This is a genomic window from Rhodanobacter sp. B05 (genome assembly GCF_002001085.1).
Classification (GTDB): Bacteria; Pseudomonadota; Gammaproteobacteria; order Xanthomonadales; family Rhodanobacteraceae; genus Rhodanobacter.
In genome coordinates, this window is sequence record NZ_MUNU01000017.1 from 1 (window position 1) to 57,671 (window position 57,671).

Sequence of the window (57,671 nt, forward strand, 5' to 3'; positions counted from 1 at the left end):
ATTACGCAGGGACATGGATGTGGTTTCCTTCCACGGCATGAAATGGCACCTCGAGCAGGCTATGAACCAGCGTCGAGGTGTAACCCATGTCCTGGCACACTTGTTACCTATGTCTCCGGTCTAAACATGTGGCCAGAGAAACGTGACCCACTGCGCTGCCACATTGCTGCGTACCGCGCGCGACCGCTAAGATGCCGTAGCGCCCGGCACGCCATGCGTCGCCCCGTGCCATCCAAGGGGCACCCGTGGCCAACTTCTCGCTGTTCCAGGAACTCAAGCGCCGTAACGTGCTGCGCGCGGGCGTGCTGTATGCCGGTGCGGTATGGGCGCTTTCGCAAGGCTTCGCGCAACTGGCGCCGATCGTTGGCGCCCCGGACTGGGCGGTACGCTGGTTCCTGGTCGCGGCGGTGATCGGTTTTCCGTTCTGGATTGCCTTCGCGTGGTTCTACGAGTTCACACCACAAGGTTTGAAGCGCGAGAGCGAGATCGATCCGGCCGATTCGGTCGCCCACCACACCGGGCGCAAGCTCAACTACTGGATTACCGGCGTGCTCGCCGTCGCGGTGGTGCTGCTGCTGACCAACACTTTCGTCCTGCACCGCGGTGTCAACGAAGTCACCGCTGCTCCGGCCGTCGTCGCGCCGCCCAACTCCATCGCCGTGCTGCCGTTCACCAACGAGAGCGATGACAAGCAACAGGATTATTTCGCCAACGGCATCGCCGAGGATCTGCTGAACCTGTTGACCCGGGTGCAGACGCTGCGGGTGGCCGCGCGCACTTCGTCGTTCGCGTTCCAGGGCAAGGATCTCGGCATCGCCGAGATCGCGGCGAAACTGCATGTGGCCAACGTGCTGGAAGGCTCGGTGCGCAAGGCCGGCAACGAGGTGCGGGTCAGCGCGCAACTGGTGCGCGCGGCCGACGGTTACCAGATCTGGTCACAAAGCTATGACCGCCAGCTCGACGACATTTTCGCGATCCAGGACGGCATTGCCGCGGACGTGGTCAAGCAGCTCAAGGTCAAGCTGCTCGGCGCGGCACCCACGGCGCGGGCAACCGACCCCAAGGCCTATGCGCTGTACCTGCAGGCGCGCCAGCTGGGTCGCCAGGTCACGGCCGACGCCTTCAAGTCCTCCGATGCGCTGTACCGCCAGGCGCTGGCGATCGATCCGCGCTACGTGCAGGCGTGGAACGGACTCGCCAGCAACTTCACTGGCGAGGCGGACATGGGCGTGCTGTCGAACGCGCAGGGCCTGCGCCAGTCGCATGAGGCGGCCGAGAAGGCGCTGGCGATCGACCCGGACGATGCGCCGGCGCAAGCGAGACTTGGCTACCTCGCGATTGGGCAGAACGACCTGCCCGCGGCGACGCGCGACTTCGCACGCGCGCTGGCGCTGGATCCGACCGATCTCGATGTGCTCCGCAACAGTGCCACGCTGCTGTCAGTCCTCGGCCGCCTGCCGGCGGCGATCGCGATCGAGGAATACGTCCTCGCGCGCGATCCGGTCAACCCGAACACCCTGCAAAACCTGGGCATCAACTATGTCTTGGCCGGCCGCTACGACGAGGCCATCGCCAAGTTCCACACGCTGCTGAGCCTGAGCCCGGGCTATGGCGGTGCCCACTACCGACTTGGCGTGGCACTGCTGCTCAAGGGCGACGCGCCGGACGGGCTGGCGCAGATGCAGCAGGAGAAGTCGGAGGTATGGCGATTGATCGGCCTGCCGCTGGCGTACTGCGTGCTCGGGCGCAAGGCCGACGCGGATGCGGCGTTCGCGGCGCTGATCGCCAAGTACGCCAAGGACGGGCCCTACAACATCGCCTACGACTATGCGTACTGCGGCGAGGCGGACCTGGCCTTCGCCTGGCTGGACAAGGCGGTGGCCTACCAGGATCCCGGCCTGGCCCAGATCGTGACAGAACCCTTGTTCGACAAGATCCGGCAAGACCCGCGCTGGCTGCCGTTCCTGCGCAAGCTCGGCTACGCACCCGAGCAATTGGCGAAGATCAAGTTCACGGTGACGTTGCCGGATGCGGCGGATGCGGGGAGCGACTTGATTTCAGCGACGGTTGAGACATCAACGAGCACAGCCACCGCGACGTCGGTGCCGGCACATGCAACGACCGCGGCGACGCAACAGCCATGAGCAAACCCTCCTTCTTTTCCGAACTGAAACGCCGTAACGTGTTGCGCGCCGGCGTGCTGTATGCCGGTGCGGTGTGGGCGCTGGCGCAGGGTATTGCGCAATTGGGCCCATCGTTCAATGCGCCAGACTGGATCACCCGCTGGTTCGTGATCGCGGGCTTCATCGGCTTCCCGTTCTGGCTCGCGTTCGCCTGGTTCTACGAGTTCACGGCGCAGGGATTGAAGCGCGAGCGCGCGAGCGATCCGGCCGATTCGATTGCCCATCACACCAGCCGCAAGCTCAACTACTGGATTACCGGCGTGCTCGCGGTCGCGGTGGTACTGCTGCTGACCAACACCTTCGTCCTGCATCGCGGGGTGAACGAGGTCGCCGTCGCGCCGGTCGCGCCGGTGATCGTCGCACCGCCCAACTCCATCGCGGTGCTGCCGTTCGTCAACGAGAGCGACGACAAGCAGCAGGATTATTTCTCCGACGGCATTTCCGAGGATCTGCTGAATTTGTTGACCGAAGTGCGGCCGCTGCGGGTGGCCGCGCGAGCCTCGTCGTTCTCGTTCCGCGGCAAGGGCCTGACCATCCCGGAGGTTGCGGCCAAGCTGCACGTGGCCAACGTGCTGGAGGGCTCGGTGTTCAAGGAGGGCGACGAAGTACGGATCAGCGCGCAACTGGTACGCGCCGCCGACGGCTACCAGATCTGGTCGCACAGCTACGACCGCCAGCTGACCGACATCTTCGCGATCCAGGACGGCATAGCCAAGGACGTGGTCAAGAATCTCAAGGTCAAGCTGCTGGGCGCGCTGCCGACGGTGCGTGCGACCGACCCCAAGGCCTATGCGCTGTACCTGCAGGCGCGCCAGCTCGGTCGCCAGTTCACGCCCGACGCCTTCAAGTCCTCCAATGCGCTATTGCAGCAAGCACTGGCGATCGATCCGCACTACGCGCCGGCGTGGAACAGGCTCTCCGCCAACTTCACCGACGAGACGCTCATCGACATGCTCCCGGCCGACCAGGGCTTTCGCCAGGCGCACGAGGCGGCCGAGAAGGCGCTGGCGATCGACCCGGACTATGCGCCGGCGCACGCGGAACTGGGCTTCATCGCGGTGGAGCAGAACGACCTGCCCGGTGCGGTGCGGCACTTGCAGCGCGCGCTGGCGCTGGATCCGACCGATCTCGATGTGCTCAACGATAGCGCCAACCTGCTGCTAACCCTCGGCCGCCTGCCGGCAGCGACTGCGATCGAGGAATACGTCGTCGCGCGCGATCCGGTCAATCCGGTGTCTCTGTTCAACCTGGGCGGGAACTATCTCGATGCCGGCCGCTACGACGAGGCCATCGATACGTACCGTACGCTGTTGAGCGTGGATCCGGGCTCCACCGGTGTGCACGGCTTTTGGGGCTGGGCGCTGTTGCTCAAGGGTGACGCGAAGGCCGCGTTGGCTCAGATGCAGCAGGAGAAAGTCGAATCATTGCGCCTGCCCTGCGTGGCGCAGGCCTACCATGCGCTGGGAAAGAAGGCAGCATCGGATGCCGCGCTGGCGACCTTGATCGCCAAATACGCCAAGGGTGCTCCGTATGGCATCGCTTCCGTCTATGCGTACCGCGGCGAGGCCGATCTGGCGTTCTTTTGGCTGGACAAGGCGGTGCAAGCCGCCGACCCGCAGGTGGCTGGGATACAGGTCGATCCGCTGCTGGACAAGCTCCACGCCGACCCGCGCTGGCTGCCGTTGCTGCGCAAACTCGGCCGCGCGCCCGAGCAACTGGTAAAGATCAAGTTTACCGTGACGCTGCCGGGTGCAGTGGGGCTGGCGGGTGCGAGCGTTGGTGCGGCACCCCCGGCGGGTGCGACATTGACCGCCGCCACGCCGGCGCATGCCGCCACGGCGATGACACCGGCCGGATCGACGCCATGAGCAAACCCTCGTTCTTCGCCGAACTGAAGCGCCGCAATGTGCTGCGTGCGGGCGTGCTGTATGCCGGTGCGGTGTGGGCATTGGCGCAGGGCATCGCGCAACTCGGGCCGTCGGTCGGCGCACCCGACTGGGTGACACGCTGGTTCCTGATCGCCGCGGTGATCGGCTTCCCGTTCTGGCTCGCGTTTGCCTGGTTCTACGAGTTCACGCCAACCGGATTGCAGCGCGAAAGCGAGATCGCGCCCGACGATGCCATCGCACATGCCAGCGGCCGCAAGCTGGACAAGTGGATCATCGCGGTGCTCACGCTCGCGGTGATCCTGCTGTTGACCGACCGGTTCGCGCCGCACCGCGACGCCGATGCCACGCTCGACAAGTCCGTGGCTGTGCTGCCGCTGGTCAACGAAAGCGGCGACCCGCAGCAGGATTATTTTTCCGATGGCTTGTCGGAGGAACTGATCTCCGCCATCGCGCAGGTGCATGCGATCAAGGTGATCGGCCGCAACTCCTCGTTCCAGTTTCGCGGCAAGCAGCAGGACGACACCGCCGCGATCGGCGCGAAGCTCGGCGTGGCGACCTTGCTCGAAGGCACCGTGCGCAAGCAAGGCAACCAAGTGCGCATCGTGGCGTCGCTGATCAAGGCATCCGACGGCAGCACGCTGTGGTCGCAGACTTACGAGCGCGAACTGAAGGATGTGTTCGCGGTGCAGAGCGACATCGCCACCTCGGTCGCCGGTGCGCTGAGGATCACCTTGCTCGGCCAGACCATCGAAGCGACGGACAAACCGCCGAGCGGTAATCTCGACGCTTACGATGCGCTGCTGCAGGGCCGCAAATACGCCGAGCGCCGCAACCGCGCGGACTATCTCAAGGCCGTCAGCTACTACCAGCAGGCGATCCGGCTCGATCCGGATTACGCGGTGGCCTACGCGCGGCTCGCCATCACCCAGCAATGGTTCAACGACTGGGCGGCGACCGGCGACGAACGCGCGCTGGTGAGCGCGCAGGCGCGCGCAAACGCGCATAAGGCGATCGAACTGGCCCCGAACTCGGCCGTGGCGCTGGGCGCGCTCGGCATCAACCAGGCGTGGTCGGATTTCGATTACCCGTCCGCCGAGGCGACGCTGAAGAAGGCGGTCGCGCTGGATCCGTCCAATCCCGAAACCCTGTACCAACTAGCGGACGTCACCGCTTGCCTCGGGCGGCTCGACGAGGGCATCGCCATGATGCGCAGGGTGCTGACGATGGAACCGCTCAACGCCTCGTTCCATTTCTACACCGGGCAATTCCTGCTCGCGGCGGGGAAGCTGGATGCGGCGGCTGCGGAAATGCGGCGGGCGGTCGCGCTGCAACCGGACGCCGAAGCGTTCCATGCCTACCTCGCCATCGCCCAGCTGCAGCGTGGACAGACGGCGCAGGCCTTGCGCACGGCCAACGACGAACCCACCCCCGTGGGGCGCCGGTGGGCGCTGAGCACGATCCATTTCGCGCAAGGGGACGCCGCGCAGGGCCAGGCCGAGCTCGACGACATGCTCCGGCTCGACGCGGATCTGGCACCCACCAGCATTGCGATGGTCTACGCGTCGATCGGATCGAAGGACAAGGCCTTCGCGGTGCTGGATCACGCGCTGGCGATCCGCGATTCCGGCGTGGCTTCCATCTATGAACAGCCTTACCTGATCCCGAAACTGCGCGGCGATCCGCGCCTGGCGATCCTGCTGAAAAAGCTCGGGCTTCCGAACCCGGCGCCGGTACCCGCTTTGCCCGCCATGCCCGACGCAGCCGCCGTCAGCAGTTCCGTCAACGCGACGTCTTCCGGGGAAAAACCATGATCCTGCGTCGCCTCATTGCAAACTTTCGCCGCCAGGACTGGTCCGCTGTCGCCATGGCTTCCAGAAACTGTTTGCAGCTGCCGAAGCGGCAGATGCGAGGATGACGCCATGACCAAGCCATCATTTCTGGCCGAACTCAAGCGTCGCGACGTGCTGCGCGCGGGTGTGCTGTATGCCGGTGCGGTGTGGGCGCTGGCGCAGGGCATTGCGCAATTGGGGCCATCCTTCGATGCGCCGGATTGGATCACGCGCTGGTTCGTGATCGCCGGCATCATCGGCTTCCCGTTCTGGCTCGCGTTCGCATGGTTCTACGAGTTCACCCCACAAGGCTTGAAGCGCGAGAGCGAAATCGATCCCGCCGATTCGGTCGCCCACCACACTGGGCGCAAATTGAACTATTGGATCTTTGGCGTGATGGCGCTGGCGATCGTGCTGCTGCTCACCAACACCTTCGTCCTGCATCGCGGTGTCAACGAAGCCGCTTCTCCTGCCATCACAGCACCGCCCAACTCCATCGCCGTGCTGCCGTTCACCAACGAGAGCGATGACAAGAAACAGGATTATTTCGCCAACGGCATCGCCGAGGATTTGCTGAACCTGTTGACCCGGGTGCAGACGTTGCGGGTGGCGGCGCGCACCTCGTCGTTCGCGTTCCAGGGCAAGGGCCTGGGCATCGCCGAGATCGCGGCGAAACTGCATGTGGCCAACGTGCTGGAAGGTTCGGTGCGCAAGGCCGGCAACGAGGTGCGGGTCAGCGCGCAACTGGTGCGCGCGGCCGACGGTTACCAGATCTGGTCGCAAAGCTACGACCGCACGCTCGACGACATCTTCGCGATCCAGGACGGCATTGCCGCGGACGTGGTCAAGCAGCTCAAGGTCACATTGCTGGGCGCGGCGCCCAAGGCGCGGGCGACCGACCCCAGGGCCTATGCGCTGTACCTGCAGGCGCGCCAGCTTGGCAACCAGTACACGGCCGACGCCTTGAAGTCCTCCGATGCGCTGTACCGCCAGGCGCTGGCGATCGATCCACGCTACGTGCAGGCGTGGGACGGGCTCGCCCACAACTTCGCCAACGAGGCGAACATCGGTGTGCTGTCGAGTGAGCAGGGCCTGCGCCAGTCGCGTGAGGCGGCCGAGAAGGCGCTGACGATCGATCCGGACGATGCGTCGGCGCAGGCGCAGCTTGGCTTCCTCGCGATGTTGCAGAACGATCTGCCCGGTGCGGCGCGCTACTTTGAGCGCGCGCTGGCGCTGGATCCGTCCGATCTTGATGTGCTCCGCAACAGCTCCCTCCTGCTGCAAACCCTCGGCCGCCTGCCGCCGGCGATTGTGATCGAGGAGTACACCGTCGCGCGCGATCCGGTCAACCCGAAGGCCCTGCAAAACCTGGGCATCAACTATCTCTACGCCGGCCGCTACGACGAGGCGATCGCGAAGTTCCACACGCTGCTGAGCTTGAGCCCGGGCTACGGCAGCGCACACTTCGACATTGGCGTGGCGCTGCTGCTCAAGGGTGACGGGCCGGGTGGGTTGGCGCAAATGCGGCAGGAGAAGGCTGAAATGTGGCGAATGATCGGCCTGCCCTTGGCGTACTGCGCGCGCGGGCGCAAGGCGGACGCGGACGCGGCGTTCGCGGCGCTGATCGCCAAGTACACCAAGGACGCGCCCTACAACATCGCCTACGACTATGCGTACTGCGGCGAGGCGGACCAGGCCTTCGCCTGGCTGGACAAGGCGGCCGCCTACCAGGACCCCGGCCTGTCCGAGATCGTGACCCAAAACCTGTTCGACAAGATCAGGCAAGACCCGCGCTGGCTGCCGTTCCTGCGCAAGCTCGGTTATGCACCCGAGCAACTGGCTAAGATCAAGTTCACGGTGACGCTGCCGGAAGCGGCGGATGCGGGGAGCGACGCGGCTTCATCGGCGGTCGAGACATCAACGAGCACAGCCACCCCGGCACCCGTACACGCGGCCACGACGTCGACCGACAAGCCCTGAACCACGGGGCTTGCGTCTGCGCCGAAGTCCGCTCATCACGCATGAACGATGTGGGTGGTGGATACGACCAGGATGCCGACTCCTTTTCGCCTGCCCTACACCCTTCGGGCCAGCTTCGCTGTTCGCGTTGCTCCTGCAGCGCAGTGGGCCACGTTTTTCTGGCCACGCAGAGATAAGGTGGCTCGGCCACCGCAGGTGGACGAGAGGCTTTTGTTATTTGCTCCGAGAAACGCCCGTATGCCTTCTTGGGGGCCGATGCGTTCGATCAGGGCATCAGCGACGCCATGAATACTGCGCACAGCGCCTCCATTCCCACGCGGTCATCCTCGTCGAAACGGTCGGTGACCGGGCTGTCCACATCCCACACGCCGAGCAGCGCGCCATCGGGCTTGATCAGTGGCACCACGATTTCCGATTGCGAGGCGGCGTCGCAGGCGATGTGGCCGTCGAAGGCGTTGACGTCGCGCACCAGTTGGGTCTGCCGGCTCTGCGCGGCGGTGCCGCAGACGCCGCGACCCAGCGCAATGCGGATGCACGCCGGTTTGCCTTGGAACGGGCCGACCACCAGCTCGGTGCCGTCGAACAGATAGAAGCCGGCCCAGTTGAGCTGGGGCAGGCTGTGGTAGACCAGCGCGCTGAAGTTCGCCGCGTTGGCGATCAGGTTGTGCTCGCCGTGGAGCACGCCGCGTGCCTGCTGCAACAGGTCCTGGTAGTGCTCGTGCTTGCTGGCGTAGGTCTGGGGTTTGAACTCGAACATGCAAAGGCATCCGGCGGCAAAGTCGTATTATGCGCCGGGCCGTTGCGGACATCCTCATGCCTCACGAACGTACAGACGCTGTGTTCATTGCCGGCACGGATACCGGCGTCGGCAAGACCTACGTGTCCTGCGCCTTGCTGCATGCGCTGCGTGCGCAGGGTTTTCGCGCGGTCGGCATGAAGCCGGTCGCCAGTGGTTGCATGGCCACGCCCGCGGGGCTGCGCAACGACGACGCGCTGGCGCTGATCGCGGCCAGCGATCCGTGTCCGCCATACGCGACATGCAATCCGTTTGCCTTCACCGAGGCCGTGTCACCACATCTCGCCGCGGCGGACGATCGCACCGAGGTGCGCATGGCGCCGATCAAGGCGGCTTTTGCCCGGTTGACGGACAGCGCCGAGGTGGTGCTGGTCGAGGGCGTCGGTGGCTGGCTGGCGCCGCTGTCGTCGACGCTGCAGGCGAACGCGCTGCCGCAGGCGCTGGGCTTGCCGGTGATCCTGGTGGTGGGCCTGAGGCTCGGCTGCCTCAACCATGCGCAGCTGACGGCACGCGCGATCCTCGCCGATGGCTGCAGCCTGCTGGGCTGGATCGGCAACGCAGTCGATCCAACGATGGATCGACGCGACGACAACCTCGATACCTTGCGTCGCCTGTTGCCCGCGCCGTGCCTGGGTGTGCTTGATCACGCGGCAGATGCCGCAGCGACGCCGGCCCTGGCGACCGCGGTTGCCGCCATCTGCAGGCCGCCGCCGTAAGCGGCGACCTGCAAGCGAATCAATGCGCGGGCGTGCCGGCGTTCTGCGGGCGCATGTTCGGCGGGGCCTTGTCCAGCCCCGGCGGTTGCGGCGGCAAGACCACCGGGTGCGCCTTGATCTCCTGCTGCAGCACCTCGATCGCCTTGTCCAGCTGCGGATCCCGGCCGGCCAGTTGTTCGGACACGTTTTCCTTCACCTCGATGTCCGGATCGACGCCGTGGCCTTCGACCACGTACTTGCTGTCGAGGCCGACGATCCCCGCGTAGGTCGGCACGAACACGTCGCCGCCGTCGATCAGCGGGCCCAGGCCATGGATGCCGATCACGCCGCCCCAGGTGCGGGTGCCGATCAGCGGCCCCAGCTTCGCCTGCTTGAACATGTACGAGAAAATGTCGCCGTCCGACGCCGAGGTGCCGTTCGACAGCGCTGCCAGATGACCGACGTAGGTGGCTGCCGGATAGGTGCCGGTGATGCTGCTGCCACGAATGTAGTTGTAAGCCAGCAGCTTGCGCGAAAGCCGCTCGATCATGGTCTGCGACATGAAACCGCCGCCGTTGTCGCGCACGTCGATGATCAATCCGGCCTTGCGCAGTTGCGGGTAGTACCACTTGATGAACTCGCGCGCGCCATCGACGCCCATGTCCGGAATGTGCAGGTAACCGATGGTGCCGTTGCTGGCCTTGGCGACGTAGGCGCGGTTCGCCTGCACCCAGTCGTAGTAGTGCAGCGACATCTCGCTCGAAATCGGCTTGACCAGCACGCTGCGTGCGCCATCGGTCGACGGCCGCGAGTTGACCGTGAGCTGGACCATCTGGCCCGGTGCGACGCGCAGCAGACGGTACGGGTTTTCGTCGGTGGTCAGCGGCGTGCCGTTGATGGCGAGGATGTAGTCGCCGGCCTTGACGTCGACCCCGAACTCGGTGAGCGGCGAGCGATAGCGCGGCTCGTCGTTTTCGCCGGGGAACACGTTGGCGATCTGGTAGCGGCCACTCGCGGCGTCCAGCTTGAAGTCGGCGCCGAGCAGGCCGACATGCGGCTTGTCCGGCAGATCGAGATCGCCACCGGCGACGTAGGTATGCGAGTTGGACAGCTCGGCGATCATCTCGCCCATCACGTAGTTGAGGTCGGTGCGGTCGCCGACGTCCTTCAGCAGCGGCTCGTACTTGGCGCGGATCGCATCCCAGTCGTAGCCATTCATGTTGGTGACGTAGAAATAGTCGCGGTAGCGGCGCCACACGTCGTTGAAGATCTCGGCGTATTCGGCCTTGGGGTCGACCCGCATGAACAGGCCGTCCAGCTTGACGTCTTTCGGTTCGGGCTTGTCGGCGCCCAGATCGATCGCCTTGTAGTCCTTGCCGTCATGCACCAGCAGGGTATTGCCGTCGCCGGACAGTGCCAGCGGGCCGGCACCGCCGCCGCCTTCGCCGCCCGCGTCGCCGCCGGGTTTCCCGTAGGTGTAGAGCGTGCTCGACTTGCGCTGCTTGAACGACCACGCCTTGATCTTCATCGGTATCGCGCTGTCCCGGCCCAGATACGGCGCGCCGGAGGTGGCGTACAGGATCGCCTTCGAGGTCACCGCCACCCAGCGGATATTGTCGGGCTCGACTGGTGCGTGCATGAGGCGCTGGTCGATGCCGTCGAAGTCGATGCGGTCGTCGACCTGCGCGACGGGCGCCGGCTTCGTCCCGGACTTGCCCTTGTCGTTGTTCTGCTTCGTACCGTCATCGCCGGTGGCGCTGTCGTTGCGCGGGGCAAACGGATTGCCGACATCCTTGCGCAAGGCATAGGCGAGGATTTCGGTGCTGCGGTTGCTCGCATAGTCCAGCTCCACACCGGACATCAGCGGGCTCCACTCGCGATCGCCCAGGAAATAGAGATATTTGCCGTCGGGCGAGAACGCGGGACTGTTGGCGTTGAAGTATTCGCGCCCGAGTTCGGTCGCCTTGCCGGCGCCGAGGTCATACACATACAGCCGCGGCTGCAGCGTGTCCTTGTCGGTCAGCGAGTAGGCGAGGTAATGCCCGCCGGGCGACCAGGTATAGTCGCCCGGCATATTGCCGGGATCCTGTGCGATGACCTTGTCGGTGGCGCCGGCCGCAGCGCCCACGACGTGGATGCGGTTCGCGCTGTCCACGAAGGCGATGTTCTTGCCGTCCGGCGACCATGTCGTGTCGTAGAGGCGGCCAATGACACCCTTGGTCAGCATCACCGGGTTGCTGCCGTCGGCGTCGCGTGCCCACACTTCCTCTTCGCCGCTCTGATCGGAAATGTAGGCGACGCGCTTGCCGTCGCGCGACCAGCTCACCTCGCGCTCATGCACACCGGGGGTGTGCGTCAGGTCCACGCTGATGCCGTGCTCCAGCGGCACGCTGAAAATGTCGCCGCGCGCGGTGAACGCGGCGCGCTTGCCGTTGCTGCTGAGCGCGAAATCCTCGATGTAGTCTTTCACGCTGCGCTCGGCGGCGCGGGTGGCGACGAGGTCGCTGGGTACGTTGATGACCAGCGCGCGGTCGGTGTTGTTGCGGGTATCGTAGATGTGCAGCGCGCCGGTGACTTCGTACACGATCTGCCCGGCCTGATCGCCGCTGGCCCAGCGCGCATCGTCGGTGGCGTAGTTGGTCAGTTGCGTGGTCTTGTCGTCACTGGTGTCGTAGCGATAGAGATTCAGGTGCGGGCCGCGGTCGGACAGGAAGTAGATGTTCTTGCCGATCCATACCGGATCACGGTCGGTATTCGGGTCGTTGGTGATGTTCTTCGCGGTCTTCGCCGCGAAATCGTAGATGAACAGGTCCTGCGCCCAACCGCCCTGGTAGCGGTCCCAGTCGCGGAAATCGCGGAACTTGGGCGAGTACACCATCTGCTTGCCGTCCGGCGAGAAGCGCGCCGTGCCCGACTCGGGCATCGGCAGCACGGTCGGCAACCCGCCGCTCACGGGCACGGTGAACACGCGTGGACTGGAAATGCCGCGCGAGTCACGCCACGAACGGAACAGCACGGATTTGCCATCCGGGGTCCAGCCGTACACCTGGTTGTCGAAGCCCCAGCGCTGCGCCAGCGGGCCCATCGCCGGGTACCAGGTCAGCTGTTTCGGCTCGCCGCCGCCGGCGGCAACCACGTAGACCTGGCTGTCGCCGCCGTACTGCCCGGTGAAGGCGATCTGGCTGCAATCGGGCGAGTAGCGCGCGGCCATTTCCAGGCCCGGTGCGGCAGTCAGGCGGGTGGCGGTGCCGCCCTGGGTCGAGGCGGTCCACAGGTCGCCGGCGTAGGTGAACGCCACGTGGGCGCCGCAGACGTCGGGGAAGCGCAGCAACCGGGTGCCGCTGCCGGTGGCGATCGCTGCGCCGGTGGAGCTGGGGGGTGGCGGCGCTGCCGGTGTCACGCTGGATGGAGTTGTCGGAGGGGCGGTGGCCGCCGGTGTCGCCGTCGGCGATTTGGAGCAACCCGTCAAGGCAGCCATCGCGGCGAACAGGGCGCTGCCTGCGGGAATGAACCAGCGACGTGCAATCACGCGTGCCATGCGAAGCCCCTTCTATCATCGTGGACGGTCGAGCGCCTTGTATTACGCTTTTTCAGTCGCTATCGCCAGTCCTGTCATCGATCCGGTCGACTCGGCCGGTGGCGTGGATTGGCGCCGGTCCCGCGACGTGCTGTGCAATCACGCCGCTGCACGGTCGAGCGCAACCCCATCATCCGGAGGCAACATGGCCCGCAATCGCTACTACCTCTCCATCGCCGATCTCGCCCATGCGCGTGGTGCGGACCAGCGCTTCAGTTATGACGGCGCCGGTCCGAACGATTTTGCCGCGGCCTTGCAGCAGGCCTTGCGCAGCGATGACCTGTTCCAGCGCTGGCGCGCCGCGCAACCGGATCCCGATGCGGTCGATGCCGGCCTTGCAGCCATCGATCCGGCCGCTGAGGTGACGGCCAGCGTCGCCGATCTGCGCACCGATGTGCAGCTCACCACCAGCCTGCCGATGAGCGTGGTGCGGCATCGGCTGTATCTGCTGATCGGGTCGTCGTGGCAGTTGCGCGACATGCGCTCGGCCTGATGGGGCGGCTCGCACAATCCTGCGGCGGTTTGGAAACTGGCGGCGGTATCGGTACAGTCAGGGACTGCCAACCAACTCCGTCCCGCCGCGGACGCTCTATTCTGGGGAACCCGATGTTTCGTCTCCGCCTGTTAGTGATTGCCACCACCGTCGCCCTCGCCGCCTGCTCGCCGCAGCAGCCCGGTGGCGCCAACACGTCTCCCGCGACCACCTCCTCGGTGGCGGCCGCCAGCACCGTCGCAGCCCCCGCCGCCATGACCAACAACCCGTTCTTCCAGGCCAGCACGCTGCCGTTCCAGGCGCCGCCGTTCGACAAGATCACCGACGCGGATTATCAGCCGGCGATCGAGGAGGGCATGAAACGGCAACTGGCCGAGGTCCAGCAGATCGCCGACAACCCCGAGCCGCCCACGTTCGAGAACACCTATGTGGCGATGGAGAAATCCGGCGTCATGCTCAATCGCGTGATGATGGTGTTCGGTGCGGTCACCGGCGCCAATACCGACGATGCGCTGCAGAAGGTGCAGGAAACCGAGGCACCGAAGCTGGCCGCCCACCAGGATGCGATCTACCTCAACGACAAGCTGTTCCAGCGGGTCGAGGCGGTCTACAACCAGCGTGACACGCTCAAGCTCGATCCGGAATCGGCGCGGCTGGTCGAGGTGGTCCACCGGAACTTCGTGCATGCCGGCGCCAAGCTGTCCGATGCGGACAAGACCAAGCTGAAGGCGATGAACCAGGAGGCCTCGACCCTCAGCACGGCCTTCACCAACAAGCTGCTGGCGGCGACCAAGGCCGCCGCCCCGGTGTTCGACGACAAGAGCAAGCTGGCCGGGCTATCCGATGCCGAGCTCGCCGCGGCGCTGCAGGCCGGCAAGGATCGCAAGGAGGACGGCAAGTACGTGCTGACCCTGCAGAATACGACCCAGCAGCCCGAGCTGCAGGATCTGAGCGACCGTGCCACCCGCCAGCAGTTGTTCGAGGCTTCGTGGAATCGCGCCGAACAGGGCGACGCCAACGACACCCGCAAGACGATCGAGCGGCTGGCCCAGCTGCGCGCGCAGGAGGCCGCCCTGCTCGGCTACCCGAACTATGCCGCCTGGAAACTCGATGACCAGATGGCCAAGACGCCGGCCACGGCGATGGACTTCATGGACAAGCTCGCACCGGCCGCGGTGGCGCGCGCGAAGCGCGAGGCGGCCGACATCCAGATGCAGATCGACAAGGACCAGAAGGCGCTGAAGCAGCCCACCTTCAAGCTGCAGCCGTGGGACTGGAACTACTATGCCGAACAGGTGCGCAAGGCGAAGTACGACCTGGATGAAAACCAGATCAAGCCGTACTTCGAGCTGGACAACGTGCTCAAGAACGGCGTGTTCTACGCCGCCAACCAGCTCTACGGGCTGACCTTCAAGGAGCGCAAGGACATCCCGGTGTACCAGCCGGACGTGCGCGTGTTCGAAGTGTTCGACAAGGACGGCAAGTCGCTGGCGCTGTTCTACTGCGACTACTTCAAGCGCGACAACAAGGGCGGCGGCGCCTGGATGGACAACTTCGTCGGCCAGTCCAGGCTGCTCGGCACCAAGCCGGTGATCTACAACGTGGCGAATTTCGCCAAGCCGGCCGCGGGCCAGCCGGCCCTGCTGTCGTTCGACGACGTGATCACCATGTTCCACGAATTCGGCCATGCGCTGCACGGCATGTTCGCCGACGAGCAGTACCCGACCCTGTCCGGCACCAACACCGCGCGCGACTTCGTCGAGTTCCCGTCGCAGTTCAACGAGCACTGGGCGACCAATCCCAATGTGTTCGCGAACTACGCCAAGAACTACCAGACCGGCGCACCGATGCCGCAGGCACTGGTCGACAAGATGAAGAAGGCCGGCAAGTTCAACTCCGGCTACAACATGACCGAGCTGGTCTCCGCCGCGCTGCTCGACATGAACTGGCACATGCTCGGCGCCGATGCGCCGCTGCAGGATGCCGACACGTTCGAGGCGGCCGCGCTGAAGAAGGACGGGGTGGACCTGGGCTATGTGCCGCCGCGTTACCGCTCCAGCTACTTCCAACACATCTGGGGCAACGGCTACGCCGCCGGCTACTACGCCTACCTGTGGACCGAGATGCTGGCCGACGATGCCTTCGTCGACTTCCAGGATAACGGCGGCCTGACCCGCGCCAATGGCGACCGTTTCCGTGCGATGGTGCTGTCGCGCGGCAACACCGAAGAACTGTCGAAGCTGTACAAGGACTGGCGCGGCCAGGATCCGAGCATCGAGCCGATGCTGGAGAACCGCGGGCTGAAGGACGCGGCGAAGAAATAGGGCGTCATGGCGGCATGAGACACGAAACGGGTCGGCATGTTGCCGGCCCGTTTTTCATGGGCGAGCTTCAAGTTGTAGACAGACCGGTCAGGGGGCACGTCATCCGCGCGGCCCGCACGGGGACGGGGCGCGTGGAATAATCGAACCTCCCGGATCGGAGTGGCGCACGCGTGGACAGCCCTCATTTGTTGCAGACCGCGGTGGTGTTCCTGCTGGCCACGGTGATCATGGTGCCGTTGACCAAGCGCTTTCGCCTGGGCGCCGTGCTGGGTTATCTGCTGGCCGGGGTGGTGATCGGGCCGCAGTTGCTGGGCCTGGTCCACGATACCGAGGGGGTCGCCACGATCTCCGAGTTCGGCGTGGTGCTGATGTTGTTCGTGATCGGGCTGGAGTTGTCGCCGCAGCGTTTGTGGGTGATGCGTCGCTCGGTGTTCGGCACCGGGCTGTTGCAGGTGCTGGTCAGCATGCTGGCGATCGCGGCCGCGTCCTACTTCCTGTTCGGTCTGAGCGGCAAGGCCGCGGCGATCGTCGGCGGCAGCCTGGCGCTGTCATCGACCGCGTTCGGCCTGCAGATCCTGGCCGAACGCAAGGAGGTCGGCTCGGCTTACGGACGGCAGGTGTTCGCGATCCTGCTGTTCCAGGACGTGGCGGCGATTCCGCTGATCGCCGCGGTGCCCTTGCTGGCGGCATCCACGGCCACCCATGTCGACCTGTTCGGCGTGCTGCGCACGGTGGGCGTGATCCTGGCCGTGGTGGTTGGTGGCCGTTATCTGTTGCGTCCGGTGTTCCGGTTTGTGGCGAAGGCCGATTCGGTCGAGGTGTTCACCGCCACCGCCCTGCTGGTGGTGATGGGCGTGGCCCTGCTGATGGAGCTGGCTGGCGTCTCGGTCACCCTGGGCGCGTTCCTCGCCGGCATGCTGCTGGCCGATTCGGAATACCGGCACGAGCTCGAGTCCAACATCGAGCCGTTCAAGGGGCTCCTGCTGGGGCTGTTCTTCATCAGCGTCGGCATGTCGATGGATCTGTCCCTGTTGTGGCATCGGCCGGGCCTGATCCTCGCGCTGGTGGCGGCCCTGCTGTTGCTCAAGGGTTTTCTGCTGTGGCCACTGGGCCGGCTGCTGGGCCGGCTGAATCGCTCCGATACCCTGCGTCTGGTGGTGCTGCTGGCCTGTGGCGGCGAGTTCGCCTTCGTGGTGTTGCGGCTGGCTGCCGAGCAGCAGCTGATCAGCATCGGCCAGCGCGATGCGCTGGTGCTGGTGATCACCCTGAGCATGGCGCTGACCCCGCTGCTGGTGGTGCTGGCCGCACGGGGACTCAATGTGCGGCCGCGCAAGCCGGCGCGCGAGTTCGACACGATCGACACCGCGCCGCCGCGGGTGATCATCGCCGGCTTCGGCCGGGTCGGGCAGATCATCGCGCGCGTCCTGCGTGCGCAGGGCATTTCCTTCGTCGCGCTGGAACACTCGGCCGAACAGGTCGATTTCTCGCGGCGCTTCGGCACGGGCAACCTGTTCTTCGGCGATCCGGCTCGGCCGGAGCTGCTGCGTGCAGCGCAGGCCGCCACGGCCGAGGTGTTCGTGCTGGCCACCGACGATCCGGAGGCGAACCTGCGCACTGCGCGCCTGGTCAAACGCCAGTATCCGCACCTGAAGATCGTGGCGCGCGCGCGCAACCGCCAGCATGTATTCCGCCTGCTGGATCTGGGCGTCGACGACCCGGTGCGCGAGACCTTCCATTCCAGCCTGAAGATGACTCGCAAGACGCTGGAGGCGCTGGGGCTGTCGCACGAGCAGGCCGTGGATCGCGTCGATCGATTCCGTCGTCACGACGAGGATCTGCTGCAGAAGCAGGCGCTGGTCTACGACGACGAAACCAAGCTGATCCAGACCACTCGTGATGCCCTGGTCGACCTGCAGCGCCTGTTCGAGGCGGATGCGGAGCCGGGCGCCGAGCGTGAACGCGCCAGGGAGCCGAGCGAGCCACCCGGCCCCGAATGAGCTGACCGGCCTCGTCAGTCGGCCGGTTGCGCGGGTTGGCGCAGGGTCTGCCGCACGCTGGGAATCGCCTGGCTGCCGCGCCCGCCCAGTTCATGCGCGATGTCCACGAAGCCGAGTTGCCGCGCCACGTCGGAGGCGCTGCGGCCGAACGCATCCGTGGCCTGGCGATCGGCCCCGCGCGACAGCAATACGCGGGCCGGCGCGAGCATCGCGTGCATGGCGCAGGCGTGCAGGGCGGTCACGCCACGCTGGTCGGCGTGCTCGACCCTGGCGCCGGCTTCCAGCAGCAGCGGCACCAGCGCACCGAGATGGGTGGCGTCGCCATCGCTGCCCGGTGGCAGCTGTGCACCCAGCAACAGCAGCAGCGGCGTCTTGCCCTCGAGATCGGCGTGGTTGATGTCGGCGCCGCGCTTGAGCAGGCTGTCGAACAGGCGGCGGGCGCGCAGGCTGTCGTTGTGCTCGAAGCCGAATTGCGCGCCGGCATGCAGCGCGCCGCGGCCGGCGGCATCGACCGCCCTGACGTCGGCACCGGCCTCCAGTAGTTGTTCGGCGATGTCCGGATAACCGAGCGCGGCGGCGACCATCAGCGCGGTGGCCTCGCTGGGCAGGCGCTGATCGACGGCGGCGCCATGTTGCAGCAGCAACGCCACCAGCGTCTCGCGCCGCGCCGTCACGGCCGCGACCAGGGCGGTGACGCCGCTGTGTGCCGGCGGCGCCGGATCGGCGCCCGCTTCGAGCAGGCAGGCCGCTACCTCGCGATGTCCGGCGCCGCTGGCGCGCAACAGCGCCGTGGCACCCTGCTCGTCGCGGGTGTCGACCGCGAAGCCGAGCTCAAGCAGGCGCTGCACGGCACCCAGTGCGCCGGTTGCCGCGGCGGCCGGCAGGTCCTCGGCGCGCAGCGGACGCTGCGGCAGCGGCCAGTCGCGCCAGTCCAGCCAGCGCTCCAGCACCGGGTGCTCCAGCGCCAGTCCCAGCGGGGTCTCGCCGTGGGTGTCGGCGGCTTCGGGGTCGGCGCCGTGGGCAATCAGGTGGCATACCAGCGGCAACGCAGCAGCACCGTGTTCGAGGGCGGCGAACAGTGGCGTGCGCTGATCGCAGTCGCGCGTATTCGGGTCGCAGCCCAGGGCCAGCAGGGCGCGCAGCAGCTCGCCCTGTGCATGCGTGGCGGCCAGGTGCAGCGGCGTGCGTTGGCGTGCATCCGCGCCGAACGGATCGGCGCCGCGCGCGAGCAGGCCCAGGGGCAACGCGGCAGCCTGCGCCGCGCCACCCAGTTGCACGAGTGCCAGCGCCAGCAGGCCGGCGCCGGCCGGGCTGGCGCCGGCCTGCAGCAGGTCGTCGACCGCTTCGGTGGCATCCGGCAATTGCTGCAGCAGTGCATCGAACAAACGCCGGCCCGGTGGCGGCAGTACCGCGGCTTCGCCTGTCTCGGCGTCATCGACGCGCGGTGCATCCAGGCGCGCTTCGGCGTCCAGGCCATGGTCGAGCAGCCAGCGGCGGGCTGCGCCGAGACCGGGTGCGGCCAGGTCCAGGTAAAGCCGGGCCAGTTGCGCCTGGGGCCACGCCTGCACGCGCTCGGCGAAGGCGGAAACGATCGCCCAGTGGCCGAAGCGCAGGGCGTCGAGCAGGTGCTCCGGAGTGTCGGCACCGTCGCCGAGCAGATCGTGGCTGAGGTTGGTCGGCAGCGCCGTATCCGGATCAAGCAGGGCGACCAGGTCCCAGCGGCCGGCGGCGGTGGCGTGGTCGAGTGCGCTGCGACCGTCGCTGCCGGGCGCTTTCGGCTCGGCGCCCAACGCGAGCAGCGCGGCGACGGTGGCGCCGTCGGCGTGCGGCGACTGGCAGGCCAGCATCAACGCATCGCGACCGTGCTGGTCGCGGGCAAGCGCGTCGGCTTTCGCCTCGGCGAGCCGCTGCACGATGCCGCTGGCGCCGGCGTGTGCGGCTTCCATCAGTGCCGTGCTGCCGCGCTGGTCGGCCAGATTGACGTCGGCGCCGGCCTCGCACAGGACGCGCGCGATCTGCTCGTGGCCTTCGGCGGCGGCGTTGAGCAGGGCGTGCCGCTTGCGCGCGTCCACGGCGTTCACCGCGGCGCGATGCTTGAGCAGCAGTTTGATCCCGGCTGGATCGTCGTCGGCAATCGCGGCGGCCGCGACCAGGGCCGGCTCGCCACCGGGCGGGCAGGCCTTGGCGCCGCGCTCGAGCAGGAACTTCGCCAGTGGCCAGTTGGCGGCGCGACAGGCGATGGCCAGCGGACTCAGGCCGGCCTGGTTCAACGCGTCGATCGGTGCGGCGGCGTCGAGCAGCATCGCGGCCACACCGGCGTCGGCGCTGAGCACCGCACCGTGCAGTGGCGTGTTGCCGTCAGCATCGGTGACCAGCGCATCGGCACCGTTGGCGAGCAGGGTCAGCACCGCCTCGGCGCGGCCATGCCAGCTGTCGCGGGTGGCGGCGAGCAGCGGCGTGATGCCGCCGCTGGCCCGGTTCACGTCGGCGCCCTTGGCGATCAGCGCACGCAGCAACCGGGTGTCGGGGAGCAGCGCGGCGAGCATCAATACCGGGCGTTGGTCACGATCGTCCGCAGCCGGCGCGGTACCTGGATCGGCGCCGACTTCGAGCAGCGCCAGCGCCCGTTCGATGTCGCCGTCGCGGGTGGCGGCCAGCAGTGCCGTGCCCTGTTCGGCGGTGCCGGCAAGCCGCTCCTGCTCGGTCAGCACGGGGCGGGGTGCGTCGACGGCGGTGGGGCTCGCGTCGGTACGCCGGCGCGGCTGGTGACGCTCGCACAGCAGGGCCCGCAGGGTGCGGTTGGCGACCGCCAGGCAGGCCAGCGGCAGCACGACCACGGCATAAATCGCCAGCGCCGCGATGCGCATTTCACTCGGTAGCATGCCGACCAGGCCGGTCAGCGCGATCGCGCCGAAGGCGAGCGCCAGCAGGCACAGGGCTGCCGGCAGGAAGTGGCTGAAGAAGCGCTCCTCGCGCGACAGATGCCGGCCGAATGCCATGCTGCGCAGCGTGGCGGTGAAGATCCATGAACCATCGCGTTGCGGCGGATAGGCGTCGTCCCACACGAACACCAGCCCGAACGCCGGCCACAGCCGCCACAACACCACCAGCGCGAGCACCAGCGCCGCGGCCAGCAGCAGGGCGGCACTGAGGCTGGGTGCATGGCTCAGCTGCAGCATCGGCCACGCCACCAGCACGAACACCAGCACGGTGTAGCCGGTGAACATCACCAGATGGGCGGCGCCACGGCGCAGCACGGTGCGGGTGAAGCGCGGTTCGGGATCGAAACCGATCGCGTGGCAGATCGCCGCCATGGTCAGCGAGTTGGCCAGCAGCAGCGGGATCAGGGTCAGCGGATGGGTCGCCAGCCCGGCCGCGGCGACCGCCAGCAGGCCGGGAATGAACCAGGCCAGTGCATGCAGGAAGGGAGGGCGGCGACGGGATTTGGGCTGGGTCATGGCGACAGTATAGAAATCGTTGGACGGGCAGACGGTAACCAAGTGTTAACTTCGATGACAGCCTGCCTGTCGCGGGCATCGATGCAGGCGCGACTCATTCGTCGCGGTCTTCCTCGCGTGCATGGGTGTAGGCAGGGTGGTTCGCCGCGGCCAGGGTTTCCTGCGGCGGCAGCTGCAGGTGCCAACCCTGGTTGCGCAGATGGTCGAGCACCTGGATGGTGTCCTCGACCGGCAGCTTGCGCGTAGCGTCCAGTTGCACTTCCATCACGAAGCGCAGCTCGCCCAGCATCAACAGCAGCGATTCGGGCACGACCTCGAAGCCGTCGTGCCGTGCCAGCCACAGGTAGCTGTCCGGTTTGCGCAGGCTGGCATAGACATGGCATGGCATCGCGGCACCGAGAGGCAGGCGGGCGCGGCCCGCAGCACTCGCCAGCGTAGCAGCAGCGCGGCGTCGCCGCGCCCATTTCGAACCGTCAGTTCAACCGCGCTTCAACATCAGCTCGAGCATGCGCCTGAAGCGCGAACCATACGGCGGGTTGAGCATGCCGGCGCCGTTCACGCGCGCCTGGCGGAACACCGGCTTGATGTGCGAAAACGTGCGGAAGCCCGCCTCGCCGTGATAGCCGCCGGTGCCGGAGCTGCCGACACCGCCGAACGGCAGATTGTGCTGTGCGACATGATAGATCGTGTCGTTGACGCTGACCCCGCCGGCATGGGTCTGGCTCAGCACCTGCTCGATGCGTCCTGCGTTCTGCTCGAACAGGTACAGCGCCAGCGGATGCGGGTGGGTGGTGACGTAGGCGATCGCCTCGTCCAGCGTGTCGTAGGGCAGCAGCGGCAGCAGCGGGCCGAAGATCTCTTCGCGCATCACCGCCATCGCGTCGGTGACGTTGCCGAGCAACTGCGGCGGCAGCAGCCGGCGCGCGGCATCCTCGCTGCTGGCGCTGAGCGGATGCACGCTGGCACCGGCCGCCACGGCGCCGTCGCGCAGGCCGACCAGGCGCTGGTACTGGCGATCGGAGACGATGCTCGAATATTGGCCGCCCTGGGCCAGTTGCGGATACATCTTCGCCACCGTGCGCGTGGCCGTGTCGATGAATTCGGCGACGCGCGCGCGTGGCAGCAGCACGTAGTCGGGCGCGATGCAGGTCTGCCCGGCGTTGACCATTTTGCCGAACACGATGCGCTCGACCGCGTGGTCGAAGCGCGCGCCGGGGCCGACGATGGCCGGCGACTTGCCGCCCAGCTCCAGGGTTACCGGGGTGAGGTTGGCGGCGGCCGCGCGCATCACGTGGTGACCGACCGCGGTGGAGCCGGTAAACAGCAGGTGGTCGAACGGCAGTGCCGAGAAGGCCTGCGCCACCTCGGCGTCGCCGGTGACCACGGTCACTTCGTCGGGCTTGAAGTAACGCGCCACCTGCTCGGCGAACAAGGCCGAGAAACGCGGTGTGAACTCGCTCATCTTCAGCATCGCGCGATTGCCAGCGCCGAGCGCATCGACCAGGGGGCCGATCGCAAGATACAACGGATAGTTCCACGGCACGATGATGCCGACCACGCCGCGCGGCTGTGGCCGCATCTCGGTGCGTGCCGGCAGGAACAGCAGGTCGGCCAGCCGGCGCCGCGGCTTCATCCAGCGCCGGCCCTTCGATAAGGTGTGACGGATCGCCGACAGACTGGGATAGATCTCCAGCAGGTCGGTTTCCTCGCGCGGGCGGCAGCCGAAATCGGCGTTGATCGCGGCGGCGAACGCCTCGCGCTGTTCGAGCAACATTTTTTCCAGCCGGCGCAACCGGTGAGCACGCGTGGCCCAGTCCGGCATCGGACTGGAACGTTGCGCGGTGCGCAGCTGGAGCAGGCGTTGGCTCAGGTCGGCGGCGGAATCATTCATCGGGGCCACTCGTCAAAAGAGTTGCAGCATGCGCGCATGCTGCAGAAGTGCACGTGAGGACGGGCCGCGTGGCGGCCCGCCCGTTCATGGTCGGTGTCAGAGCTTCGCGCGCAACTCGACGCCCCACGTGCGCGGCGGCGTGATGCCCGCGTACGCCGAGCCGAGCGGATTCGCGGTGTTGTCGACGCCCGTGACGTAACGCTTGTCGAGCAGGTTGCTGACGAACACGCCGACGCCCCAATGGTCGCCCGGTGCATTCCAGTCCAGTCGCATGTCGACGCTCTGCTGCGAGGTGCCGACGGGGAAGTTGGGGCTGACCTGGCAGGTGCCCTGGAATCCCGAACCGGCGTTGCAGCGCGACTTGCCGCGAAAGCCGTAGGCGGCGTTGTAGACGAGGCTGCCGTTGAATACATCCGGCACGGTATAGCTGAGGGTGGCGGCGCCGGAGAAGAGGGGGGTGCCAGTCGCCTGGCCGGACACATTCTTGCCGTCGGTGGAGACGTAGTGCGTGTAGGTGGAATCGATGTAGGCACCATTCAGGCCCAACTGCAGACCGTCAAGCGGTATCCACTGCAGTTCGGCCTCCAGTCCATGGGCGTGCTGGTCACTGGTGGTGATCACGTATTTCGGCACGCCGTTGCTGCCCGTGGGTGCCGGCTGCAGCGACAGCCCCTGCAGGTTGTCGTAGGTGTAGTAGTACCCGGTCACGTTGAACAACAGGCGTTGATCCGGGAACACGGTCTTGACGCCGCCTTCGTAGTTGGTCACGTGTTCCGGCGCGTAGGTTCCGCCGACCTGCTGGAAGTTGAAGCCGCCGGCCTGATAGCCCCTCGTCACCGAACCGTAGGCCATCACGTTCTGGGTGAAGTGGTAGTCCAGCACCACGCGCGGGCTGACGTTGCGCCAGCTGCTGCGCCTTTGCGTAAGCACCCCGATCGGACCGGCGGTGTCGGGAGTGAAGATCAGGTTTTGCTCGTACGCAGGCAGCACGAGACCGTCGAAAATGGGGTTGCCTGACGGTGGCAAGGTGGCCAGGATGGCATCGAGCTGGGGCGCATAACGTGGCGGGATCAGCCAGCTGTATTGTTTCTGGTCGAAGGTGAAACGCACGCCGGTGGTGAGGTTGAGCTTGTCGCTGAGGTGCCAGATCACATCGCCGAAGGCTGCATACGAGGTGATGGTCTGGCCGTTGTCGACCTGCTCGCTCCACGGGTTGCCGAGCAAGTTGGCCAATGCCGGCATGGTTGGAATCAGGCTGTCGACCAGCGGCCAGCCAAACTGGCTGGCGAAATTGTTGAGAACCAGGGTGGTCACGGAGTTGGTGTTGACGTCGACCCGGCTGGTCTGGTGCGACTTCTCCAGATAGAAACTGGTGCCGGCGACCCAGTCGATCAGGCCGGTGTTGCCGGACAGCTTGAACTCCTGGTACCAGCTGTTGCTGTGCTCGATGTTGGCGGTGTCGAGATAGGTGCTGTAGTTGTTGGTGCCGTCGTAGTCGCCCAGGTTGAACGTGTCGAAGTTGCGCCACGCCGTGGTGGAGGTGAAGCCACCCCAGCCGAAGGTGTGGTCGACGGTCAGGGTGGCGCCGTCGAAACGGCGCGTTTCGGCTCCGCCGACGGCGTCGTTGTACAGCGGCGCATGCAAGGGGTTGAGATAGGTCGCCGGATCGGTGGGGTATGGCGGTATCGTCATGCTGTTGAGCGGCGCCGGGAGCTGCGTGTAGCTCGACAGCGGAATCAGCCCGAATGCCGGGTGCGGCGCCTGCTTGAGTTGCTCGTGATCCCAGGACAGCAGCACGCGTGTATCCGGCGCGATGTTCCAGCGATACACGGCGCGCGTGCCCCAGTCGTCGTTGCCGCCGTAGTGTTTGCCGGTAGCGGCGTCCTTGACCCAGCCGTCGCTCTGGTTGTCCAGCACGCTCACGCGCAGCGCCATGTCTTTGTTCAGCGGAATGTTGACCAGCGCATCGCCATAGCGCTCGCCGTAATTGCCGTAGCGAATCGTGCCCTTGGCTTCGAGTTTGTCGCTCGGTTCGTTGGTGATGATCGAGATCGCGCCACCGGCGGAATTGCGCCCGAACAGGGTACCTTGCGGGCCTTTCAGCACCTCGATCCGCGCGATGTCGTTGAAGGCCAGCAGCGCGCCGCCGGTGCGTGCGGCGTAGACGCCATCGACATAGACACCGACGGCGGATTCGGTGCCGGCACCGAACCCGCTGCCACCGATGCCGCGCAGTTCATACGAGGGCTGGGTCGGCTGCTCGGCGCCGACCGACAGCCCGGGCACGAAGATGTCCATCTTGCTGATGTCGGTGGCGGCCAGGGTCTGCACCTGCTTCGCGGTGATGATCTGCAGCGGGATCGGTACCGACTGCATCTCCTGCGAGCGACTCTGCGCTGTCACGACGACCGTGCCCAGTTGCGTGGCCTTGGTCGCGGGCTTGGCCGTGTCGGCTTTGTCCGGCGCGGCGGCCGTACCGCCGGCGGCGGCATCCTGTGCAGCCGGCTCGGCGGCGAAGGCCGCCGGCACGCCGATCAGCAGCAAGGCGGTACCGCCGAACAGCAATCGACGCAAGGCAGTGGTCAGTGGACGTTGGTTCATGGTCATGCCGTGCTCCCCGGTGCATGGAATGGTCGCGACGTTCATGCTCGCGGCTCTCGTTGTCGGTGGTTCAGTGCAGTACGACACAGGTTCCCGGCAGCGCCGCGATCCATGCCTTGATCAGCGCCACGCCTTCGTGATGCATGGTGCTGCGTCCGATCTCCGGCATCATCGTGCCTGGCTCGGTCGAGGACAGCCGGAACGGGATGATCGAGTCGTCCGGTTTGCCTGGCACGATGTCGAAGAAGTGGTCGCCGGTGCCCTGGCCGGCGGCGGTCGGCGGCTTGCAGATACCCAGGTGGTGGTCTTCCGCGGTGCCGTAGATCAGCGACAGGCCGGTGGTGTTGGCCGCACCGTTGGGGTTGTGGCAATGCCCGCAGTTGATGTCGAGGTAGGCGCGCGCGCGCGCATCCAGCGGTGCCTTCGGATCGGCCCAGTTCGCATCGCGCGCAACCTTGTCCAGCGCCGGCAGGCCGCTGAGGTAACCCACCTCGGCCAAGTGCTCCAGCTGGTTGTGCTCGCCGTCGGCGTACAGGTAGTCCTTGTTGATGTGCCGCGCCTTCGGCCCGATCGGATGCACCTTGCGGTCGATCCAGTCCTGCGCATGGCAGCTGGCGCACTGGCTTTCGTCGGGGACCACGTAGTTGAAATCCTCGCGTGCCGGCACGCCGGCCTCGGCGGTGGTCGTGACCAGGGTCAGCGGCAGCACCGCGCCGGTGCGGGCCAGCGTGGCTTCGGTCTGGGCGTCGTTCCACACATAAGGGATCGCCGCCCAGCCGTCCTTGCGATGGACCAGGATGCGCGTCTCGATCAGGTGCACATGGGCGAGGTCGAGCCCCTGGCCGGCGAAGTCGCGCGAATAATCGTCGTTGCGCACGACGTCGCCGAACTTGCCGTCGGCCGCGCGCGGATAATAGAACGTCTTGCTGATCACCGTGCCGACCGGGAAGTCCAGCGTGTCGACCGGTTCGTACTTCGCGCTGCTGCCCTTGGGCATCCAGATCGTGCGCAGCTTGTGCGCGTAGTCGGTGAACAACGGCGTGTTCAGATCGTACGGCACCACGCCCTGGTTGAGTTCCAGCTTGCCCTCGTGCACTTCGACCACATGCCAGTCGCTGAGCTTCGGCGGCCTTCCGTCGGCATGGAAGGCTACGGGCGGCATGCCACGCTGGCAGGCGGCCAGCGACAACAGGACAAGCATGGGCAGGACGAATTTCACCAACACTTTCTGCACGTCGATCGACCTCAAATCTTCGGCTCGGGATTCAGCACCACCGGCGGCAGTTTGGGCAGGGTGCATGCGAACGGTTTCATGTCCTTGCTCGGGTTCTTGTAGTCGTGCGGACCGTCCGCGCTGAGTACGCCGTTGACGTCCTGGATGCAGATGCGATCGGCTGCCGGCGGCAGGCCGTCGACCAGGTTCTTGGGATCGACATAGCCGTCCCACAGCACATCCGGGAAGCTGCCGGTGAGGCCATACATCGCGGTCTTCAGCGTTTTCAGCTTGATGCCGTCGGGCGAGTCGCCACCGCCCTTGAGGCGGTTGCCGTAGACGAAGATGCCCTTCGGATACGGGTTGTAGTCAGCGGCTACGCCGCGGGTGTTGTAGTAGTTGGTGGAGAAATAGCTGGCGATGATGATGTTCGCGGTCTTGTTGTCGGCGATGTCGTTGTCGAAGATCTCCACCTTGTCGTTGGAGTTCACCACCACGCCCGAGCCCGCCGGCACGCTGGCGACGGCCGCGCCCTTGGCGGCGAAGTTGTCGGTGTCGTTGGCGAACACCTTGTTCCTGAACACCCGGGTCGCTTCGCCGTGCAGCGACAGGTTGGGCATGTTGAAGACCAGGATGCCGCCGGTGTTCTTCGTCGTGGTGTTCTCGTAGACATCGGCGTTGACCGAGTTTTCAACCTCGATGCCGGCCACGTTGTTCTCGGCGCGGTTGCGCCGCACGATGATGTTGTGCGACTGGCCGACGTAGATGCCGGCGTCGGAGGCGCCGATCACCACCGAGTCCTCGATCAGCACGTTCTGCGTCTTCACCGGATACAGGCCGTAGGCGCCGTTCGTGGTCTTCGGGCCGTCGGTCCACTCGATGCGCACGCCGTGGATGGTGATGTTCTTGCCCTGGTTGATCTTCAGCGCATCGCCCTTGGTGTCCTCGATCGCCAGGTTCTCGATGGTGAAGTCGCTGGCGTTGACCAGCAGGCCTTCGGGCCCCACCACCTGACCCTTGAACGACAGCACGGTCTTGTCCATGCCGGCGCCGCGGATGGTGACGCCGTCGGTGCGCAGGCTGAGGCCGCGCTTGAGCGAGTAGTGGCCGGCGGGAATGTCGATCACGCTGCCGGGCTTGGCGTCCAGCAGTTGCTCCTGCAACTTCGCCTCGAAGCTGGCGTCGGTCGCATTCTGCGGCGCGGCCTCGTGTTTGCCGCAGCCGGCCAAGGCCGCGCCGATCGCCAGGCTGATGAGCAGTTTGCGCATGGTTGGATTCCCCCGGTAAGGTCAATGGTGCGATGGAGTCGACTCTCGCCCATCAGAGCTTGCAAGGGGAGGGTAAATCGGCCAATTCATGGGGGGCAAGTCGGCCAGTTTGTTCAGGCGGTGGAGCGTCGCGCCTCCTGCGGCGGCATTCCGGTCCAGCGTTTGAACGCGCGGCGGAATTCGCGCGGATCGTTGAAGCCGACCGCGCTGCCTACGTCGGCCACGCTCAGAGTGCCGGCCTGCAGCAGTTGCAGGGCGCGTTCGGCGCGCACCCGATCGTGGATCTCGCGGAAGATCCGTCCGCTTTCGGCCAGTTTGCGCCGCAGTGAACGCTCGCTGAGATTGAGCGTGCGCGCGACGTCGTTGAGTTTCGGCTGCTGGGCGAGCCGGCTGCGCAGCAGGCGCTCCACCGCCGCGACGATTTCCTGGTGCGGCTCGCCGCCCTCGGGTGTCATCTGCTGTGCACACAGCGTGAGCGCCTGCTTCGCTGTCAGCGGGTTGTAGCCGGGCAGCAGCTGGCCCAGCCACTGGGTATCGATCAGCAGGCGGCACTGGGGTGCATCGAAGCGCAGCTCGCAGCCGAACAGGGTGGTGTACTCGTCGGCGTAGGCCGGCCGCGGGTAGGCCAGCTCGAGGCGTAGCGGCTGCAATGCGTCGCCGACCAGTTCGCGGGCAATCATCAGGCAACTGGCGAACAATTCCTCGCAAAAGAACGGCAGCAGCTCGTGGTCGCCGAAGCGCGGCTGCGCGACCAGGGCCACTTCCCGCTCGCTCAGCGCCTCGAAATTCAGTTCGAGCAGGCAGCCGCAGATCTTGTGGTGGGCAATCCCGGCCATCATCGCCTCGCCCAGCGTGCGCGAGGTCATCATCGCCAGGCCAAGCAGGCCGAAACCGCCGATGGTGCCTTCGCGACCGATCAGCAGGCCGGCATCGGGCACGTGCAGCGCCTGCAGCGCGCGGCGCACGAACGTACTGGCCTGGCGATAGGACACGCGCAGGGCCGGGTCGGCGATCTGCTGGCGGGTGAGCGCCAGGCCGGCGAACCAGGCGCGGCTGTCGATGCCGCGGTCGTCGGCCAGCTGGGCCAGGTACAACAGCTTGTTCGGGGGAAACTCGGCGGCGGTAAAGCGCGGGTCGTCGTTCGCCGGCGCGGGATCATCGAGGCGAACGCGTGCTGCAGGACGTGCCATGGTGCGGTTGCTCCGGCGCATGGGCGGGCCGGCGCAAGCCGGCGATCCCGACTTTTTATCACGCGTGGCTGGCGGATCGCTTGCGCGCTGCACAAGCGATCCGGAACGGGAAGCTATTCGCCGATCGTCAGCAGCGACGCGTTGCCGCCCGCCGCGGTGGTGTTGATGGTGAGCGTGCGTTCGCCGGCGAAGCGCAGCAGGTAGTGCGGGCCGCCGGCCTTGGGGCCGGTGCCGGACAGGTTCTCGCCGCCGAACGGCTGCACGCCGACCACCGCGCCGATCTGGTTGCGGTTGACGTAGCAGTTGCCGACGCGGGCGTGGCTGGCGATGTAGTCGACGGTGTCGTTGATGCGGCTGTGGATGCCGAGCGTGAGGCCGTAGCCGGTGGCGTTGATCTGGTCCACTACCTGCTTCAGTTCGCTGCCCTTCCAGCGGATCACGTGCAGCACCGGGCCGAACACTTCGCGGGTCAGCGTGGCGAGCGAGGGGATCTCGTAGGCGCGTGGGGCGAAGAAGGTGCCGTTGGCGGTGAGCGCCGGGTCCATCACGACTTCGCCGATTTTCTTCGCTTCCTTGTCCATGTGCGCGGCGTGGTCGACCAGGATCTTCTTCGCGTCCTCGTCGATCACCGGGCCGACGTCGGTGGACAGCTGGCCCGGGTCACCCACCTTCAACTCGCCCATCGCACCGGCGAGCATCGCGCAGACCTTGTCGGCGATGTCTTCCTGCACGAACAGCACGCGTGCGGCGGAGCAGCGCTGGCCGGCGGACTGGAAGGCGGAGGCGATCACGTCCTTGACGATCTGCTCGGGCAGGGCGGAGGAGTCGGCGATCATCGCGTTCTGGCCACCGGTCTCGGCGATCAGTGCGGCGATCGACGCGTTGCGCGCGGCGAGCGCGCGGTTGATCGCCCAGGCGGTCTCGGTGGAGCCGGTGAAGGCGACGCCGGCGACACGCGGATCGCGGGTCAGTGCGGCACCGACGGTGGCGCCGTCACCCGGCAAGTACTGCAGCACGTCGGCCGGCACGCCGGCGTCGTGCAGCAGCTTGATCGCGGCATAGCCGATCAGCGAGGTCTGCTCGGCCGGCTTCGCGATGACGGCATTGCCGGCGGCGAGCGCGGCGCTGACCTGGCCGAGGAAGATCGCCAGCGGGAAGTTCCACGGGCTGATGCAGACGAACACGCCGCGGCCATTGAGGAACAGCTGGTTGCTCTCACCGGTCGGGCCGGGCAACTGCTCGGGCTGACCGAACAGGCGGCGCGCCATGGTGGCGTAGTAACGCAGGAAGTCGGCCGCCTCGCGGATCTCGGCGATCGCGTCGGGCAGGCTCTTGCCGGCCTCGCGCACGCACAGCGCGATGAACTCGCCGCGATGCGCTTCGAGCTGCTCGGCGGCATGTTCGAGGATCGCGGCGCGGCTGGCCGCCGGCAGGCGATCCCAGCCGAACTGCGCGGCGACGGCATTGCTCAGCGCCTTGTCGACGGTGGCGCTGTCGGCGCTGATGTAGCTGCCCACGTTCTGGCGGCGATCGGCCGGATTGGTCACCTGCACGGTCGGGCCGTTGGCGGTCGCGCCTGGCACCAGCGGAGCAGCGGCCCACGGGCCGGGATTGGCGTTGACCGCGTCGGCCATCGCCTTCAGTTCGTTGTCGTTGGAGAAGTTGACGCCCATGGAATTCTTCCGAAGTTCTGCGTAGATATTGACCGGCAGCGGGATGCGCGGATGCGGGATCGAAGCAAAAGCGCGCACCGTTTCGCACGGGTCGGCGACCAGCGTGCGCACGGGCACGCTCTCGTCGACGACGCGGTTGACGAAGCTGGTATTGGCGCCGTTCTCGAGCAGGCGGCGTACCAGGTACGGCAGCAGATCCTCGTGCGTGCCGACCGGCGCGTACACGCGGCAGGGCACGTTGAGGTTCTGCGGACCGATCACTTCGGCGTACAGGTCGGTGCCCATGCCGTGCAGGCGCTGGTACTCGTACGGACGACCCTGCGCGAGGTGATGCACGGCGGCGATCGAGTGCGCGTTATGCGTGGCGAACTGCGGGTAGATCAGTTCGACACCGGCGTTGAACAGGCGACGGGCGCAGGCCAGGTAGGACACGTCGGTGTTCGGCTTGCGCGTATACACCGGATAGCCAGCCAGGCCGTTTTCCTGCGCGCGCTTGATCTCGGCATCCCAGTAGGCGCCCTTGACCAGGCGCACGTACCAGCGGCGATTGGCGGCGCGCGCGGTCTCGATCAGCCAGTCGATCACGAACGGCGTGCGCTTGGCATACGCCTGCACCACGATGCCGAGGCCGTTCCAGCCTTCCAGCGACGGGTGCGCGAACACGTCGCCGATGATGTCGAGCGACAGCTCGAGGCGCTCGGCCTCTTCGGCATCCACCGACAGCGCAATGCCGTACTTCATCGCCAGCTGCGACAGTTCCAGCAGCTTCTCGCTGAGCTGGCGGTGGGCCAGCTCGCGCTTGGCCACTTCGTAGCGCGGATGCAGGGCGGACAGCTTCACCGAGATCGACGGTGCGTCGGTGTGGTTGGCGAACGGGCCGCGCGCACCGATCGCGGCGATCGCGTTGCGGTAATCCTGCTGGTAGCGCTCGGCGGTTTCGCTGGTCAGCGCGGACTCGCCCAGCATGTCGTAGGAATAGCGGTACACCGCGTATTCCTTCTTCGCGCAGCGGTCCAGCGCCTCGTCGATGGTCTGCCCCATCACGAACTGGTGGCCCATGATGCGCATCGCCTGGCGAACCGCCAGACGGATCGCCGGCTCGCCGGCGCGACCGACCAGCCGCTTCAGCGCGCCGGTGAAATCGTGGCGGGTGTCTTCGGCCAGATTCACCAGATGTCCGGTGAGCATCAGGCCCCAGGTGGATGCGTTGACGAACAGCGACTCGCTCTGGCCCAGATGCTTCTTCCAGTCCGCCTCGCCGAGCTTGTCGCGGATCAGCTTGTCGGCGGTGGCCTTGTCCGGGATGCGCAGCAGCGCCTCGGCCACGCACATCAGCAGCACGCCTTCCTCGGAGGACAGGTCGTACTGGCGCATGAAGGATTCGACCGCGCTCTGGTCCCTGGCGCGCAGGCGCACCCGGCTGACCAGGTCGGCGGCGAGGTCGATCACCTTCTCGCGCTCGACCGGCGGCAAGGTGGCCTGGGCGAGCAGGTCGTTGACCGCTTCGGTCTCGTCGCGCAGCCACGCGGCCGTGATGCGCGCGCGCGCTGGCGTGGTGCTGTCCGGAAGCTCGGGGCTGAGGATGGTTGTGGTCACGGGCTTGTCAATGGGCTGGCGAGGGGCGGTGGGCAAACGTGGAATTGTACGCCGGAGACCGCGGAGTTGGGCGAAACCGGAGGGTTTGTCCGGGCTGTCCGCGCGCTGCCTGCAAGGCTGCCCCAGGGCGTCACGGGCCACCCGCGAGCCCGCCGTGGATGGGCTGATCCAGGTCAATCGGGTGCGACATTCTTGCCCGCTGCGCCGCCGCGGCCTATCATTCCGTTGTTCCAGGCACGCCGGGTCACCATGATCGTGCTTCGACCAGCCATCGCCGGCTTGCCCCGCGTAACGATGTGGCTCAGGCCAAATCGCGCGCTAAGCCGGCGCGGGTTGCGTCGCTTGATCATGATCCTGGTGGCACTGGCGCTGACAACGGCAGAACTGGGTGCGTGGCAGGGGAATGTGTTTGCTCCGCTGTTTGCCCTGGTGGAATCCGCCGCCATGGCCGTCGCCCTGAGCGTGGCCTGGCGGGCCGGCGATCGCTGCGAGCGCATTACCCTCGACGAATCGTCGCTGGAGGTGCGGTCGTTGCCCGGCCGGCGTTGTGCGCGTTTCCAGTCGTATTGGGTGCGTGTGCGGCTGGAGACCGGCAATGGACGCCTGCTGCTGTCATCGCATGGCCGCGAGCTGGAGATCGGCGCGTTCCTGGCGGAACCGGAACGGATCGAGCTGGCGAGAAAACTCAAGGCGTTGCTGGCCGATGCAAGCGGGCAACAACGCAATCAGGATCAACAAAGGTGCAAGACATGACATCAGGCGGCATCAGGCGATCACTCATGGCAGCGGCGAGCCTAGCCCTTGCATCGTTCGGCGGCGTGGCCTACGCGGCCCCGCATCCCTGGCAGCTGAACATGGAGCCTGGTGCCAGTACCTGGTCGCGCGTGCCCTACGACCTGAACAACATCTCGCTGGCGGTCTGCGTGGTGATCGGCATCCTGGTGTTCGGTGCCATGTTCGTCGCCATGTTCCGCTTCCGCAAATCACGCGGCGCGGTAGCCGAGAAGTGGTCGCACAACACCATGCTCGAGGTGGTGTGGACGATCGTGCCGGTCATCATCCTGGTGGCGCTGGCGTACCTCTCCACCGGCGGCCTCACCTCATGGGCCGATACCACCGGTTCGCAGATGACGGTCAAGGTCACCGGCTATCAGTGGAAGTGGCGTTACGACTACGTCAGCTACCTGGGCCAGCCGATCGAGAAGGTCGGTTTCATGTCCAAGCTGGACCAGCAGAGCGACGAGACACGCCAGCTCGGCTCGGGCATGGATCCGTACGCGGTCAAGGTCGGCGACGAGAACACCTACCTGCTGAATGTCGACAAGCCGCTGGTGGTGCCGGTCGATACCAAGATCCGGTTCGCGATCACCAGCGGCGACGTGATCCACTCCTGGTGGGTGCCGGCGTTTGGCTGGAAGCTTGATGCCATCCCGGGGATCATCAATGGAGCCTGGACCAACATCAAGACGCCCGGCACGTATCGCGGCCAGTGCGCCGAACTGTGCGGCCAGGATCACGGCTTCATGCCGATCGTGGTGGTGGCCAAGTCCAAGGCGGACTTCGCCAAGTGGCTGAGCGAGCAGGAGGCCGAGTCCAAGAAGGCCCCGCCGCCGCCGGCGCCGTTCGATGCCGCCGCGCAGGTAGCAGCCCAGCGGGGCTGAGCCCGCTTCACCGCCATTTCGTTGCAGTCGCATTCAATAACAGGTTAGAGGTGCAAGGCCATGTCCTACGCAGCCACGCATGATCAGCACGACGATCACCACGGCGCGCCGAAGAGTTTCTTCCAGCGCTGGTGCATGTCCACCAACCACAAGGACATCGGCACGCTGTACCTGATCTTCGCGCTCACCATGTTCTTCATTGGTGGCAGTTTCGCGATGACGATTCGCGCCGAGCTGTTCAAGCCCGGCCTGCAGCTGGTGCAGCCGTATTTCTTCAACGAGCTGACCACCATGCATGGGCTGGTCATGATCTTCGGCGCGATCATGCCGGCGTTCGTAGGCCTGGGCAACTGGATGATTCCGATGATGGTCGGCGCGCCGGACATGGCGTTGCCGCGCATGAACAACCTCTCGTTCTGGATCCTGCCGTTCGCCTTCGTGCTGTTGCTGTCCACGCTGTTCCTGCCAGGTGGCGGCCCGGCCGGTGGCTGGACGATGTATCCGCCGCTTTCGCTGCAGAGCGGTTCGCTGGCCTACGTGGTGTTCGCGATCCACCTGATGGGCATCAGTTCGATCATGGGTGCGATCAACATCATCGCCACCATCCTCAACATGCGTGCGCCCGGCATGGACCTGCTGAAAATGCCGGTGTTCGTGTGGAGCTGGCTGATCACGGCGTTCCTGCTGATCGCGGTGATGCCGGTACTCGCCGGTGCGGTGACCATGCTGCTCACCGACAAGTATTTCGATACCAGTTTCTTCAACCCGGGCGGCGGTGGCGATCCGGTGCTGTACCAGCACGTGTTCTGGTTCTTCGGCCATCCCGAGGTGTACATCATGATCCTGCCCGCATTCGGGATCATCTCGGAAATCGTCCCGACCTTCTCGCGCAAGCCGATCTTCGGCTACAAGGCGATGGTGTTCGCGCTCGCCTGCATCGCGTTCCTGTCGTTCATCGTGTGGGCGCATCACATGTTCGCGGTGGGCCTGCCGCTGGGTGCCGACATCTTCTTCATGTACGCCACCATGCTGATCTCGATACCGACCGGCGTGAAGGTGTTCAACTGGGTCACCACCATGTGGGGCGGGTCGCTGACGTTCGAAACCCCGATGCTGTTCGCGGTCGCGTTCATCATCCTGTTCACCATCGGCGGCTTCTCCGGCCTGATGCTGGCCCTGGTGCCGGCCGACTTCCAGTACCACGATACCTACTTCGTGGTGGCGCACTTCCACTACGTGCTGGTGACCGGCGCGCTGTTCGCGATCATCGGCGCCACCTATTACTGGCTCCCGAAGTGGACCGGCAACATGTACAGTGAGTTCTGGGGCAAGGTGCATTTCTGGAACAGCGTGATCTGGGTCAACGTGTTGTTCTTCCCGCAGCACTTCCTCGGCTTGGCCGGCATGCCGCGGCGCATCCCCGACTACAACGTGGCGTTCGCCAACTTCAACATGATCAGCTCGATCGGCGGTTTCCTGTTCGGCGCTTCGCAGCTGGTCTTCCTGGGCGTGTTGATCCACTGCGCGTTCTTCTCGAAGAAGAAGGCGGCCGATCGCGTGTGGGAAGGCGCCAGGGGGTTGGAGTGGACGGTGCCTTCGCCGGCCCCGCACCATACTTTCGACGTGCCGCCGGTGATTCATGACGAGGAACTGGCGCACGGCGACGTACACGCCTGATCCAGTCGGGAAGCCTGTGGACATGACGCAGCTGATGACAGACAAGGACGCCACGGGCAATCGCCGTGGCGTGCGGCGCACCGTGACGATCCTTGTCGCGGTGGTGATCGGGTTTTACCTGCTGGCGTTCCTGCAGATATTGCTGATGAAGTAGTGATCGCGCGGCATTATTTATTTTTCCTCACGGTTGCCCGCTTCGGTACGATCGTTGGGCAGTTCCCCGGGCGGCATGGCGGGGCATGGTCATCAAGAAAATCCACGGGGTTTCAGCATGAGTCAGCAACACGACGCTTACTTTGTACCGGCCAAGAGCTACTGGCCATTCGTCGCCGCGGTGGTCATGTTCACCTTCATGTTCGGCGCCGGGCACTGGCTCAATGCGGAGCCGGGCGAGGCCGGGTTCGGCAAGACGGTGCTGACGGTTGGCGTGGTCGGCGTGCTCTGCATGTTCTTCGGCTGGTTCCGTTCGGTGATCAACGAGTCGCTGGCCGGCAGCTACAACCACCAGGTGGACACGTCGTTCCGCATGGGCATGATGTGGTTCATCTTCTCCGAGGTGATGTTCTTCGGCGCGTTCTTCGGCGCGCTGTTCTACATCCGCATGTTCTCGGTGCCGTGGCTGGGTGGCGAAGGCCATGGCGTGCTCACCCATCAATTCCTCTGGAGCGATTACACCGCCGCGTGGGGCGCCAATGGCGGCAACGGTCCGGCGCATGTCGGCGGGGCGTTCGAGATCGTGCCGGCCTGGGGCCTGCCGCTGCTGAACACGCTGATCCTGCTCAGCTCCAGCGTGACCGTGACGATCGCGCACCATGCGCTGCGTGCCGGACATCGCGGGCGGATCCTGGTGTTCCTGGGCATGACCGTGCTGCTCGGTGCGCTGTTCCTGAATTTCCAGGCGCATGAGTACATCGAGGCCTATCACGAGCTCAACCTGACCCTGGGCAGCGGTGTGTATGGTTCGACTTTCTTCCTGCTGACCGGCTTCCACGGCCTGCACGTGACCCTGGGTACGATCATGCTGGCGGTGATCTGGTTCCGCGTGCTGAAGGGGCATTTCAGCAAGGACCACCACTTCGGCTTCGAGGCGGTGGCGTGGTACTGGCACTTCGTCGACGTGGTCTGGCTGGGCTTGTTCATGTTCGTTTACATCCTGTAGGCGGATTGGTCTCCCGTTCGAAGGATCAGGCCCGCCAATGGCGGGCCTGATCCGTTCCGGCACCGGTGTGCGGCGGTTCAATTCAAGCGGTAGGCCACGGTTGTCGGCCTGCACGTGGCGAGATCGGGGCCGACGCGACGTTGACAGGATCTGAGACCGTGCCCGTGGATGGGTGCGACACTGGGTGGCCGCATTCGACGGACGAAACGATGATCGAGGACGCGTTCACTGCCGTGGTGACGGGCGCGCTTGCGCGATCGGGCTTTGTGCCGCCTGCGGTCAACGAAGCGCGCACGTTCGTTTTTGCATGCCGGCCGCTTTTGGTGCACGTCCCGGTCGCCGCACAGTTGCTGGACGCTGGCGAAACCGGCCGGGCGGAGCGTTTCCGATTCGAGCACGACCGCACGACCTACATCCTGGCCCATGCGGTGTGGCGCATCGCCCTTGCAATGTGTCTGGATGTGGCCCCAACCAAGGTTTCGCTGATTGCGGCGCCCGCCGGTCAGCCGACCTTGCCCGGCACCGGATTGAGCACCAGTCTCAGTCATGCATCCGACTGGGTGGCGATCGCGGTTTGCCGCGCTGCGACCACAGGCATCGACATCGAGCAGGAGCCATCGCGGGTGCGCCTGGGTGACATGATCGACACCATCTGCACGCCGGCCGAGATGGCACGGGTCATGTCGCTGGAGGCGGCCGGGCGTGGAACGGCGTTGCTGGCGCTGTGGACGCGAAAGGAGGCCCTGCTGAAGGCCTTCGGTGTGGGTCTGGGTGTAGATCCCACGACTATCGACGCTGGAACAGACGATCTGGTGGCGTCGCCATCCATAGATGGCATGTTCCCTGCTTGCTGGATTGGCAACCTGGATCTGCCGCTCGGGCTGGTGGGTGCCTTCGCGGTTCCCACCAGCGTGGTTCGGGTCGAACAACACAGGCTGGTCTGGGATTGATCCGTAAAAGCCGCCGTTCAAGCGGCGGATACGGATGGGAAGCGCGGCCGTCACGCGGGAAGTATGAAGTGACGCCCCGGTTTATGCCGAAAGCAGTTGTATTTCGTACAGATTGGATGTACAGCTGCAGACCCACTGAGGCGTCAGGATCCCGCGCCAGGTGGTGCCTTGAATGTTCGCCCCATGGCAGGGGCGGAGTGGCATGTTGGAGGGGACGGAGATGTTTCGATTCTTGCATCGAAAGGCCAATCGCTGGTTGCTGTTGCTGGCGGCTGTGGACATGGTGTTGCTGGGCTTTTCGCTCAACGCAGCCATGTTTCTGCGCTATTTCAGCCATCCGGACGATTTCGCCAAGTTTTCTCGCCACATGCCCGAGCGCTCGCTGGCGTTCGCGGTGATCATGCTATTGGCGATGGTCGCTCTTGGTCACTATCAGTCGCATATGCGCACAAGTTGGTTCGGCGTGCTGGCACGCCAGTGCGTGGGATTTGTGTTGGGTGGCGTGGGCGTGTTCATCATGTACTACCTGCTGCCGCAGGCCTACGTGGGCCGTGGCGTGCTGACCATCGCCCTGCTTCTGGCGTTTGGCCTGATGATGGGTTTCCGTCTGATTTTCCTGCGTTTGGTCGATGCGGTCGTATTCCAGCGACGGGTACTGATCCTGGGAGCCGGGAATCGTGCCTCGCAGATCCAGACGCGCATGCGTCGCCATGCGGATCGGATCGGCTTCAATGTCCTGGGTTTCGTACAGGGCGAGGGGGAGGCGGTGCAGGTTCGGCCGGAGTGCCTGGTGACGCCGGAAGGGCCGCTGGTCAACTGGGCGCTGCAGCGGCAGGTCGACGAGATCGTGGTCGGCGTCGACGACCGGCGTGGCGGCTTGCCTATGCGGGATTTGCTCGAGTGCCGGCAGAACGGCATCGACGTTACCGATCTGGCAACGTTCTTCGAGAGAGAGTCCGGGCGGGTGCAGCTGTCGTTGACCGACCCTTCCTGGCTGGTGTATTCCAGCGGCTTCGACACCACACCGCTGCGCCGTTTCAGCAAGCGCTGCTCCGACTTGCTGATCGCCATCCTGGTGCTGTCGCTGACTTGGCCGCTGATGTTGCTGGTGGCCCTCGCGATCCGGATCGAATCCGGTTCCGGCCAGCCCATCCTGTACCGGCAGGAGCGCGTGGGTGCTCGCGGCAAGCCCTTCCAGCTGATCAAGTTCCGCAGCATGCGCACCGACGCGGAACTGGACGGCATCGCCCGCTGGGCGAACAAGGATGACGACCGGGTGACCCGGGTAGGCCGCTTCACCCGCAAGGTGCGCCTGGATGAACTGCCGCAACTGTGGAATGTGCTCAAGGGCGAGATGAGCTTTATCGGCCCGCGTCCCGAACGGCCGCAATTCGTCACCGACCTGGGTCAGAAGATTCGCTACTACGACCTTCGCCACTGCCTGAAACCTGGTCTGGCGGGTTGGGCGCAGTTGCGCTATCCGTACGGCGCCTCCGAGGCCGACGCCGAGGAAAAACTGAAGTACGACCTGTACTACGTCAAGAATCACAACCTGCTGTTTGACCTGCTTATCCTGTTCCAGACCGTGGAAGTGGTGCTGTTCCGACGCGGCGCGCGTTGATCCGCACGCCAGAATTGCAGCGGGTTACCCGGTCGCCGGCAGGAGCGGTCTCATTTACCCGGTAGAACCCTGGCTCAGTTTCTTTGCGACAAGTGGGAGCCGGAACGGCGCCGCGCTGCGTTCATCCCCACTTGTTCGTTGACCGCGCGGCGCATGAGGTTCTCCGCTCACCTTGCCGCGCCGCCTGGCGCAATCGCAGCCCGGCTACCCGCTTCCCACACTCCGCTTGACGCGGTTTCCATACGACCTCCGGTCATATTCTCCAGTTTGTGTAGTGGTATGCTGTCCGTACAGGGGATGTTCACGATAATCAGCCACCAACTTTTGCCAGAAAACCGGCGAGGGTGGGTCGTTTGGCACCGACCTGACTATACGGATCGCCCATGTCCCGCTTTGACCCGATTTCGCCGCACGGCAAGCCTGAACGATCGACACGCAAGAGCAGCGATCTATCCGGCATGCCGCCGCACGGCGGCTTCACCGGGCGCCGCTCGCAGACAGCCTTGCTCGGCGGGGGCGTGATACTGGCGCTGCTTTTTACTGCCGTATCGCTGCTGTTTGCGCGCGATGGCGGGTCGCGGCAGCAGGCATTTCATCCGAAAGTCGCCGCGTCGATGCGGCCGGCCGATCCGGCTGCCGCCGTTTCCAGCTCGATCTTCAGGTCGCCAGCCGTTGCTGCCAGGCCGACCCCGCTCATGGCCGCGCGATCCGCTGCGCCCGTGGATACTTCCGTAAGCGCTCGCAAGAGCGCCGCCCCGGAGAGTTCGTCGCATGCCACGGATGCTCAACCGGCACCTCGAAGAATCACCTTGATCACGGCCGGGTCCGCCTCGATAGCTGCCGCGGCGGTTCGCAGTTCGACCCCCGGCAGCACGCAGCAGTCATTCGCGGCCAATCTGCCGTCCGCCGGCCTGGTGTCGTCGACGCCCGGGACTACAGGCGTTTCCGGTCGCCCGGTTGCCAATGCGTTCAGCGCAGTGCCCGTGGTTCCTCAAGCGGTAGCGCTGGCCGCGCATCCAAGATTGATGCTCGATCCAGTCACGCTGACCACGCTGCGCCAGCGTGCCAGTGCGAATACGCCGGAGTGGGTGGCCTTGAAGGCCACCTGTGATTCCTACATCGGTGGAACCGTCGAGTACCCCACGGGCAATCAATATCCCGACCTGCCCAACCTTGGCTCGGGGTACCAGGGCGAGTCCTACCTGCCGGCACTGCTCAACGAAGGCATGTGCTACCAGGTGCTCAAATCGAGCAACCCGTCGGCGGCTGCGCCGTATGGCGCCAAAGCGGTCGATATCCTGGTCAAGATGTCGATGCCGTTTCCGGGCAGCAATGGCTGGGATCCATGCACCGACAGCGGATACGGCATTCGCTTCTACGGCGTCGGCTACGGGTTGGGTTACGACTGGGTGTACGACTTGCTGACTTCGGCCCAGCGCCAGCAGGTGTACACCGCGGCAAACGCCTGGCTGACGGCCTGGGAGAAGTCGGGCGGATGCGCCGCCTTCGCCTACGACGGAAATCCGATAGGCAACTACTACGCCGGATACTTCCACGCCAAGGCGGTAATCGCGCTGGGTACGTATGACGAGAATCCGAGCGCGCCCGCGCAATGGACCGACTGGCTGAACAACCAGTTCGGTGCTCGTGTGCAGCCCTACTATCAGTTGCACCTGAAGGGCGGTGGTTGGCCGGAAGGTTATGGCAACTATGCGCCGCTGAGCATCCTCAACATGAGCTTGCCCGCACGCGAAGTGAAGACGGCCACGGGGCAGGATCTTCTGCACGCCAGCGCGCCGTACACGTTTCCGCTCGACAGTGCCGATTACGCCATGCATTTCACCTGGCCGTCGTTGACCTATTTTGACGACCGGGACGACAACCATTCCAATGGCGATCCGTCGGTCCCGCCGCCGGGCACGACCCAGGTCGGCATGTTCCAGCAGATCCTGGGCGCCCTGAATTACTGGGGCTCAACCGAGGCTCCCGTCTTCAATCAGTACCTCGGTCTGACGAGCAGCGCTACCGGAGCTTATAGTCCTGCCCCCAATTGGCTGCAGTTCCTGGGTCTCAATCCGGGGGCGCCGACTGCGGCGTTGAGCACGTTGCCGTTGTCCTATTTGGCGACGGGAATGAATGCCGTGTCGGCTCGCTCCGACTGGAGTACCGGGGCCACCTGGATGTCGTTCCGCGCCGGTCCCTACGTCAACAACCCCGCCGCTGGTCATGAATTTTTCGATCAAGGCAGCTTGGCCCTGGTGCGTGGCGGCAACCCGCTGCTGGTCAATGCCAGTGGCTGGCTCATGCACGAACCCGGCGGCAACGCCGACGAGACCAAGACCTTCAACGACAACTATGGCAGTTTCGACGGGACGCCCTATTCGGGCAACCGACAGCTTTACAACATCTTCTACGTGCGCAGCATGAGCGGCAGCTCCGTGGCCCAGCCTTTCGGGCAGGATTCCTTCACGACCGAAGACAACCAGGTGCGCACCAAGGTATCGGCGTACGAGGACGGCACCGGCTATGTTTATGTGCTGGCGACGAACCTGGCGGACATGTACCGCACGTTCTCCGCCGGGTCGGCGGTATCGGCGTGGTCTCGGCAGATCGTCTATCTGCGCCCGAATCGTTTCGTCGTTTACGATCGCACCACGGCAGGCAGTGCGAACTACGATCAGTACATGGCCTGGCATTTCCCGGCCAATCCGGTCGCTGGCAGTGCACCGGCGGGGCAGAGCCGACTCGATGTGACCTACAACGGTCAGTACATGGGAGCGATGACCGCCGTTTTGCCTGCTGGTACGAAGATGACAACAGTGGGAATGTACCCGGGCGACAACCCGATCAAGGCCTGGCAGGTGCAGGTACGTCCGCCGAATACCAATGTCAACCAGACTTGGTTGACCGTCTTTGATCTGTCCGCCACCGCCGCGAAAGTCGCCACCGCCAGTCCGGTGACGGTCGGCCAGGGCGGCATCATCGGCGTGGAGCTGCTGGCCAGCGACGGCAACAGTGTGGTGGTCAGCAGCAGCGGCGCTGCCGGTACCCCGCTCAGCGGCACGATTGTCTATGGCGTGCAGCCGGCGGCCGCGTACCATGTGGTGACCGATCTGGCGCCGAACACCGGGTATACGGTATCCACCTCGGCCGCTGCCGGTCTGCGCAACATCACCATCAGCGCGGGTGGCACCAGCATGAGCAGCGCCAAGGGTGTGCTCAACTTCTACGTGGCGGCCGATGGCACGGTGCAGAGCACTCCGCCGCCACCGACCACGCCTGTCTACGTTCCCGTGCCGATCAGTTCGCTGCCGGTGCCAGGCTCGCCCGCACCTTACAACCCGGGCCCGTGAACCGCGTTGTCGGGAGTGGCAGCGCGGCCGGTCGCCGACGATGGATGTTCGAGTCGTGCCGGGCGGGCAAGGGATTCTGAATCCGCGTTTCCATGTGCTTGCAGATGGCCGTACACGCCAAGACTCGGTCGTGGAGCAACGGTGCGGGCGCGGTGGGCGTTGGGGGGAGATTACCGGGGCACGTGGTCAATCGTTCTCTCGCCGGGGCTTCGGGTCGTGGTATTGAGCGGGTAAAGCGGCGAGCTGTACCAGTCAACTACCTTGCCACGTTCGAAGCGGATCCATGACGGGCCGTACTCCCATCGCTCGTTGTTGACCATGAGAGTAGGTTCGCCTTCGCTGGCACGTACGGCGTCGGCATCCATGCCGAGGCCGATCGGCGATGCACCCACTTGGGCAGGCGAGGCCAACGGGGGCGGCGGGCGGACGCCCCCCAAGATCGAGAGTGAAGGCGTGGAGGGATGTTCGCCTGGCCACGACAGCCAAATTACGGCGGCGGCGGCGGGCAGCAACAACCAGCGCATGGACCGCCGCGGAGGTTGTCGACTCCTGGCTCGACGCACGGGTTGGTTGGCGGCAGTCGCCGGCATCTGCGTGTTCGGCCGCGCCAGCGGCGCGCCCGGCAGACGGCCATGTTCGCGGTGGAACTCCATCGCCATGCCGTACATTGCGGTGAGCCGCTGCAACCGTTCTGCCGCCACGGCGTGGTGCGAGTCATCATCGCGGCGGTCGGGGTGCAGCACCGAGACACGACGCCGATAGGCGTACTTGAACTCATCCAGGCCGCAACCCGGTTGCAGGCCCAGGATCTTGTAGAGGTCGAGAAAATCGGTTTCGCGCGCCACGTCCGGAACCCTTTGGTGCTGGTGGACAATGCTCAGCTCACCGGTGGTCGCCGGAATCCGCATCCGCGCCCTTGCTTGCAGGATACGTCAAACAGGCCATCGGCTGGCCAGGTGAGGCAAGCGCTCAGCGGACCTTCCAGTCGGCGACGGGCCACGTGCCGGAATCGCCGGCCTCGGCGCTGGTGACCGGCGCCAGTCGCCCGATGCGCGCCGCCAGCCCGGTGGTCGGGGCGTCGGCATGGCGCGGCCGCTGTTCGAGCGTCGACAGCAGGTGGCCGAGCCCGGTCAGGTATGCCTTCTTCGCACGGCGTTTGAGCGCACGCAGGCCGCTTGCGGGCGGGCACAGGGATTCGACGTAGCCGCTCCAGTTCGAGGCGTCGTACATGTTCTGACAGATCGATATCGAGGGCGACAAGGCTCTCGCGGCATGCCACCAGCGAGAGGGCACGAACACCATGTCGCCCGGGTGCAGTACGGTGGAATACCGGGTGGCCTGGGCGAACAACGGGAATCGAACCGGATCGGCTTGCCGCACATCCGCGATGCTCGAATGGTTCGGCATCTCCAGCTTGGGATACAGGCAGGCGGCATCCTCCGGCGGGTACAGGATGAATTCCTTGTCGCCGTAGATCTCGGTGATCGTCGCGTGCGCGTTCTCGCCGTCGTAGTGCAGCACCGGAAAGCGTCCCCCGATACCGCCGATGAGCAGCTTGAGATAGCCGTCCGGACGTCTCCACGGCCGCAGCATGAGCGGGCTGGCCATGCGCCGCGGGAACGCATAGGGGTTCAGTGGCTCAAGGTCGGGCAGCAGTTCCGGCAAGTGCGGGCCGATGAACAGTCGATACATGTACGGGCCGGGCGCGTCTTCGCGCGAGGCCAGCACCGCGTCGATGAATGCGGCGAACGTCATCTGTTCGGCGTAGCTGACCTGTACCTGCTTCGGCCCGAACCGTTGCTTGAAGAATTCCGGTGTCCACTTGGCCAGTGCCGGACACCCCCGCATGGCGCCTTCCACCACGACCGGCCGATTCTGCGCGACGAACTCGCGCACGAAGGATGCGTAGGGCAGATCGACGGCACGATGCCGTTCAAGCGCAACGTGCCGGGGCGCGGAATCGGGGAGGCTGGGGATGCTGGGGAGGCTGGCGGTCAAGCTGTTCAATGGAGTCGCTCCGGCGCACACGGTCCCATGAGTGTTGCCACTTGGCGCAGTCAGCGGACAAGCACGCCGACTGCGATGACGCTACGCGGGCGTTTTGACCGTGTCAATCAAGCCGCCGGAACGTCCGCTTCGCCGCCTGGAGGAGTTCGGCAATCCGTCGCGCCCTCGCCCGGCGCCTTCAACTTCGCCATGGCCGTGCTCCTTGACGGCGCGCCAAGCGGAAGGGCGGCGCTTTCCCGCAAGTACTTGCGGCCTGAGTTGGATATCGTCGCGCTGGATGTCCGGATCGGCACGCGGAGCGCCCACTCTTCGTGAAGTTGTCCACGCTCGCAACGTACGCGCGAGGCGCCCGCATGATCGATGGCAAGCCGAGCCCGAATTTCTTCCTGGTGGGAGCGCCGAAATGCGGCACGACCTCGATGTACCACTATCTGCGTCTCCACCCGCAGATATATTTTCCGTTTGACGACGAGGACGGGCGCGCCAAGGAGCCGCACTATTTCTGCGCGGAGCTCGAGATCGGGGCACAAGATTCGATCAAGGATCAAGCCGAATACCTCGCGTTGTATCGCGGCAGTGAGCACGCCACCTGGCGTGGCGACGCCTCGGTCCTGTACCTGTTCAGTGAGCAGGCGCCGGGCAGGATCAGGCAGTTCTGCCCCGAAGCCCGCATCCTGATCATGTTGCGCCCGCCGATCGAGCAGATGCGCTCGCGCCACGCGCATTGCCTTCTTCATCGAGGGGCGCGCGAGAACATCGCCGATTTTCAGGAGGCGATCGACGCCGGCGACGACCGTCGGAACGGACGGCGGATTCCACCAGGCACGACCTTGCCGAAGTGTCTGGATTATTTTTCCGTCGCTCGCTTCGCGCCGCAGGTGGAGCGCTATTTCGACACCTTCGGGCGTGCGGCGGTGAAGGTGGTTTTGCTCGAAGACATGGAGGCCACACCGGAAAAAGTGTATCGCGAGGTGATCGGGTTCCTGGGCGTGGATGCTTCGTTTGTCCCGGAGTTTCGCGTCCACAACGAAGCGCCGGCGCGATCTCCGCTGGAGCGCGCGATACGGCGTATTTACCGCAGTCCCGGGGTCAAGCGCGCCGTGCAGGCGGTGGCGCCCTATCGGACAAGGCGCCGGATCTTGACCGGGATTCGCGCCCTGGCGCGAGGCAAGTCGCCCCGCGACGAGGCGCTGCGCCAACGCTGCCGCCCGGATGTCGAACGGCTGTCCGGTCTGATCGGGCGCGATCTTTCGCACTGGCTGTGACGAGACGCCAGGCCGGCACGCCGGCGGCTTGTCGGCGGCCCGGGCAAGGCGCAAGCTCGGCGACGTTCCGTGCGCATCCTTGCGACTGGCGAGGGAGTGGTCGTGACAGACGGTCAGGCGTTCATCGAGGTTGAGCAAAAGGCTTCCAGGTCGCGGCGTGTCCGGGCCATGCGACATCACCACGGCGGGTACCGGACGCACCGGGCGGGCTGGCCAAAGCCCGCGACGTCGCGCCGGGCGGCAGGCCACGCGGTTGCCCGCACGCTCTGTTCGCGGCGGCCAGGCACAAGCGCCGCGCGGATCGCCGCCGCACCTCATTCTTCGCCCACCAGGAGGTATCCCGCATGCATGCTTGTCGCGAGTGCTTTTCCGCGGGACGTCTGGCAGCCAGGCTTGCACTGCTGGTCATGCTGATGCCCGGCCCGCCTGCCGACGCCGCATCGGCTGCACCGGCTCCCGCGCTGGGAGCGCATGTGCTGCTCGTGCAGACCGAGGGGAAAGGCACCAGCCCGGCCGTCAGCCAGCCGCTAACCACCCAGGCCAGCGGCAGTTCGTTGCTGGCTCTGGTCAGCAGCTATGCAAGCAATCCGGACGGCCCCACGGACAGCTATGCGAATCATTGGACGCCGCTCGGTGGCAGCGTGGTGTACCGGAATTATGAAGGCAGGTTCGATGCCCGGGCCTACGTGGCGTTGTCTGTCAAGGGTGGGCCCGGGCACACGATCAGTGTGGTCAAGCCAGGCCGGCCTGCGGGCGAAATTTCCGTGCCTTTCATCGAGATCACCGGCGCCAACCAGCTGCAGGATGTCGCCCGCAACTACCCCGGCCTGAGCCTTGCGGAACGGGCGCTCAACAAGTTCAAGCGTGGCTGGCGGAAGCTCACCGGGGTCGCGCTGGGCACCAGCACGGTGCTCACCAGCGGCGCGGTCACCACGACCGGGCCGGCAACCCTGGTGGCGGTGTGGTGGGGTGACGGACGGGTGCTCAAGATGACGGCGACACCTGGCGACGGATTCAAGCTCATCGACAGCTTTCTCGACCTGCCACCCAACAGCGGCGTGCAATGTGCGGTGGCGGTCAAGCAGGTAGCCGTGGCGGGAACCTACAAGGTCAGCTGGTCGGGGACGCCGGCGCAAGGCGCCATTTTGTGGCTGTTCGCGTTTCAGCACCAGGCCAGGTGATTCGCTGCTTCGTGGATTGTGTCGATCCGCTGGGTGCACTGTCGCGGTGGCGGACCGAAACGGCGGCGACGGTGCACCTTCCCCTAGTGATTCAACCGGCGCGGCGCGGGAATCGTGGGGACGTTGGCGCACGTTTGAGGTCGGCGTATAACAACTGCGTTGGCTGCCGAAACCTGGGGGGTATCGCATGCTTGGCCAGTTCATTTCCCCGGAACAATATGCCTCACTGCTGGACGACGGGCACCGCCGCGCCGCGCCACTGCTTGAGCTCGAGGCCGGCATGTTCGACAAATACAATCGCGAGCCATTCTTGGTCTCGCACCGGTTGGCCGAGCATCCGGACTTCTCGCTCGAGCGACTGCTTGCGCTGTGTCGGCGTCTGCCGTCGAGGCAAGTTCTGTTTCGGGTGGCCGACATTCCCGGCGACGTGGAGTTGGACACGTCGTATGACCGATACAAGCGGGACCTGACCCTGGACGACGTGATCGACCACTTTGAGGAGCGGCAGGCTTACATTTGCATCAACAATCCGGAGCGGGACCCCGCCTACCGGCCGATCATCGAGGGCCTGCTCGCCGAGCTTGCTGCCCAGGTCGATCCGCTGGATCCCGGGATGACCTGGTATTCGACCTATGTCTTCATTTCCGCGCATGACGCGACAACGCCATACCACATGGATCGGGAGATGAACTTCCTGTTGCAGATCCGCGGCGGCAAGACCGTGTATTTGTGGAATCCTGCTGACGCCGACGTCATGACCGATGCGCAAAAGGATTACCTGCTCGCCTACGTGGGCAGCCGTCCGCCGTACAAGCCTTCGATCGAACCAAAGGCTGCGGTATTCCAGCTGCGACCCGGGCTCGGCGTGCATCATCCGTTCATCGCGCCACACCGGGTCCATACCGGGTCCGAGCTGTCGATCTCGCTGGCAGTCACCTTCAGGACCCGGCGTTCGGACACCTGGACGCGGGCGCACCAGTTCAATACGCGCTTGCGGCGGATCGGGCTGAGGCCGGGCCCGGTTGGGCGCGTGGCGTGGGTGGATCGCGCCAAGGCGACCGTGACGCGAGCGTGGCGCCGCGCCAGGCGTGCGTTGCCCGGCCAGAAACGGGATTGACTCGTCCGTTCGCTTACCCGGATGGACCCTCGATGTAGTAGCCTGTCGGGGCTGTCCAGGCCAGCCTGCGGCGCGTTCTCGCACGTCGTCAAACACTGCGCATGAAGGTTCATGCGCTGGCCGGGGCGGAAGCATCCAGACGAGACGATGGCCTGTCGGGGCCATGGTGGCGTGACTGACTGCAGCGTCCAGTACGAGGCTGGACGCGGTTCGGATTGGCGCTGGCGGCGGAGGGGGGGAGCATGAACAGCAGCGTGGTTGAACGCGTGAGTGTCGATTGGGCGGAATTCGATCCGTGGCGCATCCGTCCGGTTCGGCATCGCTTGATGGAGCACCCCTTGCTGCAACTGGACGCCCTGACCGAATTGGGCAAACGGCAGGAAGCCAAGGGGCGCGTGCGCACCCACAGCAGCGGCGCCGGACCGGGCACCCCGTTCAACGTCGCGCCGCGGCTGCACCCGCATCGCATGTCCGCCGCCGATACCTTGCGAGGCATTCGCGATGCCAAGGCGTGGATGTCGCTGTTGAACGTCCAGTCCGACCCGCTCTATCGCACGCTGGTGGACGAGGTGCTGGACGGGCTGAAGCCGGGGATCGATTCGCTCGATCCGGGCATGTGCTATCGCGGCGGCTGGATCTTCATCACCTCGCCGAACACGGTCACGCCGTTCCACTTCGACAAGGAACACAACTTCATCCTGCAGGTGAGTGGGCGCAAGACGCTGCATGTGTGGGATCACCGCGACACCGTGGCCGCCAGCGAACGCGCGCGCGACCGCTTCCACGCGTATCACCAGCGCGACCTGCTGAGCTGGGATGAATCCTTGCGCGAGCGCGCCCAGATGTTTCATCTGGAGCCCGGGGCCGGCGCCTACATGCCTTCCACCAGCCCGCACATGGTCGAGACCGGCGACGAACCATCGGTCACCATCAGTTTCACCTACTACACACGTGCCACACGCAGGAGAAGCCTGCTGCACCGGGCCCACGAACGGATGCGCGAACGCGGTATCGAGCTGGCGCCGGTGGGCACCAACGCGATGCTGGATGCCTGCCTCCACGCGGGCTACCGGACGCTGGACGACACGCGCGAATGGGTGCGGCGCAGGGTGGGCAAACCAGCACGCTCGGATGGTGCGGCATACGCCATCACCGGCGCGCTTTGAGGACAGGGATGACTCCTCGCTGGGGGAGCGGGCACCAGGCAATTTCCATGACACTTGCTACCCTCGGACAGTCTGGCGCAACGCTTTCGGGCGCGTCCTTGCTTGACGTGTTGGTGCGTGCGCCAACCGTGGCCGGCGCGGTCGCGCGGCAGCATTTTTCGTGCCCGCTGGACGCGTCGGTGATGGCGGCGCTGGAGACGCGTGCCAGCCGGCTCGAACTGGAGCCGGCGACGCTGCGACGCATGGCGCTGGCGCTGCTGGAGTCGCGCCTGACCGGACAGTCGTGCCTGGCCGTGCACACCGCGGCTGGCCCGCAGCTCCAGGCCGTCCCGGCCAGCGCCGATCTCGACGCCTGGCTGACCGGGGCGGCGGCGTTACCCTCATCCGACGCGCCCGACGCCACGCCGTCGCTCGATGCGGCGAGCCAGGCGTGGGCGGACGCTGGCGAGGTCGGCGGCGTGCCGCTGCTGTGGTCGGTCCGGGATGCCGGGTTGCACGCGAACTTCGAGACAGCCGTGTTCGACACCGCCATGGTGGCGCTGCTGGCGGCCGGACTGATCGAGGTTCTGCGCGGGCTGGGTCGGGCCTCGCGGCTGGAAGAGGTGTCGCCGCTGAGCCAGGCAGAGCGCGAACGCATCGTGCTGGAGTGGAACGCCACCGCCGTGGAGCGGCGTGCGCAGGATACCGTGCACGGTCTGTTTGCGGCCGGAGCGCTGGAGCATCCGGACGTCATCGCCGTCGCTTGGGCAGGTGGCGAACTTTCCCATGCCGAGCTGGATGCAAGCGCGCAACGGGTGGCCGCCGGCCTGCTGGCTGCGGGAGTCGGCACCGGTGCGCTGGTCGCCGTGCTGCTTGAGCGTTCGCCCGCAGCGATCGTGGCCATGCTGGGCATCCTGAAAGCCGGCGCGGCCTATCTGCCGCTGGATCCGACGCATCCCCCGGAACGCCTCGCGTTTGCCATCGCCGATGCGCAGGCCAGCCTCGTCGTCGTGGCTGGCGCGGCACCGCAGCTGGCGGGGATCGCCGCACCGATCCTGTCCGTGGAGCAGTTACAGCAGGCGCAGCCGACCACCACCTTGCCGGTGCTGGAAGGCGCGGCGTCGGCGTATGTGATGTACACCTCTGGCTCCACCGGCGCGCCGAAGGGCGTCGAGGTTTGCCATCGCGCGATCATCCGGCTGGTCCGCGACGTGCGATACGTCGAGTTTGGCCAGCATCCATGCGTCTTGCATGCCGCGGCGCTGACCTTTGATGCGTCGACCTTCGAGATCTGGGGTGCCCTGCTCAACGGCGGCACCTGCGTGATTCACGACGAGCGCATTCCCAGCGGCGCCGGGCTGGCCGCCACCATCGAACGCCACGCCGTGCGCATCGCGTGGCTGACTGCCGCGTTGTTCAACGCGATCGTGGATGACGATGCGCACGATCTGCGCGGGCTCGGGCAACTGCTGATCGGCGGCGAGGCCTTGTCGGTGGCGCACGTGCGCAAGGCCGGTGCGGCCTTGCCCGGTACTGTCATCATCAACGGCTACGGCCCCACCGAATGCACCACGTTTTCGGCAACCTACGAGGTGCCGCCCGGACTCGCCGCGGATGCGCGCTCGATTCCGATCGGCCGGCCGATCGCCAACACCACCCTGCAGGTGCTGAACGCACGCGGCGAGTGCGTGCCGGTGGGCGTGGTGGGCGAGTTGTACATCGGCGGGGCCGGCGTGGCGCGTGGTTATCTGCATCGCCCGGAGTTGACCGCCGAACGCTTTGTGCGCGACCCCGGCGGCGCCACCGAGGAGCGCTTCTACCGCACTGGCGACCTGGTGCGCTGGTTGCCCGAAGGCGTCGTCGAGTTCATCGGCCGGGTCGATGGCCAGGTGAAGATTCGTGGCTACCGGATCGAGGTCGGCGAGATCGAGGCGGCGCTGCAACGCCTGCCCGGCGTGCGCGCCTGCGCGGTGCTGGCCCGCGAAGACCGGCCGGGGCAGAAACGTCTGGTCGCCTACTACGTGGCCGCCGATGAACAGGTCAGCGCACCACGATTGCAGGCACAGCTCGCGCGCGAGCTGCCGGACTTCATGCTGCCGGCGGCGTATCTGCGGCTGGCTGCGCTGCCGGTCACGGCCAACGGCAAGCTCGATCGGCGTGCGTTGCCAGCGCCCGATCGGCAGCGTCCGGAATTGGCCGGCGCCTGTGTGTCGGCGATCGGCGCGGTTGAACAGCGGCTTTGCGAGCTGTTTGCCGATCTGCTCGGGCTGGACCAGGTCGGCCGCCACGACAATTTCTTCGACCTTGGCGGCAACTCGCTGCTGGCGGTACGTGCGCTGGCGCGCATCCGCGATGGCGCCGCCGCGAACCGGGCGGCGACGCCGACGATCACGCATTTCTTCGCTGCGCCGACGCCGGCTGGCCTGGCGGCGATCATCGAGGGACGGGCCGAAGGCGGTCCTGCCGGCGCGCGCATGGCGCGCGGTCGGCAGGTCGCCGATGACGAGCCGATTGCCATCATCGCGATGGCCGTGCGGTTCCCGGGCGCGGACGACGTCGAGGCGTTCTGGCAGAACCTGTGCGCCGGGCGCGAGTCGATCACCCGCTTCGAGCCGGCCGAGCTCGACTCGTCCATCCCGGCCAGCTTGCGCGACGACCCCGCCTACGTGCGTGCGCGTGGCGTGATCGACGGCGTGGAGATGTTCGACGCCGCGTTTTTCGGCATTCCGCCGCGCGAGGCGGAGCTGATGGATCCGCAGCAACGGATTTTTCTGGAGCTGTGCTGGGAGTGCCTGGAACGCGGCGGCCATGTGCCGGATGTGCACGACGCGCCAGTGGGCGTGTTTGCCGGCATGCACAACGCGACCTACTTCCAGCGCCATCTCGCCGCGCACCCGGATCTGGTCGACAAGCTGGGCGCGTTCCAGGTGATGCTGGCCAACGAGAAGGATTACATGGCGACCCACGTCGCGCATCGGCTCAACCTCACCGGACCGGCGATCAGCATGAACACCGCGTGCTCCACGTCGCTGGTGGCGATCTGCCAGGCGGTCGATGCGTTGCGCGCTGGGCGCTGCACGATGGCGCTGGCGGGCGGCGCGTCGATCACCTGCCCGCCGCGCAGCGGTTACCTCGCGCAAGAGGGCACCATGCTGTCGCCGGACGGCCACACGCGCAGCTTCGATGCCCAGGCCGGCGGCACCGTGTTCAGCGATGGCGCGGGCGTCGTGTTGCTCAAGCGCCAATCCGACGCGCTGGCCGACGGCAACCCGATTCATGCGCTGATCCGTGGCGGCGCGGTCAACAACGACGGCGGCGGCAAGGCCAGCTTCATGGCGCCGAGCAGCGCCGGGCAGGCGGCGGTGATCGCGATGGCGCTGGCCGACGCCGGCGTCGACGCACGCAGCATCTCGTATGTGGAGACGCACGGCACCGCCACGCCGATCGGCGACCCGATCGAGCTGGAGGGCCTCGTCAGCGCGTTCCGCCAGAACACCACGGACCGCGGTTTTTGCCGCATCGCTTCGCTGAAGAGCAATGTCGGGCACATGGTGATCGCCGCTGGCGTGGCGGGCGTGATCAAGACCGCGCTCGCGCTGCGCGAGCACCAGATTCCGCCCACCTTGCATTACCACGCGCCGAACCCGTCGATCGACTTCGCCGGTTCGCCGTTCGTGGTCAACGCGCAGTTGAACGAGTGGGAGGCCGGGGATGGCCCGCGGCGTGCCGGTGTCAGTTCGTTCGGCGTAGGCGGCACCAATGCACACGTGATCCTCGAGGAAGCGCCGCCGCGACCGGCGTCGACGGCGGCCGTCGGGCCGCAGTTGCTGCAACTGTCGGCGCGTACGCCCGCGGCGCTGGCGCTGGCGGCCACGCGCCTCGCTTCGCACCTGCGCGAGGAGCCCGGGGCGAACCTGGCGGATGTGGCGTGGACGCTCGGCGTGGGCCGCAAGGCATTCGCGCATCGGTTGGCGCTGGTGGCCGACGACGTGGACGCTGCCGTGGCGCAGCTCGCCAGTGCCGACACCGCGCGGGCGGCGGCGGGCGGCCTGCCGGCACGGGCCAGCGACGTGGTATTCATGTTTCCCGGCCAGGGTGCGCAATACGCCGGCATGGGGCGCGCGCTGCATGTCGGCGAGCCGGCCTTCCGCGACGCGCTCGACGAATGCGCCGGGCTGCTGCGCGAGGAGCTGGGTTTCGACCTGCGCGAACGCATGTTCGGCGACGATGCCGACGCCCTGCTGCCGACCGCGGTGATGCAGCCGGCGATCTTCGCGATCGAATACGCGCTGGCCCGGCTGTGGTTGAGCCTGGGTATCGCGCCGGCTGCGCTGGTCGGCCACAGCATCGGCGAGTTCGTCGCGGCGACCCTGGCGGGCGTGTTCGAACTGCGTGACGCCCTGCATCTGGTGGCGCGCCGCGGGGCGCTGATGCAAGCGCAGCCGGGCGGCGCCATGTTGTCGGTGCGTTTGCCGTGGGCGGCGCTGCAGGCGCGTCTGCCCGCGGATTTGTCGCTCGCGGTGGAGAACGCGCCTGCGGCCTGCGTCGTGGCCGGGCCGCACGCGGCCATCGCCGCGTTCCAGGCGGCGCTCGATGCCGACGGCGTTGCCTGCCGCCTGCTGCAGACCTCGCATGCGTTCCACTCGGCGCAGATGGAACCGGTCGTCGCACCGTTCCGCGCGGAAGTGGCGGCGGTAACCCGCCGCGCGCCGCAGCTGCCGTGGGTGTCCACGCTCAGCGGCGACTGGATCGGCGCCGACGAGGCGGTTTCGCCGGATTACTGGGCCAACCACTTGCGCCAGCCGGTGCGCTTCGCCGGCGCGCTGGGCCAATTGCTTGCTGCGCCGGCGCGCGTGTTGCTGGAGGTCGGGCCGCGATCCACGTTGAGTTCGCTGGCGCGACAGCGGCTGGGCACCCAGCGCGTGCCGGTGTCCGCGCTCGCGACGCTGGCCGACACGGCGGCCGCCGAGCTGGCCAGCTTCCGTCTGGCGGCCGGCCAGCTATGGTGTCGCGGCGTGGCGATCGCGCCCAATCGACTCGATCGTCGCCACCGCCGCCGCTTGTGCCTGCCCACCTATCCCTTCGAACGCCAGCGTTGCTGGGTCGAGGCGGCCGCCGTCCGCGCTCCCGCGGTGACGCCGTTGACGCCCGTGCTGGTTGCCGTGCCACCTTGCAGCGAGAAACCTGTCATGCCGATTGCGCCCGCCCTTGCCGCCGGGGATCGCCGCCCGCAATTGATCGTTCAGTTGAAGGCGGCGTTCGAGGACGTGGCTGGCGTCGATCTGGCCGATGCCGACGCCGCCGCGCACTTCATCGAGCTGGGCCTGGACAGCCTGATGCTGACCCAGATGGCGCTGCATCTGTCCAGGTTGTTTGCGGTCAAGATCACGTTCCGGCAGTTGATGACCGACGCCTCGAGCCTGGCGCAACTGGCCGACTTGCTGGACGCACAATTGCCGGCCGCGGCGGTCGCGGCCGCTGCGGTGCGGGCGCCCGCGGGCGCGGCATTGCCGCCGGCTCCCTCGGCATGGGCGGCTACGGGATCGATATCGGGGAGTGACATGAATACGGATTACGTGCAGCAGGTGATCGCGCAGCAGATGCAGTTGATGGCGCAGCAGTTGGCGCTGTTGGCGGGCAACCCGAATCCGCCGACAGGTGCGCTCGCGGCGCCGGCGGCGAGCCTGCCCGCGCTGCCCGCGGCAGTGGTGGCGCCGGTCGCACCGGCGGCGGTGGATGAGGAGACCGCGCTCGCGCACACGAAATACGACGTCAAGAAGGCGTTCGGCGCCATCGCCCGGATCAACACCGCGGGCGACCTGCAACTGACGGCGCGGCAGCAGGCCAGGCTCGACCAATTCATCCAGCGCTATGTCGCCCGCACTCGAAAATCCAAGGAGTACACGGAGGCCGAGCGGCCGCACATGGCCGATCCGCGCGTGGTCAACGGCTTCAGGCCGATGCTCAAGGAGATCGTCTACCAGATCGTGATCGGCCGCTCCAGGGGCTCCCGCTTGTGGGACCTGGATGGCAACGAGTACGTCGATGCACTGAACGGTTTCGGCATGAGCCTGTTCGGCTGGCAGCCGGATTTCGTGATGGAGGCGATCCGCCGCCAGCTCGACCTGGGCTACGAGATCGGCCCGCAACATCCGCTCTCCGGCGACGTGGCGCGACTGATCTGCGAGATCACCGGGCATGATCGCGCGGCGCTGTGCAACACCGGCTCGGAGGCGGTGCTGGGCGCGCTGCGCATCGCCCGCACGGTGACCGGGCGCAGCACCGTGGTGCTGTTCAGCGGCTCCTATCACGGCATCATCGACGAGATGATCGTGCGCGGCACGAAGAAACTGCGCGCGGTGCCGGCGGCGCCGGGGATCATGCGCAACACCGCCGAGAACGTGATCGTGCTCGATTACGGCACGCCCGAGTCGTTGCAGATCATCCGCGAACGCGCGCACGAACTGGCGGCCGTGCTGATCGAGCCGGTGCAGAGCCGGCGCCCCGATTTCCAGCCGGTGGAATTTTTGCGCGAAGTACGCGCGATCACCGCCGCGACCGGCAGCCTGTGCATCTTCGACGAAATCGTCACCGGCTTCCGTGCCCATCCGGGCGGCACCCAGGCCCTGTTCGGGATCCAGGCCGACCTGGCCACCTACGGCAAGGTGGTGGGCGGCGGCTATCCGATCGGCGTGATCGCCGGCAAACGCGAGTTCATGGATGCGCTCGACGGCGGCGCCTGGCAGTTCGGCGACGACTCGGTGCCGACCGTGGGGGTCACCTATTTCGCCGGCACCTTCGTGCGCCACCCGCTGGCGCTGGCCGCGGCCAGGGCGAGCCTGCAACACATCAAGGAGCAGGGCGCCGGCTTGCAGGAGCGCCTGAACGCGCGCACGTCCGCGATGGTGGCCGAGCTCAACGCATTCTGCGACGAAGTCGGCGCGCCCATCGCGATCAAGCACTTCGCGTCGGTGTGGCGAACCCAGTTCCTGGAGGATCACCCGCTGCAGGATCTGCTGTTCGCGATGATGCGCAGTCGCGGCGTGCACATCCTCGACAATTTCCCGTGCTTCTTCACCACCGCGCACAGCGAGGCGGATTTCCGGCAGATCACCCAGGCCTACAAGGATTCCGTGCTGGAGCTGCAGGAGGCCGAGTTCCTGCCGCGCAGCGTGGCCACCTCGCGCACGGTGATGGATCCGAGCCGGCCCCCGCTGCCGGGCGCCCGGCTCGGCCGGGAACCGGATGGCCGGCCGTGCTGGTTCGTGCCCAATCCCGCGCAACCCGGTAAATACATGAAGGTGGGCGCATGAGCACGCACGACCGCGGTGAGCACGGCGCCTTGAGCGCGGTGGATTACGACCCGTTCGACGCCGGCGCGCTGACCCGCGTGGTGCCGAGCACGGAGCCGCAACGCGAGATCTGGCTGGCGGCCAAGCTCAGCGCCGAAGCCTCGCTGGCGTACAACGAATCGGCGGGCCTGCGCCTGCACGGCACGCTCGATCGCGGTGCGCTGCACGCGGCGCTGCAGGATCTGGTCGGTCGGCACGATGCACTTCGCGCCACGTTCGGCCCGGATGGCGAAACCTTCTGCGTGCTGGATGGCTTGTCGCTGGCGATGCCGGAAACCGATCTCGCCCCGCTTGCGCCCGCCGGGCGCGCGGCGGCGCTGGACGCGCGCCTGCGGCACGCCGTGGAAACCCCGTTTGACCTGGAGCACGGCCCGTTGTTTCGCGCCGAGCTGGTGGCCTGCGCCGGCGACGACCACGTGCTGATCCTGACCGCGCACCACATCGTCTGCGACGGCTGGTCGTGGTGGGTGATCGTGCGCGAACTGGCGGCGTTGTATGCCGAGCGCACCGGCGTGGCCCCCGCACCGTTG

The 57,671-nt window shown here is 66.3% G+C and carries 34 protein-coding genes (1 of these 34 running past the window's edge); 22 read left to right on the forward strand and 12 right to left on the reverse strand.

Going from position 1 to position 57,671, the window contains the following annotated elements:
• Positions 1-245 precede the first annotated feature (245 nt).
• From B0E47_RS11465 to B0E47_RS11480, 4 genes are all read left to right on the forward strand, one after another.
• Positions 246-2,144: a tetratricopeptide repeat protein gene (locus tag B0E47_RS11465; RefSeq protein WP_077514408.1), complete on the forward strand. Its 1,899-nt coding sequence runs from the start codon at positions 246-248 to the stop codon at positions 2,142-2,144.
• Complete coding sequence (locus tag B0E47_RS11470) at positions 2,141-4,051, forward strand: tetratricopeptide repeat protein (protein ID WP_077514409.1); 1,911 nt, start codon at positions 2,141-2,143, stop codon at positions 4,049-4,051. The genes B0E47_RS11465 and B0E47_RS11470 overlap by 4 nt, the downstream gene beginning before the upstream one ends.
• Positions 4,048-5,883, forward strand: coding sequence for a tetratricopeptide repeat protein (locus B0E47_RS11475; RefSeq protein ID WP_077514410.1), 1,836 nt, complete (start codon positions 4,048-4,050; stop codon positions 5,881-5,883). Before B0E47_RS11470 ends, B0E47_RS11475 begins: the two co-directional genes overlap by 4 nt.
• 108 nt (positions 5,884-5,991) lie before the next feature.
• Positions 5,992-7,881 carry a tetratricopeptide repeat protein gene (locus tag B0E47_RS11480; protein ID WP_077514411.1) on the forward strand — a complete coding sequence of 630 codons (1,890 nt, stop codon included), beginning with the start codon at positions 5,992-5,994 and terminating at the stop codon, positions 7,879-7,881.
• A 265-nt stretch (positions 7,882-8,146) separates the two neighbouring features.
• Here B0E47_RS11480 and B0E47_RS11485 read toward each other — a convergent pair whose 3' ends face one another.
• A complete protein-coding gene (locus B0E47_RS11485; RefSeq protein ID WP_077514412.1) occupies positions 8,147-8,638 on the reverse strand; it encodes a GAF domain-containing protein in 492 nt (163 codons plus the stop codon).
• A 56-nt stretch (positions 8,639-8,694) separates the two neighbouring features.
• Here B0E47_RS11485 and bioD point away from each other — a divergent pair, with 56 nt between their 5' ends.
• The gene (gene bioD, locus B0E47_RS11490) at positions 8,695-9,393 is read left to right on the forward strand and encodes a dethiobiotin synthase (protein ID WP_077514758.1); all 699 of its coding nucleotides are present in this window, start codon (positions 8,695-8,697) and stop codon (positions 9,391-9,393) included.
• Between the two features lie 19 nt (positions 9,394-9,412).
• Here bioD and B0E47_RS11495 read toward each other — a convergent pair whose 3' ends face one another.
• Positions 9,413-12,910 (reverse strand): S41 family peptidase, encoded by a 3,498-nt coding sequence (locus B0E47_RS11495; protein WP_077514413.1) that lies wholly within the window; start codon positions 12,908-12,910, stop codon positions 9,413-9,415.
• A gap of 184 nt (positions 12,911-13,094) precedes the next feature.
• Between B0E47_RS11495 and B0E47_RS11500 the strand changes: the two genes are divergently transcribed.
• The 3 genes from B0E47_RS11500 to B0E47_RS11510 all read left to right on the forward strand — a co-directional run bounded on the left by B0E47_RS11500 (position 13,095) and on the right by B0E47_RS11510 (position 17,763).
• Positions 13,095-13,442: a hypothetical protein gene (locus B0E47_RS11500; protein ID WP_077514414.1), complete on the forward strand. Its 348-nt coding sequence runs from the start codon at positions 13,095-13,097 to the stop codon at positions 13,440-13,442.
• A gap of 113 nt (positions 13,443-13,555) precedes the next feature.
• Complete coding sequence (dcp, locus tag B0E47_RS11505) at positions 13,556-15,766, forward strand: peptidyl-dipeptidase Dcp (protein WP_077514415.1); 2,211 nt, start codon at positions 13,556-13,558, stop codon at positions 15,764-15,766.
• 170 nt (positions 15,767-15,936) lie between these two features.
• Entirely contained in the window at positions 15,937-17,763 is a 1,827-nt protein-coding gene (locus B0E47_RS11510; RefSeq protein ID WP_077514416.1) for a monovalent cation:proton antiporter-2 (CPA2) family protein, read from the forward strand.
• A gap of 14 nt (positions 17,764-17,777) precedes the next feature.
• On the opposite strand, the gene B0E47_RS11515 is transcribed toward B0E47_RS11510, so the two are convergent.
• The 8 genes from B0E47_RS11515 to putA all read right to left on the reverse strand — a co-directional run bounded on the left by B0E47_RS11515 (position 17,778) and on the right by putA (position 32,653).
• Positions 17,778-21,221, reverse strand: coding sequence for an ankyrin repeat domain-containing protein (locus B0E47_RS11515; protein ID WP_077514417.1), 3,444 nt, complete (start codon positions 21,219-21,221; stop codon positions 17,778-17,780).
• Between the two features lie 94 nt (positions 21,222-21,315).
• Entirely contained in the window at positions 21,316-21,609 is a 294-nt protein-coding gene (locus B0E47_RS11520; protein ID WP_077514418.1) for a YcgL domain-containing protein, read from the reverse strand.
• 90 nt (positions 21,610-21,699) lie between these two features.
• The gene (locus B0E47_RS11525) at positions 21,700-23,112 is read right to left on the reverse strand and encodes a coniferyl aldehyde dehydrogenase (protein WP_077514419.1); all 1,413 of its coding nucleotides are present in this window, start codon (positions 23,110-23,112) and stop codon (positions 21,700-21,702) included.
• A 96-nt stretch (positions 23,113-23,208) separates the two neighbouring features.
• Positions 23,209-25,719: a TonB-dependent receptor gene (locus tag B0E47_RS11530; RefSeq protein ID WP_077514420.1), complete on the reverse strand. Its 2,511-nt coding sequence runs from the start codon at positions 25,717-25,719 to the stop codon at positions 23,209-23,211.
• Between the two features lie 64 nt (positions 25,720-25,783).
• Positions 25,784-26,932, reverse strand: a complete 1,149-nt coding sequence (locus B0E47_RS11535) for an SO2930 family diheme c-type cytochrome (RefSeq protein ID WP_254422909.1) — start codon at positions 26,930-26,932, stop codon at positions 25,784-25,786.
• Positions 26,933-26,958: 26 nt separating this feature from the next.
• Positions 26,959-28,194 (reverse strand): parallel beta-helix domain-containing protein, encoded by a 1,236-nt coding sequence (locus B0E47_RS11540; protein ID WP_077514421.1) that lies wholly within the window; start codon positions 28,192-28,194, stop codon positions 26,959-26,961.
• Between the two features lie 113 nt (positions 28,195-28,307).
• A complete protein-coding gene (locus tag B0E47_RS11545) occupies positions 28,308-29,384 on the reverse strand; it encodes an AraC family transcriptional regulator (RefSeq protein ID WP_077514760.1) in 1,077 nt (358 codons plus the stop codon).
• A gap of 113 nt (positions 29,385-29,497) precedes the next feature.
• Entirely contained in the window at positions 29,498-32,653 is a 3,156-nt protein-coding gene (putA, locus tag B0E47_RS11550; RefSeq protein WP_077514422.1) for a bifunctional proline dehydrogenase/L-glutamate gamma-semialdehyde dehydrogenase PutA, read from the reverse strand.
• A gap of 294 nt (positions 32,654-32,947) precedes the next feature.
• Here putA and B0E47_RS11555 point away from each other — a divergent pair, with 294 nt between their 5' ends.
• The 8 genes from B0E47_RS11555 (at position 32,948) to B0E47_RS11585 (ending at position 43,074) form a co-directional block, all read left to right on the forward strand.
• A complete protein-coding gene (locus B0E47_RS11555) occupies positions 32,948-33,406 on the forward strand; it encodes a DUF2244 domain-containing protein (protein WP_077514761.1) in 459 nt (152 codons plus the stop codon).
• Between the two features lie 26 nt (positions 33,407-33,432).
• Positions 33,433-34,314, forward strand: coding sequence for a cytochrome c oxidase subunit II (gene coxB / locus B0E47_RS11560; protein ID WP_254422910.1), 882 nt, complete (start codon positions 33,433-33,435; stop codon positions 34,312-34,314).
• A gap of 60 nt (positions 34,315-34,374) precedes the next feature.
• Positions 34,375-35,991 carry a cytochrome c oxidase subunit I gene (gene ctaD / locus B0E47_RS11565; RefSeq protein ID WP_077514424.1) on the forward strand — a complete coding sequence of 539 codons (1,617 nt, stop codon included), beginning with the start codon at positions 34,375-34,377 and terminating at the stop codon, positions 35,989-35,991.
• A 22-nt stretch (positions 35,992-36,013) separates the two neighbouring features.
• Positions 36,014-36,145: a hypothetical protein gene (locus B0E47_RS17350; RefSeq protein WP_256363540.1), complete on the forward strand. Its 132-nt coding sequence runs from the start codon at positions 36,014-36,016 to the stop codon at positions 36,143-36,145.
• A 117-nt stretch (positions 36,146-36,262) separates the two neighbouring features.
• Positions 36,263-37,150: a cytochrome c oxidase subunit 3 gene (locus B0E47_RS11570; RefSeq protein WP_077514425.1), complete on the forward strand. Its 888-nt coding sequence runs from the start codon at positions 36,263-36,265 to the stop codon at positions 37,148-37,150.
• 209 nt (positions 37,151-37,359) lie between these two features.
• Positions 37,360-38,100 carry a 4'-phosphopantetheinyl transferase superfamily protein gene (locus B0E47_RS11575; RefSeq protein ID WP_077514426.1) on the forward strand — a complete coding sequence of 247 codons (741 nt, stop codon included), beginning with the start codon at positions 37,360-37,362 and terminating at the stop codon, positions 38,098-38,100.
• A 220-nt stretch (positions 38,101-38,320) separates the two neighbouring features.
• The gene (locus tag B0E47_RS11580) at positions 38,321-39,721 is read left to right on the forward strand and encodes a TIGR03013 family XrtA/PEP-CTERM system glycosyltransferase (protein WP_077514427.1); all 1,401 of its coding nucleotides are present in this window, start codon (positions 38,321-38,323) and stop codon (positions 39,719-39,721) included.
• A 1,025-nt stretch (positions 39,722-40,746) separates the two neighbouring features.
• Positions 40,747-43,074 carry a hypothetical protein gene (locus B0E47_RS11585; protein WP_139351443.1) on the forward strand — a complete coding sequence of 776 codons (2,328 nt, stop codon included), beginning with the start codon at positions 40,747-40,749 and terminating at the stop codon, positions 43,072-43,074.
• Positions 43,075-43,244: 170 nt separating this feature from the next.
• Here the strand turns inward: B0E47_RS11585 and B0E47_RS11590 are convergent, their stop codons facing one another.
• Together B0E47_RS11590 and B0E47_RS11595 are read right to left on the reverse strand one after the other, a co-directional pair.
• Entirely contained in the window at positions 43,245-43,982 is a 738-nt protein-coding gene (locus B0E47_RS11590; RefSeq protein ID WP_077514428.1) for a J domain-containing protein, read from the reverse strand.
• A gap of 61 nt (positions 43,983-44,043) precedes the next feature.
• A complete protein-coding gene (locus tag B0E47_RS11595; RefSeq protein ID WP_168171061.1) occupies positions 44,044-45,081 on the reverse strand; it encodes a cupin-like domain-containing protein in 1,038 nt (345 codons plus the stop codon).
• A 353-nt stretch (positions 45,082-45,434) separates the two neighbouring features.
• Between B0E47_RS11595 and B0E47_RS11600 the strand changes: the two genes are divergently transcribed.
• The 6 genes from B0E47_RS11600 to B0E47_RS11625 all read left to right on the forward strand — a co-directional run.
• The gene (locus tag B0E47_RS11600) at positions 45,435-46,346 is read left to right on the forward strand and encodes a sulfotransferase (protein WP_077514430.1); all 912 of its coding nucleotides are present in this window, start codon (positions 45,435-45,437) and stop codon (positions 46,344-46,346) included.
• 344 nt (positions 46,347-46,690) lie between these two features.
• Complete coding sequence (locus tag B0E47_RS11605; protein WP_139351444.1) at positions 46,691-47,527, forward strand: hypothetical protein; 837 nt, start codon at positions 46,691-46,693, stop codon at positions 47,525-47,527.
• Positions 47,528-47,714: 187 nt separating this feature from the next.
• Positions 47,715-48,644 carry a cupin-like domain-containing protein gene (locus B0E47_RS11610; RefSeq protein ID WP_077514432.1) on the forward strand — a complete coding sequence of 310 codons (930 nt, stop codon included), beginning with the start codon at positions 47,715-47,717 and terminating at the stop codon, positions 48,642-48,644.
• 242 nt (positions 48,645-48,886) lie between these two features.
• A complete protein-coding gene (locus tag B0E47_RS11615; protein ID WP_077514433.1) occupies positions 48,887-49,810 on the forward strand; it encodes a cupin domain-containing protein in 924 nt (307 codons plus the stop codon).
• Positions 49,811-49,917: 107 nt separating this feature from the next.
• Complete coding sequence (locus tag B0E47_RS11620) at positions 49,918-57,102, forward strand: polyketide synthase (protein ID WP_254422931.1); 7,185 nt, start codon at positions 49,918-49,920, stop codon at positions 57,100-57,102.
• Positions 57,099-57,671: the beginning of a non-ribosomal peptide synthetase gene (locus tag B0E47_RS11625; RefSeq protein WP_077514435.1), read on the forward strand. It continues 5,886 nt past the right edge of the window; 573 of the gene's 6,459 nt are visible here — the first part of the coding sequence; its start codon is at positions 57,099-57,101; its stop codon lies off the right edge, out of view. The genes B0E47_RS11620 and B0E47_RS11625 overlap by 4 nt, the downstream gene beginning before the upstream one ends.

Bases quoted from the DNA above. Each gene is read 5' to 3' on its own strand.
- B0E47_RS11580 (WP_077514427.1), top strand. From the start codon at position 38,321: ATGTTTCGATTCTTGCATCGAAAGGCCAATCGCTGGTTGCTGTTGCTG.
- B0E47_RS11540 (WP_077514421.1), bottom strand. From the start codon at position 28,194: ATGCGCAAACTGCTCATCAGCCTGGCGATCGGCGCGGCCTTGGCCGGC.
- B0E47_RS11605 (WP_139351444.1), top strand. From the start codon at position 46,691: ATGCATGCTTGTCGCGAGTGCTTTTCCGCGGGACGTCTGGCAGCCAGG.
- B0E47_RS11480 (WP_077514411.1), top strand. From the start codon at position 5,992: ATGACCAAGCCATCATTTCTGGCCGAACTCAAGCGTCGCGACGTGCTG.
- B0E47_RS11610 (WP_077514432.1), top strand. From the start codon at position 47,715: ATGCTTGGCCAGTTCATTTCCCCGGAACAATATGCCTCACTGCTGGAC.
- B0E47_RS11570 (WP_077514425.1), top strand. From the start codon at position 36,263: ATGAGTCAGCAACACGACGCTTACTTTGTACCGGCCAAGAGCTACTGG.
- B0E47_RS11585 (WP_139351443.1), top strand. From the start codon at position 40,747: ATGCTCGATCCAGTCACGCTGACCACGCTGCGCCAGCGTGCCAGTGCG.
- B0E47_RS11590 (WP_077514428.1), bottom strand. From the start codon at position 43,982: ATGCGGATTCCGGCGACCACCGGTGAGCTGAGCATTGTCCACCAGCAC.
- B0E47_RS11495 (WP_077514413.1), bottom strand. From the start codon at position 12,910: ATGGCACGCGTGATTGCACGTCGCTGGTTCATTCCCGCAGGCAGCGCC.
- B0E47_RS11520 (WP_077514418.1), bottom strand. From the start codon at position 21,609: ATGCCATGCCATGTCTATGCCAGCCTGCGCAAACCGGACAGCTACCTG.
- ctaD (WP_077514424.1), top strand. From the start codon at position 34,375: ATGTCCTACGCAGCCACGCATGATCAGCACGACGATCACCACGGCGCG.
- B0E47_RS11530 (WP_077514420.1), bottom strand. From the start codon at position 25,719: ATGACCATGAACCAACGTCCACTGACCACTGCCTTGCGTCGATTGCTG.
- B0E47_RS11475 (WP_077514410.1), top strand. From the start codon at position 4,048: ATGAGCAAACCCTCGTTCTTCGCCGAACTGAAGCGCCGCAATGTGCTG.
- B0E47_RS11485 (WP_077514412.1), bottom strand. From the start codon at position 8,638: ATGTTCGAGTTCAAACCCCAGACCTACGCCAGCAAGCACGAGCACTAC.
- B0E47_RS11515 (WP_077514417.1), bottom strand. From the start codon at position 21,221: ATGACCCAGCCCAAATCCCGTCGCCGCCCTCCCTTCCTGCATGCACTG.
- B0E47_RS11525 (WP_077514419.1), bottom strand. From the start codon at position 23,112: ATGAATGATTCCGCCGCCGACCTGAGCCAACGCCTGCTCCAGCTGCGC.
- coxB (WP_254422910.1), top strand. From the start codon at position 33,433: ATGGCAGCGGCGAGCCTAGCCCTTGCATCGTTCGGCGGCGTGGCCTAC.
- B0E47_RS11545 (WP_077514760.1), bottom strand. From the start codon at position 29,384: ATGGCACGTCCTGCAGCACGCGTTCGCCTCGATGATCCCGCGCCGGCG.
- B0E47_RS11500 (WP_077514414.1), top strand. From the start codon at position 13,095: ATGGCCCGCAATCGCTACTACCTCTCCATCGCCGATCTCGCCCATGCG.
- B0E47_RS11600 (WP_077514430.1), top strand. From the start codon at position 45,435: ATGATCGATGGCAAGCCGAGCCCGAATTTCTTCCTGGTGGGAGCGCCG.
- bioD (WP_077514758.1), top strand. From the start codon at position 8,695: ATGCCTCACGAACGTACAGACGCTGTGTTCATTGCCGGCACGGATACC.
- B0E47_RS11575 (WP_077514426.1), top strand. From the start codon at position 37,360: ATGATCGAGGACGCGTTCACTGCCGTGGTGACGGGCGCGCTTGCGCGA.
- B0E47_RS17350 (WP_256363540.1), top strand. From the start codon at position 36,014: ATGACGCAGCTGATGACAGACAAGGACGCCACGGGCAATCGCCGTGGC.
- B0E47_RS11470 (WP_077514409.1), top strand. From the start codon at position 2,141: ATGAGCAAACCCTCCTTCTTTTCCGAACTGAAACGCCGTAACGTGTTG.
- B0E47_RS11555 (WP_077514761.1), top strand. From the start codon at position 32,948: ATGTGGCTCAGGCCAAATCGCGCGCTAAGCCGGCGCGGGTTGCGTCGC.
- dcp (WP_077514415.1), top strand. From the start codon at position 13,556: ATGTTTCGTCTCCGCCTGTTAGTGATTGCCACCACCGTCGCCCTCGCC.
- B0E47_RS11615 (WP_077514433.1), top strand. From the start codon at position 48,887: ATGAACAGCAGCGTGGTTGAACGCGTGAGTGTCGATTGGGCGGAATTC.